Genomic DNA, 57342 nt, shown 5'->3' with positions numbered 1-57342 from the left:
TCGACCTGGTCGCGGGCGTGCTGCGCGAGGCCGAGGGCGAGGTCTCCGCCTCCGACGTCGCGGAACGGTCCGGGGTCTCCCGGGTCACCGCGCGCCGCTACCTGGAGCACCTGTGCGCCGACGGCCGCGCGGAGCTCCGCATGCGCTACGGCTCGGCGGGCCGCCCCGAACACCTCTACCGCTGGGTCGCCTGACCGGGGGGGTACCGGTCGGTTTCCACAGGCCCGATCCGGACCGGACGCACGGCGGTTCGGAGCCGAGGGAACGTCGGTGGCGCGTGTCACACTCGGGGCATGCTCGATCACCTCGGTATCCAGGTCGCTGATCCCGAAGCCAGCGCCACCTTCTACGACGCCGTCCTCGCCGCGCTGGGCCACCGGCGCATGCTCCAGTACGGGCCGGTGATCGGCTACGGCAGCGAGCACCCCCAGTTCTGGATCGCCCCCAGTGAGTCCGAGGGACCGGCGAGGGAGTCGCACATCGCCTTCCTGGCACCGGACCGGGCCACGGTCGACTCCTTCTTCGCGGCGGCGGTGGAGACCGGAGCCGAGGTGCTGCACGAACCCAGGGTCTGGCCGGAGTACCACGAGCACTACTACGGCGCCTTCGTGCGCGACCCCGACGGCAACAACGTGGAGGCGGTCAGCCACGTCCCTGCCTGATCAGGCGGTCCACGGGGGCCGGGGAGCGTCGAAGCGTCCCGGCCCCGGAGGGATCAGACGGTGCCCGCCCCCGAGCGGGCGCCGGTGCGGGACGTGCTCCGGCCGGTGGCCAGCTCGGCGGCGCGCACGGCGCTGGTGAGGGCCACCTCGCCCAGCAGCCCGGGCGCGGCCACCGCGTCCCCGGCCAGGTAGAGACCGTCGCCCCGGTCGATGGCGGGCCGGTCCCGCCACGTGGTGCCGGGCAGGTCCAGGGCACCGGTGCGGCCCCGGGCCACCTGGTCGCGCCGCCAGGTCAGCCGGTCCCGCCAACCGGTCAGGGCCGTGTCGAGCAGAGCCTCCAGGCGTTCGGTGGTCGCCGCGCGCGACTCGCCGGGCCGGACCGGCAGCTGGGCCTGGACGAGGTCCTCCCCGGCCGGAGCGAGGGTGGGATCGACGACGCTGTAGCGCTCCAGGAACCCGCACTCGTCGGAGTCGAACACCAGGAACGGGTCCCCGGAGCGGTGCCGCACTCCCAGGTCCACCATGAGCGTGTGGCCGCTCTCCCAGGTCAGGGAGGGGTCACCGAGCAGGGCGCGCGCGGAGTCCAGCGACGTGGCCACGATCGTCGTCCCCTCCGGCCGCTCGGCGGCCCGGGCCTCCAACTCGATCCGCACCCCCGCCGCACGGGCGCGGTCGGCGAGGCGGTCCACCAGCGCGGTCCAGCCGCCGACCACGTACCGGGGCGAGGGCCACGCCGGGCGGGTCACCCGCAGGAACCGTTCCCACACGAAGGCGGCGGACAGCGTCCCGGGTTCCGCGTGGAAGAGGGCCACGCCCATCATGGAGCCCACCGCCCGCGCGGACTCGGCGCCCAGCTCCTCCTCCGCCCACGAGCCGAAGTCCCGGTCGTGCGGGGCGCGCAGCCTCCGGCGGGCGGCGGCGCGGAGCACCGCGGCCGGGGGGCCGCCGAGCGAGCCCCGGTAACGCCAGCGCACCCCGAGGGCTGCCCGCGCGGGCAACGCCCTGGCGGGTGGCACCAGGTCGCGCTCGCGCAGCCAGGCGTAGGGCGCGGAGTCGGAGTACAGCACGTGCGGGCCGTCGTTGGCCACGTACGGCGGTTCGGTGGAGCGGGCCCTCCCGCCCAGCGTCCGGTGGGATTCCAGCAGGGTGACGTTCGCGCCGAGTTCGGCGCTGGCGATGGCCGCGGTCAGTCCGGCGAGGCCACCGCCCACAACGGTGATGTCCATGCCCCTAGGACGGATCGGGCACCCGCAGACGTGACATCTTGTCCGGGTTGGCCATCAGGTACACGTGCCGCACCCGGTCCTCGAAGACGTCCAGCGCCAGCAGGAGCACCGGGGAACCCCCGGCGGCCACCAACGCGGCGGGTCCGCCGTTCACCTCGGTGACCTCCATGGACAGCTCCGCCGCGGTGTCCGCGCCCACGGACCTGAGGAAGCGCGAGATGTTGCGCTCCTCCGAGATCGCGGTGAGGAACCGGCCCACCTTCCGGGAGCCGTGCAGCACCCGCAGCGGGGCCCGGGCCTTGCCGCCGCCGTCGCTCACCATCGTGGCGTCGTCCGCGAGCATCCCCTTGAGCCCGTCCAGGTCGCCCTCCAGACACGCCCGGAGGAAGCGTTCGGTCATGAGGCGGCGCTGGGTCCGGTCGGCCTCGAACCGGGGGCGGCGCTCCCGTACGTGGTCCCGCGCGCGCCGGGCCAGCTGCCGGGTGGCGTCCTCGCTCCGGCCGATGACCTCGGAGATCTGCGCGTAGGGCAGCTGGAAGGCCTCGTGCAGGACGAAGACCGCCCGCTCCAGGGGGCTGAGGGTCTCCAGCACCACCATGAGGGCGAACTCCACCGAATCCGCGAGCTCGGCGCGCTCGGCGGCGTCGGGCAGGTCGCTGACCGGTTCGGGCAGCCACTCGCCCACGTAGGACTCGCGCCGGGCGCTGGCCCTGCGCAGCCGGTCGATGGACAGCCGGGACACCACGGTGACCAGGTAGGCGCGGGGGTTGTCCACCTCGCCCCCGGACACCCCGGACCACCGCAGCCAGGCCTCCTGGACCACGTCCTCGGCGTCGGCCGCGGTGCCGAGGACGCGGTAGGCGACCCCGGTCAGGAGGGAGCGGTGGGCTTCGAAGACCTCTGTCGTCGTCATGTCAGGAGAGACGTACCACCCCCGCCCCCGTGTGACACGCCCGAACCGCTCCGAGGGGGCAAAAGGGCTTGCCTCGGCCGCGGGTCGGTTCTAGGTTGGCGCGACCTGAACCGTCATGAGAGGGGTTGCGGTTGTACCGCCTACGTGAGTGGAACCGGGGCGACGCCGACCGGTTGCTGGAGGCCTTCCGCTGGGACGAGCTGGCCTGGCAGGAACCCGAGGTGCCGCGCACGCGTGAGGAGGCCCTGGAGTGGATCGCGCGGTGCGGGCGCCTGGCCGAGGAGGGTGACGTCCACGGGTTCGCCGTGGTCGACGGGACCGACCGGGTCCTGGGGCACACGCAGGTCGGTGTGACCAGCCGCAGGCACGGTCTCGGCTGGTTGTCGTACTGGACGCACCCGGCCGAGCAGGGCCGGGGCGTGGCCTCGGCCGGTGCCCGCCTGGCCGCGGAGTTCGCCTTCGACCGGTTGGACCTGTTCCGGGTGGAGACGGGGCACCGGGTGAACAACCCCGGTTCCTGCCTGGTCGCCCAGCGGGCGGGCTTCCGGCCGGAGGGGATCGAACGGGCCAAGCTCCGATACGGGACCTCGCGCTACGACTCCGGGACGCACGCGCGGCTGGTCACGGACCCGGCCGAGGGCGTGGTCGCGGGCGTCTGCGGGGGCTGAACACGCGAAACGCGGGGCACGGTGGGTGAACACCGTGCCCCGCGTCGTTCCCGTGCCCGGAGCCGGAACTACCAGTCGAAGGCGGCGACGCCGGAGGTGATGTTGTTGTGGACGACGTTGCAGCCCTCGGAGCTGAAGCCCGCGAAGGAGATCACGTCGGCGCAGATCGGCACGGTGATGTTCTGGATGTGGGCGTTGTTGTCGGCGGCGGCGGTGCCGGTCATGGCGCCCAGGGCGAGGCCGGTGGCGAGGATGAGACCGGAGACGGCGGTGATGCGCTTCATTGTGTGTTCCCTTTCGGTTGGTGTTTCTCAGGTGGATCGGGCAGGTCTGACGGGGGGTCGCGCGACGGCAGGGGCCTAGTCGTGGACGGCGATGCCCGAGGTGGAGTTCCAGTCGACGACGTTGCAGCCGCTCGCGCTGAAGCCGGAGGCCTTGAGGACGTCGAGGCAGATCGGGATCGTGATGTTCTGGATGTGGGCGTTGTTGTCGGCCGCGGCGGTCCCGGTGAGGGCGCCGAAGGCGAGGCCGGTGGCGAGGACGAATCCGGAAACCTTGGCGATACGGGGCATGGTGGTTACCTTTCGGAAGTGCAAAACACGTTGGCTGCGGCCGCCGTAATTAACTTAGCGTAGCTGGGCGCCTGCTCGAAGTGATTTTCAGGAAGAGTTCAGAGTTTCTCAGGAGTTTCTTCGGCTTCGCACCGGACATGGCGGACATGTCATTCCTTGGCAGCCACCTGCGTTACACAACCGAAAGCGAGGCGCAGTCGAACTTCCGGCAATTGCATCGGAACCCGCTTCAGTCCGGATATGGCCCTTCGTACACGGGCGAACGCGGACACGAAAAAGGGGCCCACACGGTCACACCGTGTGGGCCCCGCTGTTCGGGAGGGGGTTCGGCTACCAGCCCTGCTGCTGTCCGTAACCCGGGTACTGCTGTCCATAGCCGGGCTGCTGGCCGTAGCCCGGCTGCTGCTGTCCGTAACCCGGGTACTGCTGCGGGTCGTAACCGGGGTACTGCTGTTGCTGCTGACCGTAGCCCTGGCCGTAACCCGCGTACGGGTCCGGCTGCTGAGCGCCCGTGTGGTGGTGCTGGTAGGGCTGCTGCTGGCCGGACTGGTCCTGCGGCACCTGCTGCTGGGCCTGCGGCGCCTCGGCCTGCTCGGACTCCTTCTTCGCGGTGTCCGGGCGGAAGATGAACAGGCGCGCGGCGGCGGACTCACCGGTCTCGCTGGGGGTGATCAGCTCCAGCCGCCACCCGGCCTCCTCGATGCCCTCGAGGATGCGGGTCAGCCCCGGCCGCAGCTTGCTGGAGGCCTCGTCGTAGGCGTTGACCTCGAGCTGGATGATGAACATCCGGCGCTTCTGCTGCGCGGCGACCTTGGCGTGCTCGACGACAGTGCTGTCCCTCACGACCTGCGTGACGCTCATGAATAACCGTACCCATCTGCTCTGCGGAGCTGCTTCACCCGTCGGGGTCGTTCCCGGTCGTCCGCGTCCACCGTGGCGGGATTCCGCCGGGCTCCGGTTCCATCATGCCTCCTATGAGGGCATCTGGCCACAGAAGGCCGGAACCGCCACCGACGACGGAAACCGCCGTGGAACCGCCGTGGTGGTACCGGGAACCGACGGCCCCGGGCCCCGTCACCGGAGCCCGGGGGCCGGGCGGCTAACCGGCGACGGCGCGGACCGCCTCGACGACGGGCGTCTCACCGTTCACCAGGTTGAGAACCCGCTTGGCCGTGCCCGGTTCGTCCAGAAGGGCCACGATCACGGCGGCCACGTCGTCGCGGGTCACCGAGTCGCGCTCCACGGCCTCGCCCAGGTCCACCCGGCCGGTTCCGGCCTCGTCGGTCAGCCGACCGGGGCGCAGGATGGTCCAGTCCAGGTCGAGGTCGTGCTCACGCAGGTCGTCGTCGGCCGCCTTCTTGGCGGCCACGTACGCGGCCCACACCTCGTCGGTGCCCTCCGGCACCGGCTGGTCCACGTTGATCGCGGAGACCTGCACCAGACGGCGCACCCCGGCCAGCGCGGCCGCGTTCGCGGTCAGGGAGGCCGCCTCGTGGTCCACCGTGGACTTGCGGTCGGCGCCGCTGCCCGGACCGGCGCCGGCGGCGAACACCACCGCGTCGGCGTCCATGATCCTCTCGGTCAACTCGGTGACCGTGGCCTGTTCCAGGTCGATGACGACCGGTTCGGCCCCGGCGTCGACGACGTCCTGGGTGTGGTCGGGGTTGCGGATGAGGGCGACGGGCTGGTCACCGCGGGCGGCCAGAAGCCTGGCCAGCCGCAGTGCGATCTTTCCGTGTCCACCGGCGATGACGATACGCATGGGGGCAGCGTATTGCCTGGGACACGGACACACCGGGAGGAACCCCCGGGCGGCGGCGGTGAACTTCCCGACGCCGCCCGGGGGAATAGGTCACCCGGGGGTCAGTCCACGGTCCAGGTGTCCCCGCTGGCCAGCAGCGCCCCCAGCTCACCGTCTCCGTGCTCGGCCCGCGCGTCCTCCACCTGTTCGTTCAGCAGCTCGTCGTAGACCGGTCGCCGTACGTCCCGGAACACCCCGACCGGCACGTGCTCGAAGGCGGGCTGGTCCAGTCTGGACAGGGCGAACGCGTACCCCGGGTCCGGGCGGTGCGCGTCGTGCCGGATCAGCCGGTCCTCGTCGACCGACGCGACGTCCACGACCTCCAGGCCGCCGAACCCGTCCGCCACCACACCGCGGTCCGGGCCCAGCCGCAGCGGCTCACCGTGTTCCAGGCGCAGCAGCCGCAGGTCGCGGGCGGCCGGGTCCTTCAACGGCTCGAACGCGTCGTCGTTGAAGATCGGGCAGTTCTGGTAGATCTCCACGAACGAGGCGCCGGGGTGGTCGGCCGCCGCGCGCAGCACCGAGGTCAGGTGCTTGCGGTCGGAGTCGACGGTCCGCGCCACGAAGCCCGCCTCGGCGCCCAGCGCCAGCGACACCGGGTTGAACGGCTGGTCCAGCGACCCCAGCGGCGAGGACTTCGTGATCTTCCCGGCCTCGGAGGTGGGGGAGTACTGGCCCTTGGTCAGCCCGTAGATGCGGTTGTTGAACAGCAGGATGTTGATGTTCACGTTGCGCCGCAGCGCGTGGATCAGGTGGTTGCCGCCGATGGACAGCCCGTCGCCGTCCCCGGTGACCACCCACACCGACAGGTCCGGGCGGCTGGCCGCGAGCCCCGTCGCGATCGCCGGGGCACGCCCGTGGATCGAGTGCACGCCGTAGGTGCTCAGGTAGTACGGGAAACGCGAGGAGCAGCCGATCCCGGACACCATCACGATGTTCTCGCGGGGCACGCCCAGCTGGGGCAGGAACGACTGGAAGGCCGCCAGGACCGCGTAGTCGCCGCACCCCGGGCACCAGCGCACCTCCTGGTCGGACTTGAAGTCCTTCATGCGGTACTCGGTGTCGGTCGTGGGCACCAGCCGCAGGCCGGCCGGGGGCGCCCCGTTCGTCTCAGTCACGGTCGATGACCTCCCGCAGCACGTCCGCGAGTTCCTCCGCCTTGAACGGCAGACCGCGGACCTTGTTGTATCCGATGACGTCCACCAGGAACCGGCCGCGCAGCAGCAGCGACAGCTGGCCCAGGTTGATCTCCGGGACCACGACCCGGTCGTAGCTCCGCAGCACGTCGCCGAGGTTGGCCGGGAAGGGGTTGAGGTGGCGCAGGTGCGCCTGGGCGACCCGGCCCCCGGAGCGCCGGATCCGGCGCACGGCCGCGGTGATCGACCCGTAGGTGCCGCCCCAGCCCAGTACGAGCACGTTCGCGTCGCCCGTGGGGTCGGACACCTCCAGCTCGGGGATGTCCCTGGCGATGGCGTCCACCTTCGCCTGCCGGGTGCGGACCATGAGGTCGTGGTTGTCCGGCGTGTACGAGATGTCGCCGGTCCGCGCGTGCTTCTCGATCCCGCCGATCCGGTGCTCCAGGCCTGCCGTGCCCGGTACCGCCCACGGGCGGGCCAGGGTCTCCTCGTCGCGCAGGTACGGCAGGAACCCGCCGTCCGGCCCGTTGGGCTCCGTGGCGAAGCCGGGATCGATCACCGGCAGCTCCGACACCTCAGGCAGCCGCCAGGGCTCCGAGCCGTTGGCGAGGTAGCCGTCGGAGAGCACGATCACCGGGGTCCGGTACCGCACCGCCAGCCGGACCGCCTCCAGCGCCGCGTCGAAGCAGTCGGCGGGGGAGGAGGGGGCCACCACCGGCACGGGGGACTCACCGTTGCGTCCGTACAGCGCCATCAACAGGTCCGTCTGCTCGGTCTTGGTGGGCATGCCGGTGCTGGGCCCGGCGCGCTGCACGTCCACGACGACCAGCGGGAGCTCGGTCATCACCGCCAGACCCACGGCCTCCTGTTTGAGCACCATGCCTGGGCCGGAGGTGGTCGTGACCCCGAGTGAGCCGCCGAACGAGGCGCCGATGGCCGCGCCGACCCCCGCGATCTCGTCCTCCGCCTGGAACGTGCGCACACCGAACCGCTTGTGTCGGGAGAGCTCGTGCAGGATGTCGGAGGCGGGGGTGATGGGGTACGACCCCAGGAACAGGGGCAGCCCCGACCGCCGCGACCCGGCGATCAGCCCGTAGGCGGTGGCCAGGTTCCCGGTGATGTTGCGGTACGTGCCCGGAGGGAGCTTCGCGGGCTTGATCTCGTAGGAGACCGCGAAGTCCTCCGTGGTCTCCCCGAAGTTCCACCCGGCCTGGAACGCCGACAGGTTGGCGGCGAGGATGTCCGGCTTGCTGGCGAACTTCGACTTCAGGAACGAGGTCGTGCCCTCCGTCGGCCGGTTGTACATCCAGGAGAGCAGCCCCAGCGCGAACATGTTCTTCGCGCGCTGGGCGTCCTTCTTGGACAGGCCGGACCCCTCCAGTGCGGCCACCGTCATCGAGGTGAGGCCCACCGCGCTCACGTGGAACCCGTCCAGGGTGCCGTCGGTGAGCGGGTCGGCCGCGTAGCCGACCCTGGCCAGGCTGCGCTTGGTGAACTCGTCGGTGTTGACGATGACGGTCGCGCCCCGCCGCAGGTCACCGAGGTTGGCCTTCAACGCGGCGGGGTTCATCGCCACCAGCACGTCCGGGGCGTCGCCCGGCGTCATGATGTCGTGGTCGGCGAAGTGGAGCTGGAAGCTGGAGACACCGGGGAGGGTCCCGGCGGGGGCACGGATCTCGGCGGGGAAGTTCGGCAGGGTCGAGAGGTCGTTGCCGAACGACGCCGTCTCCTGGGTGAAGCGGTCACCGGTCAACTGCATCCCGTCGCCGGAGTCCCCGGCGAACCGGATGATGACCCGGTCGAGCTGTTCGATCTGTTTGGCCACTGAGATCGAAGACCTCCTTGGTCAGCCGCCGGTCGTGACGGGCGGCGGCGCTGTGGTGTCTACCCCCGGCCGAACCTCACCGTCACGGGCCGGGTGCCTGGATCGGGGGCAGGAGGACGGCGTGGCCCCCACACGCCCTGGGTGCGCCAACCCCGGGTGGTGTTTCGGCGGTCTCGGACCGCGACCGGGCCGTCCTCGGCTTCCGCCTCCGACGGCACGGCCCCCCGCTCACCTCGAAGGGGACGCCCGCCCCGCCGGGGCGCCGTCCCGTCCCCGTGGTGTTCGGAGTGACAAGGGCCACGTTCGCACTATAGGTCGTCGTCCCGACCCCGCGGCGGGGCGGGTGGCCATTGTCACAACCCCTCCGAATCCGGGTTGGAAGCGGGATGTGACCGACAGCTGGTCACATGGGGAACGCAAGACGCGGACCCGCACGTTTGTCACCATGTACGCATCCGGAGCCGGGCAGCGGCGAACAGCGGAAGGAGGGCGCGTGCACGTCAACGCGATCCGCGCGGTCGGCCTGTTCGCCGGGGTCTCGGCGCTCGCCGTCGTGGTCGGCTGGCTGTGCGGTGCGGAGAAGGGGCTCCAGGCGTCGGTGGCGCTGGTGGCCTGCGCGGGGATCCTGGTCTACCTCTTCGGGAACTCCCTGGCGCTCCGCGCGATGCGGGCCCGCCCGGTCAGCGAGATCGAACGCCCCGAGCTCTACCGGATGGTGCGGGAGCTGGCCACGGCCGCCCGGCAGCCCATGCCCCGGCTCTACCTGTCCCCGGTGCGCTCACCCAACGCCTTCGCGACCGGGAACAGCCCCCGCCGCGCCGCCCTGTGCTGCACGACCGGCCTGCTGCGCGCCCTCGACGAACGCGAGCTGCGCGGTGTCCTCGCCCACGAACTGGCGCACATCCGCGCGCACGACACCCTCATCAGTTCGGTGGCGGCGACGCTGACCGCGCTCATCACCGCCCTGACCGCGGTCTCGTTCCTGATCCCGCTCGGGGACTCCGAGGAGACGGACCTGCCCAACCTGCTGGGCGGACTGATGATGGTGGTCCTCGCCCCGCTGGCGGCGATGGTCGTCTACTTCGGTGTGGGCCGGGCGCGCGAGTTCCGGGCCGACGAGAGGGCGGCGGAGATCACCGGCGACCCCCTGGGGCTGGCCGACGCCCTGCTCAAGCTGGAAGCCGGGAACCGCGACTACCCGCTGCCCCGTGAACGCGCCCTGCTGGCCGCCTCGCACCTGATGACGACCAACCCCTTCCCCGGGGGCGTGGGCCGCCTGTTCGCCGCCCACCCGCCGGTGGAGGAGCGGGTCCGGCGGCTCCGCGAACTGCGCCGCAGGTGGGACCTGGGCTGAACGCCAACGGCCGCCCGCCCCTGCCGGGGAGGGCGGCCGTTCGGCGGTGCCTAGCGGTAGTTCACGAACTGGAGCGCCAGGTCGAAGTCCTTGTCCTTGATGAGGTTCATGACGTTCTGGAGGTCGTCCTTCTTCTTGGAGCTGACCCGCAGCTCCTCGCCCTGGATCTGGGCCTTGACGCCCTTGGGGCCCTCGTCCCGGATGAGCTTGGAGATCTTCTTGGCGTCCTCGGTGGAGATGCCCTCCTTGAGGCTGATGGGGAGGCGGTACTCCTTGCCGGAGGGCTTGGCCTCCTCGGCCGCGTCCAGGATCTTCAGGGACAGCTTGCGCTTGACCAGCTTCTCCTTGAAGACCTCCAGGGCGGCCAGGGCGCGCTCCTCGGAGCCGCTCCTGATCTCGATGCCGTCCTCGCCCTGCCAGGCGATGGTGGTCCCCGTGCCCTTGAAGTCGAACCGCTGGGACAGTTCCTTGCCCGCCTGGTTCAGCGCGTTGTCGACCTCCTGACGGTCGAGCTTGGACACCACGTCGAAACTGGATTCGGCGGCCACGTACTCTCACACCCCGCTACGTCTCATGGGTCACGGACGCTGTGGGGCGCCCGTGTACGTCTCGTCCGGCCCGGTCCGGGCCGGTTCAGAGCTTAGCCGCGCCGTGCGGGCCCCGCCTGACGAGCCCTGTCGGGGCGCGCCCGCCAAACGATTTCAGGTTCGGGCCCATCATCCGCTATTGTCGTTCCTGCGCGGCGACGCCACGGCGTCGCAGCAGCCCAGGCGGGTTGCCCGAGCGGCCAATGGGAGCGGACTGTAAATCCGTCGGCTTAGCCTTCGAAGGTTCGAATCCTTCACCCGCCACAGGGAGTACCGGAGCCCCCGGCACCAACAGGTGCCGGGGGCTTCGTCGTGTCCGGGGCCGAACGGTGTGTGTCCGAGGGGGTCCCCGGGCCCGGGGGCTCCGCCGTCACGCTTCGTGGGGGGTGCTCACGGGGGGTCGCCTGATTCGGGCGGTTGCGAGATGGTCACGCTCCGAGTGCGCTTCGATCACTCTGTGTGATCTTTGATCGTTTCGGCGCGGCCGGACCGTGCTGATAAATCACCGCATCGTCCCTTTTGTATTCAAGGGCAAAAAGAGCGCACCCGGCAATCTGGACAATTAGTTTCCCGAGTTTCGGCGTTGACAAAAATCGGGGGGCGGATGATGATTGCATCAGTCCACCGCGACACAGGTGCAAAAGCGCCTGCGTCTTTTTCTGTCAATGCCTCGCTTGAATTCTCGGGGGAAACATGATCAAGAAGCTGACCGCTGCTGGCCTGGTCGCTGGTGCCGCGATGGGCGCGCTCCTCATGGGCGCTCCGGCCTCCGCCTCCCACGGCGGTGACCAGCAGTTCAACCAGAACCTGCAGCTCGTTCCGATCCAGTCCTGCAACCTGACGGGCAGCGTCGGCCTGGTGGCCGTCACCATCCCGATCCTGTCGCCGCAGACCACGGGCGACTGCGTGAACGGGCCCATCGGCACCAACATCAGCTAGTCCCGGCAATCGGTTCGACCGAGACCATATCTCAAACTTCTCTGAAGGGTAATTCAATGCTGCGTAAGCTCGGTGTTGCCGGCCTCGTTGCTGGTGCTGCTTTCTCTGCCGTTCTGGCCGCCACTCCGGCCTCCGCCTCCCACGGTTCCCACGGTGGCGACCAGCAGTACAACCAGAACCTCCAGGCCATCCCGGTCCAGCTGTGCAACACCAGCGCCGCCGTGGGTCTGGTCGCTGTGAACGTCCCGGTCCTGTCGCCGCAGACCACGGGCGACTGCGTCAACGGCCCCATCAGCACCAACATCGACTAGGAGAACCCCACAATGCGTAAGTTCACCGCCGCCACCGCCATCGCCGGTGTCGCTCTCGGCGCCATCCTCGCGGCCGCTCCCGCGTCCGCCTCGCACGGTGGCGACCAGCAGTACAACCAGAACCTTCAGCTGGTTCCGGTTCAGCTCTGCAACACCGAGCTGGCCGTCGGTCTCCTGGCCGGCGTCAACGTGCCGATCCTGTCGCCGCAGACCACGGGCGACTGCGTCAACGGCCCGATCAGCACCAACATCGACTAGGGAGCCACCCATGCTGCGCAGGTTCACCGCCGCCACGGCGATCGCCGGTGTCGCGCTCGGCGCGATGCTCGCGGCCGCTCCGGCCTCGGCCTCGCACGGTGGCGACCAGCAGTTCAATCAGAACCTCCAGTTGGTTCCGATTCAGCTGTGCAACACCGAGCTGGCTGTCGGCCTGGTCGGCGCCAACGTGCCGATCCTGTCGCCGCAGACCACGGGCGACTGCGTCAACGGTCCGGCGAGCACCAACGTCAGCCACGACAGTGCTGACAAGGGCGAGCACGACCGTGCCGACGAGGGCAACCACGGCTACGGCTACTGACCACCTGAGCGTGGTCGACGGAGCCCCCGGGCTCCGGTGACGGAACAGAGCGGGTCCGAGGCCCCCCGGCGTGTGCCGGGGGGCCTCGCCGCATCCCGCGACAGGATGGTCGCGAACCCAACGGAGGAGGTCGGTTGAAGTCCACACTCGTGGCCGGTGCCCTGATGGTCGGGGCGGTCCTGGCGCTGACGGCCTGCGGTGAGTCCGAGGAGCCCGTCGAGGACCGCCCCACGGCGCAGGACGACGCCCCCGGCACGGACTCCCCGGAGCCCGCCGACGGGCCCGTCGCGGAGGGCGAGGTCCAGGTCCTCAACCTGCACGGAGACGAGGAGGGCTTCGAGGACCAGCGCCCCGAGGTCTACGTCGCCACGGGGTCCACGACCTTCTCCGACATGGAGTGGGACGAGTGGGGCGACACCCGCGCCCGGGGCGAGGGCGAGGTCCTGGGCACCTGGTGCATGGACCAGGGCTGCCAGAACGACCCCTACGACGTGGAGGTGGAGCTCGGGGACCCGGTGGAGGCGGACGGGACCTGGTTCTTCTCCACCTACTCGATCACCGAGTACGACGACGACATGCCCCAGGAGCAGCGGGACGCGCTGGCCGACGCGGACGGCGGACGCCTCACCCTTCCGGCGGCCCCCGACGACCAGTCGACGTGAGCTTCGACTCCGCACCCGCTTCCACGAATCCTCGCAAAGTCGAGAAAACTCTCGAACCCGCTGGTCAGATCGGACGCGGGATGCATTTCAGCGGGGTCCGGGGTGGCCGAACCGGGCGTGGCGGGCCCCGGAGGTCTCTAGTCTGCTGAGTTGTGGGACTCAACCAGTGGGCGGACGACCGCGCGGACGAAGGACAGGGCACCGGTGACCGGCCGGTGCCACGGCACGGCCGCGCCGCTCTGCTGCGCCTGGCGACGTGGTTCGAGGCCGCGGAACCGGAACGCGCGGAGGCGCTGGCCACCGCGGCCTTCGCCCTGCACCCCGCCCGCCACCTGGAGGGGCGGGTGGACGACACGGTCGCGGCCACCACCAGCTGGTGGCACGCCGAGGCCGACCGCAGCGCCGTCACCGAGCACCCCGGGACCCGCCCGCCCGAACCCGTGCGCGACCACCGCGCCCAGCAGGCCCGCCTGCGCGACGCGGCCGAGTCCTCCGCGCACTGGCGCCGAGCCGGTGCCGAGCAGATCCGGTCCCTGCTCACCGAACCCACCTCGGACCGCGCCCGCCTGGACCTGTCCGGCGCCGGGATGGAGGTCCTCATGGAGCTCCTCACCGCCGCGCTCGGCTCCGGTGACGCCTCCCGCCGCCCCACCTCGGCCGGGGACCTGGAGTTCGGGCTGCGCCTGCACGTCCACGCCTCGCCCGGGGCGGAGCTCACCATCCGGGGCGAGGGCGGGGACCTGACGCTGGAGGGCCTGAGCCTGTGCGTCACCTCCTACGAACAGCACGCCGTACCGACGACCGGTGAGCGCCCGCACAGCCTGGAGCTCCCCGTGGTCCCGGCCGCCGACGACCTCCGCGACCCCGACGTGGAGACCACCGGCCCCATCGACATCGCGAGCGGAGGGTGGGAGTGATGGAGACCAGCGCACACACCGAGGACGCCGCCCTCATCGGTGAGCGGCAGGCCGCCGCCCGCGCCCTCATGGCCCGCCCCCTGCTCACCCGGCGCACCCACCCGGCCGAGTTCTCCCTCGTGCGCTCCCACGCCGAGTGGCTGGTGCAGCGCTTCCAGCGGGTCCTCGGCTACCGGCTGACCGTGGCCGACGAACACGCCCGCCTGGTCAAGCGCGGCCTCGTGGACGAGGTGGTCCGCCCGGCCACGAGGTCCACCGGCGCCCGGTTCACCCCCCGGACCCACACCTACCTCGCACTGGCCCTCGCCGTCCTGGTCGAGCAGACCGGGCCCACCAGCGCGCGGTCACTCACCTCCCGGGTCCGCGCCGCCGCCCGCGAGGCCGGGATCGACGCGGACCCCACGAGGGGCCTCGGTGAACGCCGCGCCTTCTGCGCGGCCCTGCACCACCTGGTCGGTCTCGGGGCGCTCACCGAGACCTCCGGGACCGTCCGCGCCCACCAGGCCGACCCGGCGGCCGACGTCGGACTCACGCCGCACACCGGCGCCCTGCGCGCCGTCGCCGCCCACCTGCCCCGGGCCGGCGACGACCCGGACTCCTTCCTCGCCGACGCGGCGGACCCGGACCCCGAGGGCGACCAGGCGGGCGAGATCGGCCTGCGCCGCCTGCTGGCCGAGACCGCCGTGGTCTACCGGGAACACCTCCCCGACCGCCAGCGCGACCGCCTCGCCGCCCACCAGTGGAGGGCCGCCGCCGCCCTCGGCAACCTGCTCGGCTGCGACACCGAGATCCGCGCCGAGGGTGTGGCGCTCGTCATGCCGGACGAGACCGAGGCGACCGCGCGCTTCCCCTCAGACGACCCGGTGGGCCGCACGGCGCTGGCCCTGGTCCGCCACCTCTCCGGCCGCCTGCACCCCGGCCGCCCCGCCACCTCCGTCCCCGTCCCCGACCTGGAACTTCTGGCCGCGCTGGAGACCCTCGGCGGTGAGGACGCCCCGATCCGCGCCGAGTGGGCGCGCGCCGCGGGCCCCGAGATCCCCGATCCGGACCGGCTGGCCGCCCTCGTGCTGGAGCTCCTGACCGGCCTCGGCCTGCTCACGGGAGGCCCCGGGGCGTGGTCGCTCACCGCCGCCGGGGCCCGGTTCGGCGCCGACGTGGACGAGCGCGTCCCGCTGATCCAGGACAATGACGAAGACAGCCGGACACTCCCCGCGCGACCGCGTGGTTCCGGTCAGGACGAACCCGATCCCCAGACCGGCCCCCGAGGCGACCTCGACCGGGTGACGTCCGTGCTGCAAGCGGTGGCGAACGAGAAGGTGAGCGCGACCAGTGGTGACACAGGAGACGATCGAGGCCCCCGGGACGGCTCCGGCTGATCCTGCCGACTCCCCCCGCTACCGCCTGGAACGCGCGGGCATCAGGAACGTGTGGCAGTACGACGACCACGTCCTGGACTTCGCGGAGGGGCGGCTGCTGCTGCGCGGCCGCAACGGCGCGGGCAAGTCCAAGGCCCTGGAGATGCTGCTCCCCTTCCTGCTGGACGGTGACGTCCGGCGCCTGGACACCACCGGCACCAACCGCACCAGCCTGCGCTGGCTGATGGCCGACGACCCCCGCTCCGCGCGCGGTCCGGTCGAGGAGGACACCGGCCCCGACCTGCTCGGGGGCCCCGCCGAACCCGAGTCCGGGGAGGACGGGGAGCCCGCCGACGGCCCGGCGCCCGCCGACGCCAGCTCCGGACCGGCCACCCGCCTCGGCTACCTGTGGGTCGAGTTCACCACCGCGCGCGGCGACCGCGGCCTGGACTCCGCCACCCCCGCGCGCACCCTCGCGCCCGCCGCTCCCACCACCGCCTCCGCGCTGCTCGCCGCCCTCGCACCGGCCGCCGACCCCGAGGACGACGCGGACCCGGCCGCCGACGGCACCGACCCCGCCCGGGCCCCGGCCGACACCGACGACGAGGACGCCCCCGGGGCCCCGCCCCGGCACCTCACCCTCGGGGCCGCCGTCATGGCCGTCGGGGACGCCGACCCGCGCTGCGTGTTCTTCGTGACCGACCGCAGGGTCGGCCACGACCTCGACCTCGTGACCGACGGCCGCCCCAAGCCCGTGGACCGGCTGCGCTCGGAGATCGGCGCCGACAACTGCTTCACGAGCGCCGTCCCCTACCGCGCCCGCGTCATGCGCGACCTGTTCGGGATCGACGACTCCGTCCGCTACCGCAACCTCATCCACCTGCTCTACCGCCTGCGCCGCCCCACCATCGGTGACCGCCTGGAGGCCGGAGAGCTGGTCGGCGTGCTGTCCGAGGCCCTCCCGCCCATGGACGAGTCCGTCCTGGACGAGGTCGCCCGCAACATCGCGGACCTCGAACAGGCCCGCAGCGACAAGAACGGGCTCACCGAGGCCGGAGCCGGGGTCGCCGCCTTCCTCAGCGACTACCACGGCTACCTCCTGCACACCCTGCGCGCCCGCTCCTCGGAGGTCCGCGAGCAGCTCGACGCCTGCACCCGCCGTACCGAGGAGACCGACCGCCTGCGCGCGGAGCTGGACGACCTCATCACCGCCGAGAGCCAGATCGCGGAGGAACGCGACCAGGCCCGCCGCACCCGCGACACCGCCGACGCCGACGACGGCACCCTCGCCACGGCCCAGGGCGCGGCCGCCACCGCCACCACCAACGAGCGCCGCGCCTACGACGCAGCCGTCGGTGCCTACATCCGCGCCGCCGAGGCGGCCTGGGCCGCCGCCGAGCACGCCGCCACCACCGAGTCCCACGCGGTGGAGCGCCTGGGCGAGGACACCACCGCCATCGAGCGGGCCCTGGAGATCCTGCGCCAGACCCACCTCGAAGCCGCGCGCGCCGCCACCGCCGCCGGACTCGACACCCAGGGGCTCGGGCAGGTCCCCGACGCCCACACCACCGTGCACGCCCCCAGGGAGAGCACCACCCGGGTCGACCTCCAGGGCCTGGAACAGGCCGTCGAGCGCGCCCCCGTCGAGGGCGTCGACCTCGCTGACCTGCGCGACCACCTCGGCCGCCTGCACGACCGGCTCACCACCTGCGCCGACGCCGCCGCCGACCGCACCGACCTCGCCACCCAGCTGACCGGCCTCACCACCGCCGAGGCCGCCACCGACCGCCACCTGGTCGCCCTCACCAGCGAGGCGGAGAGCGCCGAGGCGGTCCTGGAGCACACCCACACCCGCGAGCAGGAGGCCATCGCCGCCCTGCGCGCCGAGAGCACCACCTACGCCGACGGCGTCCGCGCCTGGGCGGCCCGGCTGCGGGACTCCAGCCACGCCCACGCCCTCGGTGAGGCCATCCACGAGCTGGAGGGCAGCGTCGAACTGCCCATCACCGACACCCTGCGCGTGCTGGACCCCCAGGTCCCGGCCGCCGTCTCCCGCCTCGCCCACACCGCCGTGGACCCCCTCCTGGAGGAACTGCGCGCCCGCCGCGACGTCGCCGTCAACGAGGAGGGCCAGCTCTCCGACGAGCTGGCCGACCTCGCCGCCCGACGCGCGAGGAACACCGACAGCGCCCCCGAGCGCCCCGCCTGGGCCACCTACCCGCGTCCGGACGGCGACGGCGTCCCCTTCCACCTGGCCGTGGACTTCGCGGACGGTCTCACCCCGCGCGAACAGGCCGGACTGGAGGCGGCCCTGGAGGCCAGCGGACTGCTCTCCGGGTGGATCCGCGCGGACGGCACCCTCTACGACCCCACCACCCGCGATCTCATGGTCACCCCGGCCCGCCCGGCCAAGGGCCGCACCCTCCTGGACGTCCTCGTCCCGGTCGTGTTCCCGGACCGGGGCGCGCACGGCGACAACCTCCGCGCGCTGTTGTCCTCCATCGCCCTGCACTCGGAGACGCCGGGCAGCGCCGAGGACACCGAGCCCAAGCACCGCCGGGACAGCGCCGTGACCACCGTCAGCTCCATGTCGCTCTCCGGCGGCTGGCGCCTGGGCGTGGCCTCCGGAGCCCACTACAAGGGCGAACCGGAGTTCATCGGTGAGGCCGCCCGCAAGCGCGCCCGCGACCGCCAGTCCGCCAACACCGACCGGCGCATGGCGATCGCGGAGGCCCTGCTGGCCGAGGCCGGGGAGCGCCGCTGGGCCGTGGAGCACTCCTACACCGAACTGCTGGCGGTCTCCCGCGACCTCCCCGAGGCCGCCCCGCTGATCCGCGCCTGGGCCACCCTCGACGTGGCCCGGACCGACGTGGCCGCCGCCCGCCGCGCCCACGACACCGCCCAGGCCGCCGCCGAGTCCACCCGAGGCGAACTCCTCGGCATCCGCACCCGGCTGACCGAGGCCGCCCGGGACGAGCACCTGCCCACCGTCCGCGCCGAACTCGACAGCGCCCTGCGCGCCCTGGACCACCTCCGGGTCCTGATCGCCTCGGCCCTGCGCGACCTCGACGTCCTCGCCTGGGAACTGGCCGACCACGAACGCCACGTCGCCGCCTGGTCCCGCACCCGCGCGGCCCGCGTCCTGGCCGAGGACGCCCGCGCCGCGGCGATCGACGACATGATCACCGTGCGCCGCCAGTTCGAGCTCGGTGACCGCGCCCGGGGCGTGGCCCCGGAACAGATCGACGCCGCCCGCGCCCAGGTCCAGGCGCGCGCGAAGGAGGCCGCCGATCGCCTCCCCGAACTCGAACGCGACGCCCAGCGCGCCCGCGACGAACGCGTCAGCGCCGAGGTCCGGCTCGACGTCGCCACCACCGAACGCGCCGAACAGGTCCGCCGCGCCCTGGCGGCGGGGGAGGCCCTGGTCTCCTCCGTCACCACCGTCGGTGACCCCGACAGCCCGGCCGTCACCGGCACCGAGGACACCGTCCCCGACGCCGTGCTGCTCCGCGCCGCCGGGCTGGAGGACTGCGCCGGGAGCGACGCCCCCCTGGCCCGTTACCTGGCGGCCGTCAACGGCGGACCCGAGGTCGAGACCACCGGGCCGGACGAGCGCCTGGCCCTCCTGGCCTCCTTCACCTCGCAGCTGGAGGACGGCCTGGCCGCCCAGGACGGCGTCGACGAGGTCGACGACAGCGCCATCCTCGGCAGCCGCGAGGAGCTGCACCGCCTCCTCACCTCGGTGGGCTGGGCCCAGACCCGCACCGAACCCAGCGAGCCGCGCGGCGTGAAACGCCTCACGGTCCACGACGAGGACGGCGCCCACGACGTCACCTCCTACGCGGAACGCGTCGCGGAGGCGGTCGTGCGCGCCGAGGAGACCGTGGCCGTCGCTGAGGAGGAGGCCTTCGAACGCCACCTCCTGGGCGAGCTCGCCGGACACCTCTCCCGCCAGATCGACGAGGCCCGCGCCCTCATCGCGACCATGAACGACGTCCTCAAGGACGTCACCACCTCCGCCGGGCTCGGCGTCCGCCTGGACTGGAGCCTGGCGCCCGACGCCGGGGCCGACGTCGAGGCGGTCGTCCCGCTGCTGGCCACCCCGGCCGACGAGCGCACCCGGGTCCAGACCACCCGCCTGCGCGACGCCCTGCGCCGCTGCATCGAGGCGATCCGCCGTCTGGACCCGACCGCCACCGGCGGCGCCCAGCTGCGGGCCGCGCTCGACTACCGGTCCTGGTTCACCTTCACCGTCTACGTGACCGACTCCGCCGGGGACGAGCGCCGCCTGGGCCACCGCACCGCGCTCAGCCAGGGCGAGCAGCGCGTCGTCGCCTACCTGGTGCTGTTCGCGGCGGCCGCCGCCCAGTTCGACGCCCTGGCGGCCCGCGCGCCGTGGGCACCGCGCCTGATCCTGCTGGACGACGCCTTCGCCAAGGTGGACGAACCCACGCACGGACGCCTGCTCGGGCTGCTGGTCGAACTCGACCTCGACTTCGTGCTCACGTCCGAACGCGTCTGGGGCTGCTTCGCGAGCGTGCCGAGCCTGAACATCTACGAGTGCCTGCGGGACCCGAACGTCCCGGGCATCGCCACCCTGCACTTCACCTGGGACGGCAGCAGGAGGAGGCTGGTCGGCGTGTGACCCGGCGGCCCCGGCACCGCCGACGGCCTGAGGCGTCGGGTTCCCCGAACACGCCGACGCGCGCCCGCCGACCGTGTCACAGTGGCCTGGGTCACCTCCGGTCCTCGGGGGAGTGAGGCGCCGGAGAGTCCGGGTTCCAGCAAGCACCGAGCAAGACGAGTCACACCGCCAGCGAGGAGCGAGCGTCAGGCGTAGACGAGGATGCCGTGTCGCCTTCTGAACCCGGATCCCTCTGCGAAGGCGCCGAACACGCTCCGAAGCGAAGCGGAGGCGCAATCGGGTACAGACGGGTATCGGGTGCCGTCCGGCGCGCGTATCACCAGCGCGCTTCCTCCCGTCCTGTCCTACTCTGCAGGTGCAGGTTCGAGAACGGAGCGGGGTGGCGAAGGTGACTCGGGGACCCGAGGCGGACACACGCACAGGACGGGACGGCCACGCGGCCGCACCCCAGACCGAGGACCCCACCACCAAGGCACTCCTCGACGCCCTGGCGCGTTCGGGGCTGCCCGAGGCGGTCCGTACCTGGGTCGGCGCCGCCCTGTGGGGTGAGGAGGCGCTGGAGGCGCTCCTGAGGGGTGAGCACATCCCCGGGATCGTCCCCGGGGAGTCGCCCGAGCCGCCGCCCGGACGGGTGCGCCGGGCCTACCTCACCGGCATCCGCGTCCAGGGGTTCCGCGGCATCGGCCGACCGGCCGACCTCACCTTCTCCCCGAGCCCCGGCCTCACCGTCATCGTCGGCCGCAACGGCTCCGGCAAGTCGAGCTTCGCGGAGGCCGCCGAGGCGGCCCTCACCGGCCGCAACCCGCGCTGGGACGCCATGCCCACCGGCTGGCGCGACGGCTGGCGCAACCTGCACTACGACGAGCGCACCGAGGCGACCGTGGACATCCACATCGCCGGGGACCCCGGACCCACCCGGATCAGCCGCCGCTGGACCGGGGAGAGCGTCCGCTCCGCGCGCGGCGAGGTCGTGCACCCCAACGGCGACGTCTCCCCGCTGCGCACCCTCGACTGGGGCGAGAACCTCGTCCGCTACCGGCCGTTCCTGTCCTACGACGAACTCGGCCGCACGGTCACCGGCCGCGCGGCGGAGCTGTACGACACCCTCACGGCGCTGCTCGGACTCACCGGGCTGGCGGAGGCCGAGCGCCGACTGGCCAAGGTCTGCGACGGGCTGGCCCGGCGCCGCGACCGGCCGTCCCGCGAGCTGCGGCCGCTCCTGGACGTCCTGGGCGCCTCCAACGACCCCCGGGCGGTCCAGGCCGTCGGTGTGCTCTCCGCGCCCTCCATGGACCTGGAGGCGCTGCGCCGGGTCGCCTCCGACGACGGACCCAGCGACCCCGCCCTGCACGTGGTCCTGCGCCGCCTGCGCCGCCTGGCCGTCCCCGAGCGCACGCTCATCGCGGACGTCGTCAACGAACTGCGCGGTGCCGCCATGGAACTGGCCATGGCGGCCGGGAGCAAGGGCGACCACGCGCACGGCGTGGTCCAGCTCCTCGAACAGGCGCTGGAACACCACAAGCGCCACCCCACCGAGACCACCTGTCCCACGTGTGCCGCGACCGGGGCGCTCGGCGCCGACTGGGTGCGCCGCGCCAACGCGCAGCTCCGCGCGCTCCGGCCCCAGGCCGCCTCCGCCTCGGCCGCCTACGACCGCGCCTCCGCCGCGCGCGACCAGGCACGCTTCCTGCTCTCCCCGGTGCCGTCCTGGCTGCCGCCGGAGAGCGAGCTCGGTCAGGTGTGGGCGCTCTGGGAGTCCGGCTCCGACATCGAGGACCTCGGGGAGCTGGCCGAACACATCGAGGCCGTGGGCCGCCGACTCCGGGCGGCGGCGGTCAGCGCCCGCCGGGACGCCTCCGAACGGCTGGAGGATCCCACCGAGGGCTGGTCCGACCTCGCGGAACGGCTCTCCGGCTGGCTGGACGACGCCCAGGACGCCGTGGCGGCGAGCGAGACCCTGGGGGCGGCGGAGGCGGCCCTGAACTGGCTGGCCGAGCACGCGCGCGGCGTGCGCGCGGAACGGCTGGGGCCCGTGATCTCCCAGGCGGAGCAGGTCTGGTTCCGGCTGCGCCAGGAACGCCACATCGACCTCCAGGGCATGCGGCTGATCGGCCGGGGCGCCCGCCGGAGGGTCGAGGTGGACGTCTCCGTCGACGGCGTGGACGACCAGACCAGCGCGCCCGGGCTGCTCAGCCAGGGCGAGTTCCAGGCCCTGGCGCTGTCCATCTGCCTGCCGCGCGCGCTGGTGGAGGGCAACCCGTTCGGCTTCCTGTTGCTGGACGACCCGGTCCAGGCGATGGACACCGAGACGGTGGAGGGGCTGGCGGCGGTCCTGGCCGAGGTGGGGCGGCACCGGCAGCTCATCGTGTTCACGCACGACACCCGGCTGTCCGACGCCCTGCGCAGGCTCGGCCTGCCCGCCGACATCCGGACGATCAACCGCGACGCGATGTCCAACGTCTGGCTGGCCGAGCCGAACGGCTGAGACCGGGCCCGGGCCGGGTGCACGGCGTCACATCTGCCCTTTTCCGGGCCCCGGGCCGGACGGTGCGGAGGGCCCCGAGAGCACGTGTGAACCCCTGTCGACCAGGGGTTCCCGTGTTCCGTGCGGAGTGCGGGGGAGGGGGTCGGAGTACGTCCCGGCGGACCTCCTCCGGGGCGCCCGGCGCTCGATTTGGCAGAGCACCCCCGGATCCCTGTATAGTCATGTTCAGCGCAAGGGGGCAACACCCCCGGGGCGGACGAGAGAAAGTCCCACAGCGCGCCCCTTTAGCTCAGTCGGCAGAGCGTCTCCATGGTAAGGAGAAGGTCTACGGTTCGATTCCGTAAAGGGGCTCCACCACTTGACGAGGTTCCGGTCCACTCAGGTGGGTGGCCGGTGGAACTTCACCGGCCTTGACAGAGGGACATCCAGGATAGGATGTCCTTCCGTTCTGATCGGGGCGGGGTAGCTCAGTCGGTAGAGCAAGCGGCTCATAATCGCTGTGTCGTCGGTTCAAGTCCGGCCCCCGCTACCAACCCGCTGACCCCTGAGGCCCAGTACTCAGGGGTCGTCGTGGGTCTCCAGCAGTGTTCAACTGCGCCCAGGTAATGTCTCCAGCGAGAAAGGCACTCCGAAGTGGCTGCCACAGACGTGAGGCCGAAGATCACCCTGGCCTGCCAGGAGTGCAATCACCGGAACTACATCACGCGCAAGAACCGTCGGAACACCCCCGACCGTCTGACGATCAAGAAGTTCTGCCCGAACTGCCGCAAGCACAACGACCACCGCGAGACCCGCTAGGTTCTCCAGGTCCGTCGTCCCCGGCAGGGAGCGGTCGGCTTCTCGTAGACTCCAGCCCGGTGAGCACTTCGCTCACCGGGCTTTTGTTATTGCTGACACGGGCGGCGGGCGCAGCCCCGGCCGCTCCGTGAGCGCACACCGCACAGGAGAGACAGAGCGTGGCGATCAACCCTGACTACCTCGGCCGGGAGTACCCCGCCCCCGAGGCCTACGAGGTGACGCGCGGCAAGATCCGCGAGTTCGCCGAGTCGATCAACGACCTCAACCCCGTCTACCTCGACACGGCCTCCGCCAAGGCCCTCGGGTACGCCGACGTCATCGCCCCGCCCACCTTCCCCGTCATCCTCGGCATGGCCGGGTCCGCGCTGGCCCTGGCCGACCCGGACCTCGGGGTGGACTTCTCCCGGGTCGTCCACGGCGACCAGAGCTTCCGCTACAGCCGTCCGCTCCAGGCGGGCGACGTCCTGAGCACGGTCACCCGCATCACCGACATCAAGGCGCTGGGCGGCAACGAGCTCATCACCATGGAGACGGTGGCCGAGGCGGCCGACGGTGAGCACGTGGTGACGGCGGGCATGATGCTCGTCGTCCGGGGTTCCTAGGAAGCGGGGAAGACTGTGAACACGATCAAGTACGCGGACGTCGAGGTCGGCACCCAGATCCCCGAGCGGACCTTCCCGGTCCGCCGCCTGGACCTGGTCCGCTACGCGGGCGCCTCGGGTGACTTCAACCCGATCCACTGGAACGAGCGGTTCGCCAAGTCGGTCGGCCTGCCCGACGTGATCGCGCACGGCATGTTCACCATGGCCGAGGCCGGCCGGGTCGTCACCGACTGGACCGGGGACCCCGGCAGCGTCGTCGACTACTCGGTGCGCTTCTCCGCGCCCGTGGTGGTCCCGGACGACGACCAGGGCGCCGAGATCACCGTCAGCGGCAAGGTGAAGGCCAAGAACGACGACGGCACCGTCACCGTTCTGCTCACCGCACGCTCCGGTGGGGCCAAGGTCCTGGCCAAGGCCTCTGCCGTGGTCCGCCTGGCCTCGTAGCCGCCCGGCCGCGACCGACCCGCCCGCACCCGCGTTCGTTCTCTCCGCAAGAGGTATGCCCCGTGTCCACGATGCTCGCTGACCACACCACCCTCGGCCTGGGCGGCCCCGCCAAGGCCTTCCGGACCGCCAGCTCCACCGACGAGCTCGTCGCCCTCGTCACCGGGGCCGACCGCGAGGGCGAGCGCGTCCTCGTGCTCGGCGGCGGCAGCAACCTGGTCGTCGCCGACGACGGGTTCCCCGGCACGGTGGTCCTGGTGGCCTCCCAGGGCGTCACCACGACCGAGGCCGGAACCGACCCGGAGACCGGCGAGGAGATCGTCCTGCTGAGGGCGGACGCGGGTGTGGAGTGGGACCCGCTCGTGGAGCGGACCGTCTCCGAGGGGCTCAACGGCGTCGAGTTCCTCTCCGGCATCCCCGGGCGGGTGGGCTCCACCCCCATCCAGAACGTGGGCGCCTACGGCCAGGACGTCAGCCAGACCGTCCGCGAGGTGCTGGTCCTGGACCGCACCACCGGGGAGCTGGTCACGCTCTCCAACACCGACTGCGGCTTCACGTACCGCGACAGCGCCTTCAAGGGCCACGACCGGTACGTGGTGTGCGAGGTCGTCTTCGAGCTGCGCCGCGGGCCGCTGAGCCGCCCCGTCCGGTACGCCGAGGTGGCCCGCACCATGGGAGTGGACGCCGGGGAGCGGGTGCCGCTGGCCCGGGCGCGCGAGGTCGTCCTCGGTCTGCGCCGGGGCAAGGGCATGGTCCTGGACCCCGCCGACCCCGACACCCGCAGCGCGGGGTCGTTCTTCACCAACCCGGTCCTGTCGGCCGAGGAGTACGCGGCCTTCCGCGAGCGGGCCCTCGCGCGCCTGGGCGCCGACACCGAGGTGCCGGGGCACCCCGACGACGCGGGCAACGTGAAGCTCTCCGCCGCCTGGCTGATCGACCGGGCCGGGTTCACCAAGGGCTACGGCGACGGTCCCGCGCGGATCTCGGGCAAGCACACCCTGGCGCTCACCAACCCCGGCGGCGCCACCACCGCGGACCTCCTGGACCTGGCCCGCGAGGTGCGGGCCGGGGTCGAGGAGGCCTTCGGGGTGCGCCTGGTCAACGAACCGGTGATGCTCGGCGTCAGCCTCTGAACCAGGCGGTCACCAGCCGAAGGGCGCCAGCGCCTCCTCGAACTCCGCGAGGCGGTCGGGGCACATCTGGTCGACCCCGATGACGAGGAGGCCGGGGTCACTGCCCTGGTCCATGTAGCCCTCGGTCCAGGCCGCCGCGCTCTCCGCGTCGCAGGCCGACCGGGTCACCCGGGTGACGGCGTCCATGTCGTTGGCCCGGGCCCCGTACGACTCGACCATGTCGCGGTGCGCGTTCTGGTCGTAGACCTCCGCCGCGCAACCGGCCAGGAGCAGCGGTGTCATGAGCGCGCTCATGACCAGGGGTGTCTTGCGGTGCACGGGGGAGCTCCTCGCGTTGGGGAATGTGACCGGAGGGACGCATGAGGCAGGTCACCGGTTGCCAGGATCCCCAGCGTCAGCGGGGCGGCACGGCCCGTGACGATGCGCCCAAGAAATAAGTTAGGCGCATCCAACACCTTTATCAGGCCAACCTGATAAATCAATTCGACAGGTCAATAAATTGCAATCAACAATGGTTCTGGTAATGTCGTGAGCGTCGAAGGGGAGTAGTCCCCAATGCACACGGTCGACACACTGGACGCCGCCGTCCCGGCCGTGTGAGCCCAGCGCAGCGGGCGGACGAGACCTTTGACCCGGTAGGAAACGACCGGGTTGAAGGGGCGTTCTCCGCCTCCTTCTGCCCATCACGGACAGCGGGAGAACCATGTCAGCTTTTCTGATCGGCCTCGGCGTGAGCGCGGGCGCCATCTTCATCGCCGAAATGGGCGACAAGACCCAGTTGGTCGCGATGTCCCTGGCGACCCGTTACCGCGCCCTCACCGTCATCCTCGGCATCACCGTCGCCACCGCCGTGGTGCACCTGGGCAGCGTGTTCATCGCCGAGGTCCTCGGCGCGGCCGTCCCGACCGACTGGCTCACCCTCGTGGCCGGGTTCGCCTTCCTCGTCTTCGGACTGTGGACCCTGCGCGGCGACGAGATGTCCGACAAGGACGAGGAACGCGCGGCCTCCCGCCGCATCCGCTCCGGCTTCATGACCGTGTTCGTGGTCTTCCTCGTGGCCGAGCTCGGTGACAAGACCATGCTCGCCACCATCACCGTCGGCACCCAGTACCACTGGCTCCCCGTGTGGATCGGCTCCACCGTCGGCATGGTCGCCGCCGACGCCATCGCCATCGCCATCGGCGCCGTCCTCGGAAAGAAGCTCCCGGAGCGGGCCATCCGGATCGGCGCCGCCGTGCTGTTCTTCGTCGCCGGGGCGGCGATGCTCGGCCAGGGCGCGTGGATGCTCCTGGCCTGAGCGCGCCGGGCGGGGGGAGACCCCCGCCCCGCTCAACCCTCCACGGGCTCCGGCTCCGCGGCCAGCCAGTCGTCCACCCCGGAGAGCATCTGCTTCTTCAGGGAGTCGGGCGCCCCGGCGCCCCGGATGGACATCCGCGCGAGGTCCGCGAGCTCGGCGTCGGTGAACCCGAACACCTCACGGGCGATCCGGTACTGCTCCACCAGGCGCGGACCGAACAGCAGAGGGTCGTCGGTGCCCAGGGCGATCGGAGCCCCGGCCTGGTACAGCCTGCGCAGCGGAACGCGTTCGAGCTCCTCGAACACCCCGAGGCCCACGTTGGAGGTCGGGCAGACCTCCAGGGTCACCTCCTGGGTCGCGATGCGCTCCAGCAGGTAGGGGTCCTCCACGGCGCGCACCCCGTGGCCGATCCGGTCGGCGTCCAGCTCGTCCAGGCACTCCCGGACGCTGCGCGGGCCGTTGAGCTCCCCGCCGTGGGGCGTGGAGAGCAGCCCCGCGCGCTTGGCGATCCGGAAGGCCGCCTCGAACTCACGCGCGCGCCCGCGCCGCTCGTCGTTGTTCAGCCCGAACGACACCACGCCCCGGCCCGAGTACTGGGCGGCCAGACGGGCCAGGGCCCGGGCGTCGAGCGGGTGCCGGGTCCGGTTCGCGGCCACCATCAGACCGATCGCCACCCCGGTCTCGCGCTCCGCCACCCGGGCGGCGTCCAGGATCAGCTCCAGGGTCGCGGTGAGTCCGTCGAAGAGCGACGCGTACCCGCTGGGGTCGACCTGGATCTCCAGCCAGCCCGAACCGGCCTCCCGCTCGTCCTCCGCCGCCTCCAGCAGGAGGCGGTGGATGTCCTCTGGTCTGCGCAGCACCGAGCGGGCGATGTCGTAGAGGCGCTGGAAGCGGAACCAGCCGCGTTCGTCGGTGGCCCTGAGCTTGGGCGGCCACTCCTTCACCAGCGCCTGGGGAAGGTGCACCCCGCGTTCCTCGGCCAGTTCCACCAGCGTGTCGTGGCGCATCGAGCCGGTGAAGTGCAGGTGCAGGTGGGCCTTGGGCAGCCGGTCCAGCCGGCGGGCGGTGGTCGGTGTCTCCATGAACCAAGCCTGCCGTATGAAGGGCACCGAGCGTGCCAGGAATGGCCAACACCACAACGGCCGACGCGCCCCGGGCCGGAACCCGGGGCGCGTCGGCCGTCGAAGGCGTCCGGCGGGGCTACTCCGCCTCGGCCAGCAGCTTCTGGACGCGGCTGACGCCCTCCACCAGGTCCTCGTCGCTGAGCGCGTAGGACAGGCGCAGGTAGCCGGGTGTCCCGAAGGCCTCACCGGGCACCACCGCGACCTCGGCCTCGTCCAGGATGATCTCGGCCAGCTCGGCGGAGGTGTGCGGGGTCCGGCCGCGGATGCTCCGGCCGAGCACGCCCCGGACCGACGGGTAGACGTAGAAGGCGCCCTCCGGCACGGGGCAGAGCACGCCGTCGATCTCGTTGAGCATGCGCACGATGGTCCGGCGGCGGCGGTCGAAGGCCTCACGCATCGCGTCCACGGCGGTCAGGTCGCCGGAGACGGCGGCCAGCGCGGCGGCCTGGGAGACGTTGGCGACGTTGGAGGTGGCGTGCGACTGGAGGTTGCCCGCCGCCTTCACCACGTCCTTGGGGCCGATGATCCACCCCACCCGCCAGCCGGTCATCGCGTACGTCTTCGCGACACCGTTGACGATCACGGTGCGGTCCGCGATCTCGGGCACCTCGACGGGCAGCGAGGAGAACTCCGCGTCGCCGTACACCAGGTGCTCGTAGATCTCGTCGGTCAGCACCCACAGGCCGTGCTCGTGGGCCCAGCGGCCGATGGCGCGCACCTGCTCGCGCGGGTAGACGGCGCCGGTCGGGTTCGACGGCGAGACGAAGACCAGGACCTTCGTCCGCTCCGTGCGGGCGGCCTCCAGCTGCTCGACACCCGCCCTGTACCCGGTGCTCTCGTCGGTGACGACGACGACCGGCACACCCCCGGCCAGCTTGATCGACTCCGGGTAGGTGGTCCAGTACGGGGCGATGACGAGGACCTCGTCGCCCGGGTCCAGCATGGCGGCGAAGGCCTCGTAGATGGCCTGCTTGCCGCCGTTGGTCACCAGGACCTGGGCGGGCTCCACCTCGTAACCGGAGTCGCGGCGGGTCTTCTCCGCGATGGCCGCGCGCAGCTCGGGCAGCCCGGCGGCGGGGGTGTAGCGGTGGAAGCGGGGGTCGCGCGCGGCGGCCACGGCCGCCTCGACCACGTAGTCCGGGGTCGGGAAGTCCGGCTCGCCCGCGCCGAAGCCGATGACGGGGCGGCCCTCCGCCTTCATGGCCTTGGCCCTGGCGTCCACCGCGAGGGTGGCGGACTCGGAGATGGCGCTGATACGTGCGGAGACGCGGGGTCGGTCAGTCATGTCTCCATCGTGTCACGTGCGCCTTCGCGGCTCCGGGCCGGAGGGGGAACCGGTTTGTCCATAGCCGTGATGAGGGCGTACACTCACCGCGTCGGCCGGTCGCGTGCGGGTGTCACATCCACAAGGGTGTGCGACAGCACTCCGGACCGGCTATGGTGGGGAACGCAGTTTCCGCTAAGGGCAGTGGCTCAATTGGCAGAGCACCGGTCTCCAAAACCGGCGGTTGGGGGTTCGAGTCCCTCCTGCCCTGCAAGTCCGCGCGTGGTCGGGGTGGCGCATCCGTCGCCGCCCCGATCGCGAGGGCGACGGAACTACGGGGATACGAAGCAACCCGCGACCCTAAGGACCCCAGGTGACTCAGACTGACGCCGACGCGAAGCCCGACAAGGAGCCGAAGCGTCGTACCGGTCCGGTGACGTTCACCAAGCAGGTCGTCGGAGAACTCCGCAAGGTCCGCTGGCCCACGCGCAAGGAACTGGTCACCTACACCATCGTCGTGATGGTGTTCGTCGTGATCGTCCTCGCCTACGTCTCCCTCGCCGACTTCGCCTTCGGTGAGGCCGTGACCTGGCTCTACGGCACCTTCGGCCGTCCCGCCGGAGCCTAGCTCCCACCCCGTGCGCCCTCGCGGGCGCCCTCGACGGTGGCCGTGCCCACCTTCACCCGGTTCCTCCCGACCGGACCTCGTCCGGTCACGCTCGTCCGCGCGTTGGTCCCGCTTCGCCCGGAGAGACCGTAAGCTGGCAGGACTGGGTTCGACGCACGGCCGGTTTTCGGTGTGCGTCGTGCGCACTAGCGAATCCGACGAGAGAAAGAGCAGCCGTGTCCGAGTCCCCACTGACCTCTGACGACTTCCCCGAAGAGGAGCCGGATCAGTCGTCGGCGGAAGAGACCGGCCTGGCGGGCGAACTGTCCGAGGAAGCGGTCGAGCCGACCGACGCCGACAGCCCGGAGCAGACCGAAGAGGCCGACGAGAGCACCGAGGACGCCGATGAGGCCGACGCGGAGCCCGAGCTGCCCCGTCTCGACCCCGTCGAGGAGTTCCGCAACGAGCTCGTCCTCCTGCCCGGCGACTGGTACGTCGTGCACACCTACGCGGGCTACGAGAAGCGGGTCAAGGCCAACGTCGAGAGCCGTACCCAGTCCCTCAACATGGAGGAGTACATCTTCCAGGTCGAGGTGCCCGAGCACGAGGTCACCGAGGTCAAGAGCGGCAAGCGCCAGCAGGTCACCGAGAAGGTCCTGCCCGGCTACGTCCTCGTCCGCATGGACCTGACCGACGAGTCCTGGTCGGCCATCCGCAACACCCCCGGCGTCACCGGTTTCGTGGGCCTGTCCAACAAGCCCGCCCCGCTGAGCCTCACCGAGGTGGCCAAGCTCCTGGCGCCCGAGCCGGAGGAGGAGCCGGAGCAGACGCAGCAGGCCCGGTCCGCCGGCGGCGGCTCCGAGTCCCGCTCCGACGTGGCGTACGAGGTCGGTGAGTCCGTCACCGTCATGGAGGGCCCGTTCGCGACCCTGCCCGCCACCGTCAGCGAGATCAACGCCGACACCCAGAAGCTCAAGGTGCTGGTGTCGATCTTCGGCCGCGAGACCCCGGTCGAGCTCTCGTTCAACCAGGTCGCCAAGATCTGACCCTGTGGGGCCTTTCCCACAACCCGCCCGGACCACTGTCCGGGCGACGTAGACTTGGTGGGTCCGTCCCTCGCGGGACGGGCCCACTGTCGCGCTGTACCACCCGGGTGCGAACCCGGGCGGAACGCGCTCCGGTCCGTCCGGTCCCGACGGACCGTGACCCCGTGCCCCCGGCACGGACAGCCTCCTTCGGCAGCGGCTCCACAGCGGTCCCCGTGGCCCGTGGCGTCGTGGGGGAGGCAGGGATCGGCACACAACGCAGATCAGGCAAAGGACCCGATATGCCTCCGAAGAAGAAACTTGCCGCACTCGTCAAGGTGCAGCTCCCCGCCGGTCAGGCGACCCCGGCGCCGCCCGTCGGTACCGCTCTCGGTCCGCACGGCGTCAACATCATGGACTTCTGCAAGCAGTACAACGCTGCTACGGAAGCCCAGCGCGGCAGCGTCATCCCCGTCGAGATCTCCATCTACGAGGACCGCTCCTTCACCTTCATCACCAAGACGCCTCCGGCGCCTCGGCTGATCCTGAAGGCCGCCGGGCTGGACAAGGCCGCCACCGACCCGGGTCGCAGCACCGCCGGTTCGATCACCGCCGACCAGGTCCGTGAGATCGCGCAGACCAAGCTGCCCGACCTCAACACCGACGACATCGAGGCCGCGTCCAAGATCGTCGCCGGTACCGCCCGCTCGATGGGCATCGAGGTCAAGTAGCTCCCCTCGGGGTTGCTCGACGGCAAGAACCACCGTGGCAGGGCCAGCGCTGGCCCTAGGACCACACGTTCCCGTAGGAGAACAGCGTGAAGCGCAGCAAGAACCACCGCAAAGCCAACAACCTGGTGGACCGCGACCGGCTCTACAGCCCCGCCGAGGCTCTGAAGCTGGCCAAGGAGACCACCAACGTCAAGTTCGACGCGACCGTCGAGGTCGCCCTGCGTCTGGGCGTCGACCCGCGCAAGGCCGACCAGATGGTCCGCGGCACCGTGAACCTGCCGAACGGCACCGGCAAGACCGCTCGGGTCCTGGTCTTCGCGACCGGTGAGCGTGCCGAGCAGGCCCGTGCCGCGGGCGCCGACATCGTCGGTGACGACGACCTGGTCGAGAAGGTCCAGAACGGCTTCCTGGACTTCGACTCCGTCGTGGCCACCCCGGACCTCATGGGCAAGGTCGGCCGCCTGGGCCGCGTGCTCGGTCCGCGTGGCCTCATGCCCAACCCGAAGACGGGTACCGTCACCCCGGACGTGGCCAAGGCCGTGACCGAGATCAAGGGCGGCAAGATCGAGTTCCGCGTGGACCGCCACGGGAACCTGCACTTCATCATCGGCAAGGTCTCGTTCGACGAGCCCAAGCTGCTGGAGAACTACCAGGCCGCGATCGACGAGGTCAACCGCCTCAAGCCGTCCGCCGCCAAGGGCCGCTACATCAAGAAGGCCGTGGTCACCACCACGATGGGCCCGAGCATCCCGCTCGACGCCTAAGGCTGTTTCTCTTTGGGCCTCCGCTTCGCTTTGGCCTGGGGCTCGGGCCTCCGCTTCGCTTTGGCCCGGGGTTCGAGCCTCCGCTTAGCTTCGGCCCGAGGTTCGTGACACGAGAACGGCCCCCGCACTCCCTGAGGAGTGCGGGGGCCGTTTCCGTGTGCGGGGGTGTTACACGGTGCCGATCTCGTCCTCGGCGGGGATCTCGAAGGAGGTCGAGCCCAGGGCGGAGAACTCCATCCAGACGTCGGACTCGTCGTCGGAGAACTCGATGCGCATCGGGAAGCCGTCGGCGTCCAGCCAGAGCTTGGTGTCCAGGGTGCTCTCCAGGCCGCCGCCGAACAGCTGCTCCACGGCGCCGCGCTCCTCGGCCGACATCTCGGAGATGTCACCGGTGGACATCGAGCCCTCGACCACGGTGGTCTCGACGCCGTCGATCTCCTCGGTACCGACCTCGGTGACGTCCTCCAGCTCGGAGAAGGCACCGGCCAGGTCCGGGAGCGCGTCGACGTCGAAGCTCTCGGTCGGGTCCGCGTTCTCCTCGACGTCGCCGCGCAGCCACGGGGTGCCGGAGCCGTAGAGACCGTGGGGGTCGGCCATGAGGGTGTCGCCGCCCTCCAGGAGGAGGACGGTGGAGGCGCTCAGGTCCTCGGCGGTGACGCCCTCGGGGAGCTCCCCGCTCATGGACATCAGGTCGTACATGGTCTCGCCCAGGAAGGGCATGTCCACGGTGGCCAGGACCGCCGCGGGGTCGTCGATCACCTGGTAGTTGAAGGTGACGGTGACGTCGCCCTCGGCCGCCGGGTCGACGGTGACGACCTCCATGTCGAGGGTGTAGTTCGTGAGTTCCTGGGTGCTGGCGCCCAGGTTGTCCAGCAGGTCGCCCAGAGAGGAACCGGCGGGGGAGGCCTCGGCGGTGTCGCCGCCGTCAGCCGCGGGCTCCTCGTTACCGCAGGCGGTGAGGGCGAGGAGCAGGGAGAGGGAACCGGCGGCGATGAAGGCCGGAGTGCGGGTGTTCACGCGTACGTGTGCTTTCTCTAAGAGGGCGCGTCAGAGAACGGGGACGCCCAAGTAAGTCATCATGTTCGCATGTCAGACGGACATTTCCGGCAAACGGTTCCCGAGAGGGCGGGAGTCAGTTCCGGGCGGGCTCGCTGACCTCGTCGCCGTTGGGCACGTGGAAGCTCGTCCCGCCCCGCTCTGAGAACTCCAGCCACAGCGACGAGACGGGGCCGGCGGACTCCATCCGGACCGGGAATCCCTCGGCGTCCACCCAGACGGACACGTCCAGGTGCCCCGAGACGTCCTCGCCGAGCAGGGGCGCGAGAGCGGCCCGCTCCTCGGACCCCGTGCCGTCCGCCAACGCGGGCAGGACCCCGTGGAGGGGGAGTGTCCCGGTGTCCCCGACGTCCTCGGCCGGGCCGGACTCGGCGCCCTCCATCCCGGACAGCAGCTCGACCAGCCCGGTCAGGGAACCGAGGTCGAACACCTCGGCGGGGGACGGCGAGGGGAGCAGGGCGTCGCCCCGGACCCACTCGGTGGGGGCGCCCAGCAGGTCCTGGGAGTCGTGCAGCACGGCCTGGCCACCCTCCGGGAGGACCACCACCAGTTCGGGGCCCTCGGGTGTCCTCAGCGTGGCCCGCACGGCGGCGGGGGAGTCCGACACCTCGTAGGTGAGCAGCGTCCCGGCGCCCTCCTCGGACCGAGGCCCGAAGCCCAGGTCGAGTGTGTAGTTGTCGGTCCGCGCGGTGGCGTCGGCCAGGGCGTCGAGCAGCGCCCCGGTGTCGGCCTCCTCGTACCAGGGCGGGTCGGCGGAGGGGAAGAGCGCGCACCCGGACAGGGAGAGGGACAGGGCACAGGCCAGGACCAGGGCGGAACGGGGGGATTCCACGGGGGAGGGGACTCCTTCGGAGCGGGGGGCTCGGGTCCCCCATCGTGTCATCCCGGCCCTCCGGGGAGGGTGGGAGCGCGGCACGTGTCCGTCATCACCCGATCCGTATCCGGACGGATGCCCGAGCACTCCGATCCGCGGCTAGTATTGGTACTTGCCGAAGACCGCTGGTCGTCACCCGCTCGGGTGACCCAAGGACCCATTGATGGGCGCCCGCGCAGGTGTCACCAGAGCTTTCCCGTTCCGGGACGTGCCAGCCACGTACTGAGAACGCGGTCGTGCCCCGTGCGCCTCGCGCTCGGGGCTTTTTCTCGTGCTGACGCCGATCATGGAGCCCTTGGGAGTCAACCAGCGTTCACTGTTGGAAGGAGTCCCATGGCGAGGCCGGACAAGGCAGCCGCGGTCGCCGAACTCACGGAGGAACTCCGTGCGTCGAACGGCGCCGTGCTGACCGAATACCGGGGGCTCACTGTCGCGCAGATCACTGAACTGCGCCGCAGCCTCGGTCAGACAGCGCGTTTTCGCATCGTCAAGAACACGCTGACCAAGATCGCGGTCAAGGAGGCCGGCGTCGACGAGCAGATCACCGATCTGCTCGAGGGCCCGTCCGCCATCGCCTTCGTCCACGGGGACGTCGTCGAGGCCGCGAAGGGTCTGCGTGACTTCGCGAAGACGAACACGCCTCTGGTGATCAAGGGCGGCATCATCGACGGCAAGTCGATGAGCGCCGAGGACGTCACCAAGCTGGCCGATCTGGAGTCCCGAGAGGTTCTCCTCTCGAAGCTGGCCGGTGCGCTCAAGGCCAAGCAGGGCCAGGCCGCCGCCGTCTTCCAGGCGCTTCCCTCCAAGACTGTGCGTCTCGCGCAGGCCCTGGCGGACAAGCGTTCCGAGGAAGCCGCTTAAACCCCATGAACCACGGCGGGTGCTCACGGCGCCCGGCCACTGGCTCGCACGATGCGCCATTGGGCGCGCGTGTCGTTAGAGAAAGAGAGATCGCATCATGGCGAAGCTCAGCAACGAGGACCTGCTTACCGCGTTCGAGGGCATGACCCTCCTCGAGCTCTCCGACTTCGTGAAGCTGTTCGAGGAGAAGTTCGACGTCACCGCCGCCGCCCCGGCCGCCGTCGTCGCCGCCGGCCCCGCCGGTGCCGCCCCGGCCGCCGAGGAGGAGAAGGACGAGTTCGACGTCGTCCTCGAGAGCGCTGGCGACAAGAAGATCCAGGTCATCAAGGAGGTCCGCGGCCTCACGAGCCTGGGTCTCAAGGAGGCCAAGGACCTCGTCGACAACGCCCCGAAGGCTCTGCTCGAGGGCGTCAACAAGGAGGCCGCCGAGAAGGCCAAGGCCGCCCTTGAGGGCGCTGGCGCCACCGTCACCCTCAAGTAGTCCTCCGCGGGCGCCAGTCGCCCGCTGGTCTGCGTGAAGCGGCCGTTCCTCCCTCAGGGGAGGGGCGGCCGCTTTCTCGTGCCCGGGGCGGCTCCGGGGTTCACCGGGATTCGGTCGCCGGGAACCGGGAGGTTCCGGACCGGGTCCGGAGGCCGAAGGTCCCCCGCCGACGGCGGACCGACGTCCCGTATGTCGTGAACGACGCCGTGTCTGAACCGTCGTGAGCTGGGTGATGTGCGAAGCTGGGGCGGTTCGCGGGCGGGAACGCCGAGTTCCCGTGTGCGAACTGTCCCCGGGACGCGATAATGTCCCGTCCCGGGAATCCTGACGGGCTCCGGAGAGAGTGTTTACCCGCCTGGGGCGGGGGAATCCTTCCGGGTGTCCGTTGGCTCACATCCCCCGTGGGGCCAGGGCAGGCGCGCTGTTTCACCCTGATGGTCCAGGGCCTTCCCCCGGGGATGTGCGCGGTGGCGGTACCGCCGTCGGCCGGGTACGACCCGGGACCACCGGTCCCTCGCGAGGGTGCCGGTGCAGGCATGCCGGGCTTGACGGATCGCCCTCCAGGGGTGATCCTGCCGGTGTCGTGAGTGGTGCTGTGGACCGTGAGTGGACAGCGGTGTGGTGTTCGGCTACACTGCTCTTTTGCGCTGCCCTTTGGTGATCCCTGTGTCGGTGTACGGCTTCCGCCATCCCATTTTTCTGGATTCCGGAAGGCCCGTCACCCGCTCGATGTGACCGTCTCAACCGCGTTGCGGCGGTCCCTCTCGTGACGGATCGTCTGGCGTGCGCGCTTCAACCGCCACAAGCCTTCGGAAGGACCCCTGTTGGCAGCCTCGCGCAACGCCTCCGCTAACGCCCTTGGTCCGCACCGCGTTTCTTTCGCCCGTATCCAGGAACCCCTCGAGGTTCCGAACCTTCTGGCCCTGCAGACCGAGTCGTTCGACTGGCTGCTGGGCAACGACACGTGGAAGACCCGGGTCGAGACGGCCCGCAACGCCGGCCGCAAGGACGTTCCGGAGCAGTCCGGTCTCGAAGAGATCTTCGAGGAGATCAGCCCGATCGAGGACTTCTCGGGCACGATGTCCCTTTCGTTCCGTGATCATCGGTTCGAGCCGCCCAAGTACTCCGAGGAGGAGTGCAAGGACAAGGACATGACGTACTCCGCCCCGATGTTCGTCACGGCGGAGTTCATCAACAACGACACCGGTGAGATCAAGAGCCAGACGGTGTTCATGGGCGACTTCCCGCTCATGACCGTCAAGGGCACCTTCATCATCAACGGCACCGAGCGCGTCGTCGTGTCCCAGCTCGTCCGCTCCCCGGGTGTGTACTTCGACAAGTCCGTCGACAAGACCTCGGACAAGGACCTCTTCGGCTGCAAGGTCATCCCGTCCCGCGGTGCATGGCTGGAGTTCGAGGTCGACAAGCGCGACTTCGTCGGCGTCCGCATCGACCGCAAGCGCAAGCAGGGCGTCACCGTCCTGCTCAAGGCGCTGGGCTGGACCACCGACCAGATCCTGGAGCGGTTCGGCCAGTACGAGTCGATTCGCAACACCCTGGAGAAGGACCCGACCGCCGGTACCGACGACGCGCTGCTGGACATCTACCGCAAGCTGCGTCCGGGAGAGCCGCCCACGAAGGAGTCGGCCCAGGCGCTGCTGGAGAACCTGTACTTCAACCCCAAGCGCTACGACCTCGCCAAGGTCGGCCGGTACAAGATCAACAAGAAGCTCGGCCTCGACACCGACTTCACGCAGGGCACCCTCACCGAAGAGGACATCGTCGCGACCATCGACTACCTCGTGCGCCTGCACGCCGGTGAGGTCGAGAAGGAGACCGTCCTCGGCCTCCGCCCGGTCGAGACCGACGACATCGACCACTTCGGCAACCGCCGTCTGCGCACCGTCGGCGAGCTCATCCAGAACCAGGTCCGCCTGGGCCTGGCCCGCATGGAGCGCGTCGTCCGCGAGCGGATGACCACCCAGGACGTCGAGGCGATCACGCCGCAGACCCTGATCAACATCCGTCCCGTCGTGGCCTCCATCAAGGAGTTCTTCGGCACCTCGCAGCTGTCCCAGTTCATGGACCAGACCAACCCCCTCGCGGGTCTGACCCACAAGCGCCGCCTCTCGGCGCTGGGTCCGGGCGGTCTGTCCCGTGAGCGCGCGGGCTTCGAGGTCCGGGACGTCCACCCGTCCCACTACGGCCGCATGTGCCCGATCGAGACCCCTGAGGGCCCGAACATCGGTCTGATCGGCTCGCTCGCCGCCTACGGCCGGGTGAACTCCTTCGGTTTCGTGGAGACCCCGTACCGGAAGATCATCGACGGCAAGGTCTCCGACCAGGTCGACTACCTGACCGCTGACGAAGAGGACCTCTACGTCATCGCGCAGGCGAACACCCCGATGAACGCGGACGGCAGCTTCGCCGAGGCCGGCGTGCTCGTCCGTCGTAAGGGCGGGGAGTTCGAGCAGGTCAGCACCGACGAGGTCGACTACATGGACGTGTCGCCGCGCCAGATGGTGTCGGTCGCCACCGCCATGATCCCGTTCCTGGAGCACGACGACGCCAACCGTGCGCTCATGGGTTCCAACATGCAGCGCCAGGCCGTGCCGCTGCTGCGCGCCGAGTCGCCCTTCGTCGGCACCGGCATGGAGTACCGCGCCGCCACCGACGCCGGTGAGGTCATCCTCGCGGAGAAGGCCGGTGTGGTCGAGGACGTCACCGCCGACTACGTCACCGTGATGGCCGACGACGGCACGCGCAAGACGTACCGCATGGGCAAGTTCCAGCGCTCCAACCAGGGCACCTGCTTCAACCAGCGCCCCATCGTGTACGAGGGCCAGCGCATCGAGGTCAAGCAGGTCCTCGCGGACGGTCCGTCCACGGACCAGGGCGAGATGTCGCTGGGCAAGAACCTCCTCGTGGCGTACATGTCCTGGGAGGGCCACAACTACGAGGACGCGATCATCCTCAGCCAGCGTCTGGTGCAGGACGACGTCCTCTCCTCGATCCACATCGAGGAGCACGAGGTCGACGCCCGTGACACCAAGCTCGGCCCGGAGGAGATCACCCGCGAGATCCCCAACGTCAGCGAGGAGGTCCTGGCCGACCTCGACGACCGGGGCATCATCCGCATCGGCGCCGAGGTCGTCGACGGCGACATCCTCGTCGGCAAGGTCACGCCCAAGGGTGAGACCGAGCTGACCCCGGAGGAGCGCCTGCTGCGCGCCATCTTCGGTGAGAAGGCCCGCGAGGTCCGCGACACCTCCCTGAAGGTGCCGCACGGCGAGACCGGCAAGGTCATCGGCGTCCGCGTGTTCAGCCGCGACGAGGGCGACGAGCTCGCCCCCGGCGTCAACGAGATGGTCCGCGTCTACGTGGCCCAGAAGCGCAAGATCACCGACGGTGACAAGCTCGCCGGCCGTCACGGCAACAAGGGCGTCATCTCGAAGATCCTGCCCCAGGAGGACATGCCCTTCCTGGAGGACGGCACGCCCGTCGACATCATCCTCAACCCGCTGGGCGTCCCCGGCCGAATGAACGTCGGTCAGGTACTGGAGGTCCACCTGGGCTGGCTGGCCAAGAACGGCTGGTTGGTCGAGGGGGTCGAGGAGGAGTGGCAGAAGTCGCTGCACGCGATCGGAGCGGCCGAGGTCTCCCCGAACTCGCGCGTGGCCACGCCGGTCTTCGACGGCCTGCACGGTGACGAGCTCAGCGGCCTCATCCAGTCGGTCCGCCCGAACAAGGACGGCAACCGCCTCATCAACGAGGACGGCAAGGCCCGCCTGTTCGACGGCCGCACCGGTGAGCCCTTCGCCGAGCCGATCTCCGTCGGCTACAAGTACATCCTGAAGCTCCACCACCTCGTGGACGACAAGATCCACGCCCGCTCCACCGGCCCGTACTCCATGATCACGCAGCAGCCGCTGGGTGGTAAGGCGCAGTTCGGCGGTCAGCGGTTCGGTGAGATGGAGGTCTGGGCGCTGGAGGCCTACGGTGCCGCCTATGCGCTCCAGGAGCTGCTCACCATCAAGTCCGACGACGTGGTGGGCCGCGTCAAGGTCTACGAGGCCATCGTCAAGGGCGAGAACATCCCTGAGCCGGGCATCCCTGAGTCCTTCAAGGTGCTCATCAAGGAGATGCAGTCGCTCTGTCTGAACGTGGAGGTGCTGTCCAGTGACGGTATGTCCATCGAGATGCGGGACAGTGACGAGGACGTCTTCCGCGCCGCGGAAGAACTGGGAATCGACCTGGGCAGGCGAGAGCCGAGCAGTGTCGAAGAGGTCTAACTTCCGCGGAATTCGAGAGCAGGGGACGAATTAAGTGCTCGACGTCAACTTCTTCGACGAGCTGCGGATTGGCCTCGCCACCGCCGACGACATTCGCCAGTGGTCACACGGCGAGGTCAAGAAGCCCGAAACCATCAACTACCGGACCCTCAAGCCCGAGAAGGACGGACTCTTCTGCGAGAAGATCTTCGGTCCGACCCGGGACTGGGAGTGCTACTGCGGCAAGTACAAGCGCGTCCGCTTCAAGGGCATCATCTGTGAGCGCTGCGGCGTCGAGGTGACCCGTGCCAAGGTGCGCCGTGAGCGGATGGGCCACATCGAGCTGGCCGCTCCCGTCACGCACATCTGGTACTTCAAGGGCGTGCCCTCCCGCCTGGGCTACCTGCTGGACCTGGCGCCGAAGGATCTCGAGAAGATCATCTACTTCGCCGCCTACATGGTCACGTGGGTGGACACCGAGGCCCGCGAGCGCGACCTGCAGTCGCTGGAAGCGCGGATCTCGGTCGAGAAGCAGCACCTGGAGCAGCGCCGCGACTCGACCATCGAGGAGCGCCACCGCAAGCTGGAGGCCGACCTGGCCGAGCTTGAGGAGCAGGGTGCCAAGGGCGACGCGCGCCGCAAGGTGCGCGAGGGCGCCGAGCGTGAGATGCGCCAGCTGCGCGACCGCGCCCAGCGCGAGATCGACCGCCTCGACGAGGTGTGGAGCCGTTTCAAGAACCTCAAGGTCCAGGACCTCGAGGGCGACGAGATGCTCTACCGCGAGATGCGCGACCGCTTCGGGAAGTACTTCCGCGGCGGCATGGGCGCCCAGGCCATCCAGGACCGCCTGTCCAACTTCGAGCTGGACGAGGAGGCGGAGAAGCTCCGGGAGACCATCCGCACGGGCAAGGGCCAGAAGAAGGCCCGCGCCCTGAAGCGGCTCAAGGTCGTCTCGGCGTTCCTCAACACCACCAACAGCCCCATGGGCATGGTGCTGGACTGCATCCCGGTCATCCCGCCGGACCTGCGTCCGATGGTGCAGCTGGACGGTGGCCGCTTCGCGACCTCCGACCTCAACGACCTGTACCGCCGCGTCATCAACCGGAACAACCGCCTCAAGCGGCTGCTGGACCTGGGCGCGCCCGAGATCATCGTCAACAACGAGAAGCGGATGCTCCAGGAGGCCGTCGACGCGCTGTTCGACAACGGCCGCCGCGGTCGCCCGGTCACCGGTCCCGGTAACCGTCCGCTCAAGTCGCTGTCCGACATGCTCAAGGGCAAGCAGGGCCGTTTCCGTCAGAACCTGCTCGGCAAGCGCGTCGACTACTCCGGCCGTTCGGTCATCGTCGTCGGCCCGCAGCTGAAGCTGCACCAGTGCGGTCTGCCCAAGCAGATGGCCCTGGAGCTCTTCAAGCCGTTCGTGATGAAGCGCCTGGTCGACCTGAACCACGCGCAGAACATCAAGAGCGCCAAGCGCATGGTGGAGCGGTCCCGCCCCGTGGTGTGGGACGTCCTCGAAGAGGTCATCACCGAGCACCCGGTGCTGCTGAACCGTGCTCCGACGCTGCACCGCCTGGGCATCCAGGCCTTCGAGCCGCAGCTGGTCGAGGGCAAGGCCATCCAGATCCACCCGCTCGTCTGCACCGCGTTCAACGCGGACTTCGACGGTGACCAGATGGCCGTGCACCTGCCGCTGTCCGCCGAGGCCCAGGCCGAGGCGCGGCTGCTGATGCTCGCCACCAACAACATCCTCAAGCCGTCCGACGGCAAGCCCGTGACCATGCCCACCCAGGACATGATCATCGGCCTGTACTACCTGACGACGGAGCGCGCGGGTGCCGCGGGCGAGGGCCGTGCCTTCCGCTCGCCGGCCGAGGCCATCATGGCCTACGACCTGGGCGACCTGGACCTCCAGGCCAAGATCCGGCTGCGTATCGCTGACGGCGCTCCCGCGCCCAAGGACTGGACGCCGCCGGAGGGCTGGGAGCAGGGCGACGTCTACGTCCTGGAGACCACGCTGGGCCGGTACCTCTTCAATGAGGCCACCCCGGTGGACTACCCGTACGTCAACTTCCAGGTGGGCAAGAAGCAGGTCTCGGTCCTGGTCAACGACCTGGCCGAGAACTACCCCAAGGTCCAGGTCGCCACGACCCTGGACGCCCTGAAGGACGCCGGTTACCGCTGGGCCACCCGGTCCGGTCTGACCATCGGCATCGAGGACGTCGTCGCGCCTCCGCGCAAGGCCGAGATCCTCGGCGGCTACGACCGCAAGGCCGACAAGATCCAGCGGGAGTACGACCGCGGTCTGATCACCGACGACGAGCGCCGTCAGGAGCTCACCGAGGTGTGGACCCAGGCCACGGCCGAGGTCGCGAAGGACATGGAGGACAACTTCCCCATCGACAACCCGGTGTGGATGATGGTCCAGTCCGGTGCGCGCGGTAACCCGATGCAGGTGCGTCAGATCGCCGGTATCCGTGGTCTGGTCTCCAACACCAAGGGTGAGACCATCCCGCGTCCGATCAAGTCCTCCTACCGTGAGGGCCTGTCCGTGCTGGAGTACTTCATCTCCACGCACGGTCAGCGCAAGGGTCTGGCCGACACCGCCCTGCGTACCGCCGACTCGGGTTACCTGACCCGTCGTCTGGTGGACGTCGCGCAGGACGTCATCGTCCGCGAGATCGACTGCGGTACGGACCGTTCGCTCTGGCACGAGATCGGTGAGAAGAACGCCGCCGGTGTCGTCGTGCGCAAGCACAACGTCGAGAACACCGGTTTCGGTCGGACCATCGCCGAGGACACGCTGGACCCCGAGGGCAAGCTCGTCCTCCCGGCGCTGTCCGACACCTCCGAGCAGAACATCGACAAGCTGGTCGCCGCCGGGGTCACCCACGTGCGCATCCGCTCGTCGCTGACCTGTGAGGCGAAGATCGGTGTCTGCACCACCTGCTACGGCCGCTCCATGGCGACCGGCAAGCCGGTGGACGTCGGTGAGGCGATCGGTATCATCGCGGCCCAGTCCATCGGTGAGCCCGGTACCCAGCTGACCATGCGTACCTTCCACATGGGTGGTTCGGCCGGTCAGGACATCACCCACGGTCTGCCCCGTGTCCAGGAGCTCTTCGAGGCCCGCATCCCCAAGGGTGTGGCCCCGATCTCCGAGATGGAGGGCCGGATCAGGGTCGACGACACCGAGAAGAGCCGCAAGATCGTCGTCATTCCGGACGACGGCACGGACGAGATCGCCTACCCGGTCCCGATGCGTGCGCAGCTCCTGGTGAGCGACGGCGACCACGTCAAGGTCGGCCAGCAGCTCATCCAGGGTGCGATCAACCCGCACGAGGTTCTTCGCATCCAGGGCCCCCGCGCGGTGCAGCAGCACCTCGTGTCGGAGGTCCAGGAGGTGTACAAGTCGCAGGGTGTGTCCATCCACGACAAGCACATCGAGATCATCGTCCGCCAGATGCTCAAGCGGGTGAACATCCTGGAGTCCGGTGACACCGAGCTCCTGCCCGGTGAGATGGTCGAGCGGCCGAAGTTCGAGCGGATCAACCGACGCGTCGTGTCCGAGGGCGGCCAGCCGGCCGCCGGACGTCCGGTGCTGCTGGGTATCACCAAGGCCTCGCTGGCCACGGAGTCCTGGCTGTCGGCGGCCTCCTTCCAGGAGACCACCCGCGTGCTGACCGAGAACGCGATCCACGGTAAGAGTGACCCGCTGCTGGGCCTCAAGGAGAACGTCATCATCGGTAAGCTCATCCCGGCCGGTACCGGTATTCCGCAGTACCGCAACATCCGGGTTGAGCCGACCGAGGAGGCCAAGGCCTCGATGTACTCGGTCTCCGGTTACGAGGAGCCCAGTGAGTACACCTTCGGGCAGGGTTCGGGCGAGGCCGTTCCCCTGGAGGAGTACGACTTCGGTCCGTACAACCGGTAAGTCCAACCTGAACGTTGGTTGAGCTGACGGCGGTGGTCAGCCACCCCCATCACCGGGGGTGGCCCCGCCGCCGTTTCGTCGTTGTCGGTTCGTACACTGCGGTGCGGACGGGGAGAGGGCGCTACGGCGCTGTCGGGAGAGCAGGCAAGTGACTGATAACGGGGGCGGGGCGCCGGGCAACCGTGCGTCCGATGCGGACGGGGACTCCTGGTTCAAGCCCAGCGAGAACCGCTACCGCTCACAGTCGGAGTACCAGGACCCCCTGGAGGAGGACGCGGCGGCGAACCCCGGGGAGGACGGCGCCGTCTTCCCTGACAGCGGCGGCTACGCGGGGCTGAGCGCCTCGCGTCCGGCGATGGTGGAGCCCTACCCGGACGCCCTGGGCGGACCGCCCTCGGCACCGGGCATCTCGTACCCGGGCGCGGGCACGTCGGCCTACGAGCCCGTGACGCGTTTCCCGGGGGAGGACCCGCTGGCCCAGAGGGAGCCCGAGGCTCCCGCGACCGGCGGCTACCCGGGCATCGCGGCCAGCGCCGAGGTCCCGCTGCCTCCGGAGGAGCCCGCGCGCGAGGCGGGCGAGCCCGCCTCCCAGGGCCCCTACCGGGACTCGTGGGCCGGGAGAGGCCAGGACTCCGGTTCCGACCGGGACCCGCTGACGCCCCAGGCACCGCCTTCCGCCGGGTGGGGATCCGAGGGTTCCTCGGACTCCGCTCCGTGGTCCCCTCAGGGCGCTTCCGATCAGGACCCTTACTCCCGACCCGGCCAGGAGCCCGGCTCCGCCCTGGGCGGTCCGCTGGACTCGGGGATGCCGCACGCGTCGGCTTCCGGCGCCGGGGACCCCTGGGGTTCCGAGGGTTCCTCGGACTCTGCTCCGTGGTCCCCTCAGGGCGGCCCTGGTTCCTCCGACTCCGGTCGTGAGCCCTGGGATCCCGAGATCCCCGGGCACCCTCGCGTGCCTGGTGGCACGCGGGACTCCTGGTCCTCGGATGACCCCGCCTTCACGGCGGACCCGCGCACCTCGCAGGACTCGTTCTCTGCTTCGGGCCGTGAGGCGTGGGACCCCGAGGCTCCGGCGTCCGGTTCCGCCCTGGGTGGTTCGCCGGACTCCGGGACGCACACGTCTGCCTCCGACGCGGACCCGTTCTCCGGTCCCGGCCGTGAGCCCTGGGACCCGGAGGCCCCGGTTCCCGGCGCGGTCCCGGGCGGCCCGGATTCAGGTCCGGGTCGGGACTCGTGGGGTTCCGAGGGTTCCTCCGACTCTGCTCCGTGGTCCCCTCAGGGCGGCCCCGGCTCCTCCGACTCCGGTCGCGAGCCGTGGGACCCCGCGGGCCCGGTTTCCGGTTCCGCCCCGGGTGGTTCTTCGGACTCCGGTACCGACCGGGACCCGTGGTCCCCGGAGGGTGCGGACCCGTGGTCGCCACGCGCGACGGCCTCCGGTGCGGACCCGTTCCCTGGTTCCGGCCCGGAGTCGTGGGACCCGGAGGACTCCGGGCGCTCTCGTGTGCCTGGTGGTACGCGGGACTCCTGGTCTTCGGACGACCCCGCCCACACGTCGGACCCGCGTAGCTCGCAGGACCCGCTCTCTGGCTCCGGTCGTGAGGCGTGGGACCCCGAGGCCCCGCTCTCCGGTTCCGCCCTCGGTGGTTCCCCGGACTCCGGGACGCCGTACGGGTCGGCCTCCGGCCCGGACCCGTTCTCTGCTTCGAGCCGTGAGCCGTGGGACCCGGAGGCTCCGGTGACAGGATCCGTCCTGGGCGGTTCGCCGGATTCGGGCCGGGACTCGTGGTCCCCGGAGGGGGCGGACTCCCGGATCCCGTATGCCCCGAGAGACTCCGACACGGAGTGGTCCGCACAGGGGGCTGGTGCTTCCGGTGACTCCTGGAGTTCGCGGGACTCCGCTGTCGCGGACTCGTTCTCCGGCTCCGGCAGTGAGCCGTGGGACCCGGAGTCCCCGGCGTCCGGTTCGAGTGGTTCGCCGGACTCCCGGGGGCCGCACGCCTCCGGCACCGCTGACTCGTGGGGCTCGGAGAGTTCCTCCGACCCCGCTCCGTGGTCCCCGCTGAGCTCGGACTCCTCCACCACTTCCGATTCCGGTGCGGACCCGTTCCCTGGTTCCGCTGGTCAGCCCTGGAACCCGGAGGCCCCGGCGTCCGGATCGGCCCTGGGGGGTTCCCCGGACTCGTGGTCGCCGCACGCGTCGGCTTCCGGTGCCGACGGTGACGCGTGGGCTTCGCGGGAATTCGCCTCCGGGTCGGAACCGTTCTCCGGCTCCGGAAGTGAGCCGTGGTCCCCGGAGGGATCGGACCCGCTGGGCTCCGCCCCCGCTTCCGGGTGGGGCCACCGGTCCTCGGACGACTCCGGCCTCGCGTCGGACGCGCGTCGTGAGCCGTGGGGCTCCGACGGTCCGGGCGAAGACCCGTTGATGCCGCAGGCGTCGGGACCGGGTCAGGAACCGTGGGGTACACGGGACTCGGCCCTCGACCGGGACCCGCGTCAGGGCTCCGCGTCGGACGCACGTGACCCGTTGGACCCCGAGACTCCGTGGTCCGCGTCGGGTCCCGGCGAGGAACTCTGGAAGTCCGACCGGGAACAGTCGGGCGAGTGGAGCGGCACCGGCGGACTGGACAGCTGGAGCCCGAGCGAGGACACCGGGGACACGTGGAAGGGCTCGGGCACCACCGAGCCGTGGGCGGAGCAGACCGAACGCCCGTGGTCCGACCACCACACCCCCTCGTACGGCGGCGACCGGTACGACGACGAACTCTCCCCGCGTCCCGCGGAGGAGCGCGGCGACCGGTACGACGACGAGCTCTCTCCCGCCCCCGAACAGGGTGGGAGCGGCAACACCTGGGCCTTCGACCGCAACGACCCGCGTCTGCCCGACGTCGTCCGCGACGCCGAGCGGCGCCGCAGGGAGTCGCCCCAGGAGCCCGCGTACGCGGACTGGGGGAGTGAGGACGCACCGGCGGAGCCGGACACCGGCACGCTGTCCGCCGCCGTCCCGGGTTCGGACGACCCCCTGGCCGCCATCGCGGACATGCAGTCGCGGGCCAGGTCCAAGGATCCCCTGGACGACGAGGACGACCGGCCCTGGGACGACGCCGAGGACCAGCGGTGGGACGAGGCGTCCGCGGAGGGCGACGACTCCTGGCGCGGTGGCGAGGGTGCCACCCAGATGTTCACGGCGCCCTCCTTCGACTCCGAGCCCGACACCGGTCGGCGGGAGGAGTACGAGGACGAGCGTGACGACCGGCCGGAGACGGGCTACGAGGACGAGCGTGACGACCGGGCGGAGTCGGACTACGAGGACGACTTCACCCCGGCCGACTACGGGATGCCGGAGCGGCCCAAGCAGGCGAAGCGCCGTCGCGACAAGATCGCGGAGGACTTCCCCGGCTTCGACGAGGCCCGGGACGACGGGGACTACCCCGGCTACGACAGCATCGACTTCCTGGCGGACACCGAACCCGGGGCGAACGTCACCATGTGGCTCGGTATCGCCTCGTTGGTTCCGGTCGTCGGTGTGATCACCGCGATCCTGGCGTTGTTCGTCACCGGACCCAAGGCGAAGAGGGCGATCCGCGAGTCGCGGGGGACCCTCGACGGACTGGGCCTGATCACCACGGGCACGGTCTTCGCGGTCATCGGCGTCCTGGTGACCGTGATCTCCCTCGTGATGTGGTTCGTTCTGTAGATTCCCGGCCGTTCCCGGGGGACAATGGGTCCTCCGGGAGCGGCCGTTCTCTTTGACGGCCCTTCGTTGGGAAAACCCGGGGCGAAGCGCGCCGGGGAGCACGTAGACTGGTGGAGACCCACGGCTACGCGAGATCCGGTTCCGCTTGTCTCGCCATGTCGCACACCGTTTTGACCGCCTGTTCGGTTAGCGGTAGCCTGTGTGATTGTGCCCGTGAGTCGACGGGTCACACGTGCGTGTGCGGCGCCCCAGTTCTCCACAGGATGGACACAGGGCGCGCGGCGCAGGTGAACCCCCTCCTGTGAATCGGTCTCCGACCGGGTGTGCATCCGTTCGCCATGCGTGGGAACGAGGGCGACACGCCCGACCACGGGGGTCGGGGAGGTTCGGGGAATTCAGCAGGTCAATAGCGATATCGGCTACGAGAACCGGCGTAGGTCACGAGGAAGACGGAGACGCGGTGCCCACCATCCAGCAGCTGGTCCGCAAGGGCCGACAGGACAAGGTCGCAAAGAACAAGACCCCGGCGCTGAAGGGGAGTCCGCAGCGTCGTGGTGTGTGCACGCGTGTCTACACCACTACGCCGAAGAAGCCGAACTCCGCTCTGCGTAAGGTCGCTCGCGTCAAGCTGAGCAGCGGCATCGAGGTCACGGCCTACATCCCCGGCATTGGTCACAACCTCCAGGAGCACAGCATCGTGCTGGTTCGTGGCGGTCGTGTGAAGGACCTGCCGGGCGTTCGCTACCGAATTGTCCGCGGTTCGCTCGACACCCAGGGTGTCCGAGGCCGCAAGCAGGCCCGTAGCCACTACGGCGCCAAGAAGGAGAAGTAAGCATGCCGCGCAAGGGCCCGGCGCCGAAGCGCCAGCTCATCACCGACCCGGTCTACGGCTCGCCGCTCGTCACCGCACTGATCAACAAGGTGCTCCTCGACGGCAAGCGCTCCATCGCCCAGGCCGTCGTGTACGACGCCCTTGAGGGTGCTCGCGAGAAGACCGGTCAGGACCCGCTCGTCGTTCTCAAGCGAGGCCTGGACAACGTCAAGCCCGCGCTGGAGGTCCGCAGCCGCCGTGTCGGTGGCGCGACCTACCAGGTGCCGGTCGAGGTTCGCGCCTCCCGGTCCACCACGCTGGCCCTGCGCTGGCTGGTCTCCTACTCGCGTCAGCGTCGTGAGAAGACCATGACCGAGCGCCTGATGAACGAGCTGGTCGATGCCAGCAACGGTCTGGGCGCGGCTGTCAAGAAGCGTGAGGACACGCACAAGATGGCCGAGTCGAACAAGGCCTTCGCCCACTACCGCTGGTAACCCCGCGGCGAATCGATTCCTTGAGACCTAGGGAAGACGAGCCTCATGGCTAAGACTTTGCTTGACCTGGCCAAGGTCCGCAACATCGGCATCATGGCCCACATCGACGCGGGCAAGACCACGACGACCGAGCGGATCCTCTACTACACCGGTGTGACCCACAAGGTGGGTGAGGTCCACGATGGCGCCGCCACGATGGACTGGATGAAGGAGGAGCAGGAGCGGGGTATCACCATTACCTCGGCTGCTACCACCACCCACTGGGACGACCACACCATCAACATCATCGACACGCCCGGCCACGTCGACTTCACGGTCGAGGTCGAGCGGTCGCTGCGTGTCCTCGACGGTGCCGTCGCGGTGTTCGACGCCAAGGAAGGCGTCGAGCCCCAGTCGGAGCAGGTCTGGCGTCAGGCCGACCGCTACAAGGTCCCCCGGATCTGCTTCGTCAACAAGATGGACAAGATCGGCGCCGAGTTCCAGCGCTGTGTCGACATGTTCCGTGAGCGCCTCGGCGCGAACGCCATGCCGATCCAGCTCAACATCGGTGCCGAGAGCGACTTCAAGGGCGTCATCGACCTCGTGAAGATGAAGGCCTACGTCTGGAACGACGAGGCCGCGCTCGGTGAGATGTACGACACCGTCGACATCCCCGAGACGCACACTGACGCCGCCCGCGAGGCGCGCGACCAGTTCATCGAGACGCTGGCCGAGGCCGACGACGAGATCATGGAGCTGTACCTCGAGGGCCAGGAGCCCACCGAGGAGCAGCTGGTCACCGCGATCCGTCGCGCGACCATCGCGGGCACCGCGATCCCGATCGTCTGTGGCACCGCCTTCAAGAACAAGGGCGTCCAGCCCCTGCTCGACGCGGTCACCGCCTACCTCCCCTCGCCCCTGGACGTGGACGCCATCGAGGGCCACGACCCCAAGGACGAGACCGAGGAGACGAAGCTCCAGCGCAAGCCGAGCGTGGACGAGCCGATGTCCGCTCTGGTCTTCAAGATCATGAGCGACCCCCACCTCGGGCGGCTCACCTACCTGCGCATCTACTCGGGCGTGCTCACCACCGGTACCCAGGTGCTCAACAGCCTGAAGGGCCGCAAGGAGCGCATCGGCAAGATCTACCGCATGCACTCGAACAAGCGTGAGGAGATCTCCGAGGCCGGCGCGGGCGACATCGTCGCGGTCATGGGTCTGAAGGACACCACGACCGGCGAGACGCTCTGCGACCAGTCGGCTCCGATCGTCCTGGAGTCCATGACCTTCCCGGCTCCGGTCATCGAGGTGGCCATCGAGCCGAAGACCAAGAGCGACCAGGAGAAGCTGGGCATCGCGATCCAGCGTCTGGCGGACGAGGACCCCTCCTTCCAGGTGGCCTCGGACGAGCAGACCGGTCAGACCGTGATCTCGGGCATGGGCGAGCTGCACCTCGAGGTGCTGGTCAACCGCATGCGCGACGAGTTCAAGGTCGAGGCGAACATCGGTAAGCCCCAGGTGGCCTACCGAGAGACCATTCGCAAGAAGGTCGAAGGCCACGTCTACACCCACAAGAAGCAGACCGGTGGGTCGGGCCAGTTCGCCAAGGTCAAGATCAACCTCGAGCCGCTTGAGGCCGAGGAGGGCGACGCTTCCGGGTACGAGTTCGTCAACTCCGTCACCGGTGGCCGTATCCCGCGGGAGTACATCCCGTCGGTCGACGCCGGCTGCCAGGAGGCCGCTGAGCTGGGCGTGCTCGCGCACTACCCGCTCGTCGGCATCAAGGTGACGCTGACGGACGGTCAGTACCACGACGTCGACTCCTCCGAGATGGCGTTCAAGACCGCCGGTTCGATGGCCTTCAAGGAGGCCGTCAAGCTCGCGAAGCCCGCGCTGCTCGAGCCCGTCATGGCCGTGGAGGTCACCACTCCCGAGGAGTACATGGGTGACGTCATCGGTGACCTGAACTCCCGCCGTGGACAGATTCAGTCCATGGACGAGCGTTCCGGTGTCCGGGTCGTCAAGGCCCAGGTGCCCCTTTCGGAAATGTTCGGCTACGTGGGTGACCTGCGCAGCCGTACCCAGGGTCGAGCCAACTACTCGATGGTGTTCGACTCCTACGCGGAGGTTCCGTCCGCTGTCGCCCAAGAAATTGTGGCGAAGGTTCGCGGCGAATAGTCGCGAGCAAGCAACCCGGCTGTACCCCGCATCCGCGGGGTTGGACCACAGTCAGATAGATCTGTACGTCTAGGAGACTTCCAGTGGCGAAGGAAAAGTTCGAGCGGACCAAGCCGCACGTCAACATCGGCACCATCGGTCACATTGACCACGGCAAGACCACGCTGACCGCGGCCATCACCAAGGTGCTGCACGACGCGTACCCGGCGCTGAACCCGTTCACCCCGTTCGAGGACATCGACAACGCTCCCGAGGAGCGCGAGCGCGGTATCACCATCTCCGTCGCTCACGTCGAGTACCAGACCGAGGCGCGTCACTACGCCCACGTCGACTGCCCCGGTCACGCTGACTACGTGAAGAACATGATCACGGGTGCCGCGCAGATGGACGGCGCGATCCTGGTCGTGGCCGCCACCGACGGCCCGATGCCGCAGACCAAGGAGCACGTGCTCCTGGCCCGCCAGGTCGGCGTCCCCGCCATCGTCGTCGCCCTGAACAAGGCCGACATGGTGGACGACGAGGAGATCTTCGAGCTCGTCGAGCTCGAGGTGCGTGAGCTCCTCAGCGAGTACGAGTTCCCCGGCGACGACATCCCCGTCACCAAGGTCTCGGCTCTCAAGGCCCTCGAGGGCGACGCGGAGTGGGGCAAGGCCGTCCTGGAGCTCATGGGCACCGTGGACAGCTTCATTCCCGAGCCCGAGCGTGACACCGAGAAGCCCTTCCTCATGCCGATCGAGGACGTCTTCTCGATCACCGGTCGCGGCACCGTCGTCACCGGTCGTATCGAGCGCGGCGTCGTCAACGTCAACGAGACCGTTGACATCGTCGGCATCAAGGAAGAGAAGCAGACCACCACCGTCACCGGTGTTGAGATGTTCCGCAAGCTGCTCGACAACGGTCAGGCTGGCGACAACGTCGGTCTGCTCCTGCGCGGCATCAAGCGCGAGGACGTCGAGCGCGGCCAGGTCGTGATCAAGCCCGGCACGACCACCCCGCACACCGAGTTCGAGGGCCAGGTCGTCATCCTGTCCAAGGACGAGGGTGGCCGCCACACGCCGTTCTTCAACAACTACCGCCCGCAGTTCTACTTCCGCACCACCGACGTCACCGGCGTCGTGACGCTGCCGGAGGGCACGGAGATGGTCATGCCCGGTGACAACACCGAGATGACCGTCAACCTGATCCAGCCGGTCGCGATGGAAGAGGGCCTCAAGTTCGCCATCCGTGAGGGTGGCCGGACCGTGGGCGCGGGTCGCGTCACGAAGATCCTCAAGTAGCACACACGTTGGGGTGGCACCTTCCGGAGCCGCCCCGACGTGGTGGGTGGGCCGCTTCACGGCGGCCCGCCCACCACACTGACAAGACGTCATCGGGCTCTGTGACGGTGACGCACCGCAGGGGCAAGCCCTGTTGCGGTTTCTCAAGGGAATAGGGGCTCACGGCCAACACGCCGGCGGATTCGCCGACGGGCCTGGGCGTCTGTGACCGGACAGCTCACCGTTACGGACACTGAAGCGAAGGACGAACAGGCCACATGGCGGGACAGAAGATCCGCATTCGGCTAAAGGCCTATGACCACGAGGTCATCGACAGCTCGGCGCGCAAGATCGTTGAGACTGTGACGCGAACTGGCGCACAGGTCGCGGGCCCGGTGCCGCTGCCGACGGAGAAGAACGTTTACTGCGTCATCCGATCGCCGCACAAGTACAAGGACTCGCGCGAGCACTTCGAGATGCGCACCCACAAGCGGCTGATCGACATCATCGACCCCACGCCGAAGACGGTGGACTCGCTCATGCGACTCGACCTCCCGGCTGGCGTTGACATCGAGATCAAGCTTTAAGGACGCACAGACATGGCCACCAAGCAGATCAAGGGAGTTCTGGGCGAAAAGCTCGGCATGACCCAGGTCTTCGACGACGCGGGCAAGATGGTGCCCGTGACCGTCCTGAAGGCCGGTCCGTGCGTCGTGAGCCGCATCCGGACCCCTGACACCGATGGCTACTCCGCCATCCAGCTCGGCTACGGGCAGATCAACCCGCGCAAGGTCAACAAGCCCCTGGGCGACTACCTGCGCGCGAACGACCTGACCCCGCGCCGTCACTACGTCGAGGTGCGCACCACCGACGCCTCCGAGTACACGCTCGGTCAGGAAGTCGACGCCGCCGCGTTCGAGAGCGGCCAGAAGGTCGACGTCACGGGCAAGAGCAAGGGCAAGGGTTTCGCCGGTGTGATGAAGCGCCACGGTTTCCGTGGTCTCTCCGCCTCGCACGGCACCCAGCGCAAGCACCGCTCTCCCGGCTCCATCGGCGGCTGCGCCACGCCCGGCCGCGTTTTCAAGGGCATGCGGATGGCCGGGCGCATGGGCAACGTGCGCAAGACCGTCCAGAACCTGACCGTTCACTCTGTGGACGCGGAGAAGGGCCTCATCCTGGTCAAGGGTGCTGTCCCCGGTCCCAACGGCGGTCTGGTGCTCGTCCGCACCGCTGTGAAGGGGGACAAGTAAGTCATGGCCCAGATCGAGGTCAAGAACCCCGAGGGCGGCTCCAAGGGCAGCGTCGAGCTTCCCGAGTCCGTCTTCGCCCAGCAGGTCAGCATCCCGCTGATCCACCAGGTCGTGAACGGCCAGCTGGCCGCCGGCCGGCAGGGCACGCACGCCACCAAGACCCGCGGCGAGGTCCGCGGCGGTGGCAAGAAGCCCTACCGCCAGAAGGGAACCGGTCGCGCCCGTCAGGGCTCGATCCGCGCCCCGCAGTACACCGGTGGTGGAACCGTTCACGGTCCCCAGCCGCGTGACTACAGCCAGCGGACCCCGAAGAAGATGAAGGCCGCCGCCCTGCGTGGCGCCCTCTCCGACCGGGCCAGCCACGGCCGCATCCACGTCATCACCGAGTTCGTCGGTGAGGGCGCGGACAGCAAGCTCACGCAGACCGCTCTGAAGGCGCTGCGCCAGGTCACCGAGTCCGACAAGGTCCTCGTCGTCCTGGCCCGCGAGGACGAGCACAACCGGCGCGCCCTGCGCAACCTCGAAGAGGTCCACATCCTCGACGCGGACCAGGTGAACACCTACGACGTCCTCTACGCGGATGACGTGGTCTTCACCGAGGCGGGCTACGCCGAGTTCCTGGCCCACGCGGCCGGTGCCTCGAAGGCCGCTGAGTCCGAGGAGGACGACCAGTGAGGATCGCCGACCACCGGGACATCATCATTGAGCCGGTGATCTCCGAGAAGAGCTACGGGCTCATGGACGAGAACAAGTACACGTTCATCGTTCGCCCGGACGCCAACAAGACCCAGATCAAGATCGCGATCGAGAAGATCTTCGAGGTGAAGGTCACGAACGTGAACACGATCAACCGGAAGGGTAAGCGCAAGCGGACCCGTTTCGGTTTCGGGAAGCGTCCCGACACCAAGCGCGCGATCGTCAGCCTGGCCGACGGCCAGCGGATCGACATCTTCGGTGTCTGACCTTTCCCGGGTCTGACCGCTACATGTCAAGCAACACGTAAAGGAATGCGCGAAGAAGATGGGCATTCGTAAGTACAAGCCGACGACGCCGGGTCGTCGCGGCTCCAGCGTGAGCGACTTCGTCGAGATCACGCGTTCGGAGCCGGAGAAGTCCCTGGTCCGTCCGCTTCACTCCAAGGGCGGTCGTAACGGCCACGGCCGGATCACCGCTCGTCACCAGGGTGGTGGCCACAAGCGCGCCTACCGCGTGATCGACTTCCGTCGTCACGACAAGGACGGCGTGCCGGCCAAGGTCGCTCACATCGAGTACGACCCGAACCGCACCGCTCGCATCGCTCTGCTCCACTACGTGGACGGTGAGAAGCGCTACATTCTGGCGCCCGCCGGCCTCAAGCAGGGCGACAAGATCGAGAACGGCCCCCAGTCCGACATCAAGCCGGGCAACTGCCTCCCGCTGCGCAACATCCCCACGGGTACGTTCGTGCACGCGGTCGAGCTGAAGCCCGGTGGCGGTGCCAAGCTGGGTCGTTCCGCGGGGTCGCAGATCCAGCTCCTCGCCAAGGAGGGCCGTTACGCCACGCTGCGTATGCCCTCCGGTGAGATGCGCATGGTCGAGATCTCCTGCCGCGCCACGGTTGGTCAGGTCGGCAACGCCGAGCAGTCCAACATCAACTGGGGCAAGGCCGGCCGCTCGCGGTGGAAGGGCAAGCGCCCGACCGTCCGTGGTGTGGTCATGAACCCGGTCGACCACCCGCACGGTGGTGGTGAGGGCAAGACCTCCGGTGGTCGTCACCCGGTCAGCCCCTGGGGCAAGAAGGAAGGCCGGACCCGGTCGAAGAACAAGGCCAGCGACAAGCTGATCGTGCGGCGTCGGCGTAGCGGTAAGAAGAAGCGGTAAGGAGCACGTCTGATGCCACGTAGCCTTAAGAAGGGTCCCTTCGTCGACGGCCACCTCATCAAGAAGGTGGAAGTCCAGAACGAGAAGGGGACCAAGAACGTCATCAAGACGTGGTCCCGGCGATCCATGATCGTCCCGGAGATGATCGGTCACACGATCGCCGTCCACGACGGCCGCAAGCACGTTCCGGTGTTCGTGTCGGAGTCGATGGTCGGCCACAAGCTCGGTGAGTTCGCTCCCACGCGTACTTTCCGTAGCCACGTCAAGGACGACCGCCGCAGCCGCCGCTAGCGGTTGCAGCAGTTGTAAGAACCATTTTCTCCACGGTGAGTGGGGAAGGAATTTCCGTGAGCGAGGGAAAAGCGATGGGAACGAGGGCACAGGCGCGGTTCGTCCGCGTTACGCCCCGAAAGGCTCGCCGGGTGGCGGACCTTATTCGCGGGTTGCCCGCTGACGAGGCACAGGCGGTGCTCCGGTTCGCGCCCCAGTCGGCGAGCGAGCCCGTTGGCAAGGTGCTGGCTAGCGCCATCGCCAACGCTGAGCACAACGACAAGCTGGACCGTGAGTCCCTGGTGGTCGAGCGCGTCTGGGTGGACGAGGGTCCGACCCTGAAGCGTATTCGTCCCCGCGGCTTCGGCCGGGCTTTCCGGGTCACCAAGCGCACGAGCCACATCACCGTGGTCGTCGCTGAGGGCGCGGGCGCCTCGTCCAAGACCAAGGAAAGGACCCGATAGTGGGGCAGAAGGTAAACCCGCACGGGTTCCGCCTCGGCATCACCACCGACTTCAAGAGCCGTTGGTACGCCGACAAGTCCTACAAGGACTACGTCAAGGAAGACGTCGCGATCCGTCGGATGCTGACCCGTGGCATGGAGCGCGCGGGCATCTCCAAGGTCGAGATCGAGCGCACCCGTGACCGTGTCCGCGTGGACGTCTACACCGCCCGGCCGGGCATCGTCATCGGCCGTCGCGGCGTCGAGGCCGACCGGATCCGTACGGACCTGGAGAAGCTCACCGGCAAGCAGGTGCAGCTGAACGTCTTCGAGGTCAAGAACCCCGAGATCGACGCGCAGCTCGTCGCCCAGGGCGTCGCTGAGCAGCTGAGCAGCCGCGTGGCGTTCCGCCGCGCGATGCGCAAGGCCATGCAGAGCGCCATGAAGAGTGGCGCCAAGGGTATTCGTATCCAGTGCGGTGGCCGTCTGGGTGGGGCCGAGATGTCCCGCTCGGAGTTCTACCGCGAGGGTCGCGTCCCGCTGCACACGCTGCGCGCCGACATCGACTACGGCTTCTTCGAGGCCCGTACGACGTTCGGTCGCATCGGCGTCAAGGTGTGGATCTACAAGGGCGACGCCCCTGTGACCCGCGCCGAGCGCGAGGCGGCCCAGGCCGCCCAGCGCACCGCCGGTGGCGGTCAGCGCCGTGAGCGTCCGCAGCGCCGCCGTCGTGGCGGTGCCGCTGGCGCCCCGGGCACCGACGCCAAGGCTGGTGCTTCGGCCGAGGCCCCGAAGACCGAGGGGAGCTAACCGATGCTTATTCCTCGTAAGGTCAAGTACCGGAAGCAGCACCACCCGGACCTTCGTGGCAAGGCTCAGCGTGGTACCACGGTCGCCTTCGGCGAGTTCGGTATCCAGGCCCTGGAGTCGGCCTACGTGACGAACCGTCAGATCGAGTCCGCTCGTATCGCCATGACGCGTCACATCAAGCGTGGCGGCAAGGTGTGGATCAACATCTTCCCGGACCGTCCGCTGACGAAGAAGCCCGCCGAGGTCCGCATGGGCTCCGGTAAGGGTTCGCCTGAGTGGTGGGTCGCGCCGGTCAAGCCGGGTCGCGTGATGTTCGAGCTGTCGGGCGTGCCCGAGGCCGTGGCCAAGGAGGCCCTGCGCCGTGCGATGCACAAGCTCCCGATGAAGTGCAAGTTTG

The 57342-nt window shown here is 69.8% G+C and carries 54 protein-coding genes and 4 tRNA genes (2 of these 58 running past the window's edge); 44 read left to right on the top strand and 14 right to left on the bottom strand.

What is annotated here, in order from left to right; genetic code table 11:
- Together AC0VYM_RS25950 and AC0VYM_RS25945 are read left to right on the top strand one after the other, a co-directional pair.
- Nucleotides 1–194 carry the end of a response regulator gene (locus tag AC0VYM_RS25950; RefSeq protein WP_475456407.1) on the top strand. Its footprint begins 490 nt before the window's first position, so the window shows 194 of its 684 coding nt (coding positions 491–684); its start codon lies off the left edge, out of view; its stop codon occupies nt 192–194.
- Nucleotides 195–293: 99 nt separating this feature from the next.
- Nucleotides 294–662, top strand: coding sequence for a VOC family protein (locus tag AC0VYM_RS25945; protein WP_475456405.1), 369 nt, complete (start codon nt 294–296; stop codon nt 660–662).
- 53 nt (nt 663–715) lie between these two features.
- On the opposite strand, the gene AC0VYM_RS25940 is transcribed toward AC0VYM_RS25945, so the two are convergent.
- Complete coding sequence (locus tag AC0VYM_RS25940) at nt 716–1888, bottom strand: NAD(P)-binding protein (RefSeq protein ID WP_475456403.1); 1173 nt, start codon at nt 1886–1888, stop codon at nt 716–718.
- A gap of 4 nt (nt 1889–1892) precedes the next feature.
- Nucleotides 1893–2801, bottom strand: coding sequence for an RNA polymerase sigma factor SigJ (gene sigJ / locus AC0VYM_RS25935; protein WP_475456401.1), 909 nt, complete (start codon nt 2799–2801; stop codon nt 1893–1895).
- 131 nt (nt 2802–2932) lie between these two features.
- Between sigJ and AC0VYM_RS25930 the strand changes: the two genes are divergently transcribed.
- The gene (locus AC0VYM_RS25930) at nt 2933–3469 is read left to right on the top strand and encodes a GNAT family N-acetyltransferase (RefSeq protein ID WP_475456399.1); all 537 of its coding nucleotides are present in this window, start codon (nt 2933–2935) and stop codon (nt 3467–3469) included.
- A 68-nt stretch (nt 3470–3537) separates the two neighbouring features.
- On the opposite strand, the gene AC0VYM_RS25925 is transcribed toward AC0VYM_RS25930, so the two are convergent.
- The 6 genes from AC0VYM_RS25925 to AC0VYM_RS25900 all read right to left on the bottom strand — a co-directional run bounded on the left by AC0VYM_RS25925 (nt 3538) and on the right by AC0VYM_RS25900 (nt 8803).
- A complete protein-coding gene (locus tag AC0VYM_RS25925; RefSeq protein ID WP_110049703.1) occupies nt 3538–3753 on the bottom strand; it encodes a hypothetical protein in 216 nt (71 codons plus the stop codon).
- 75 nt (nt 3754–3828) lie between these two features.
- Entirely contained in the window at nt 3829–4041 is a 213-nt protein-coding gene (locus tag AC0VYM_RS25920; RefSeq protein ID WP_475456397.1) for a hypothetical protein, read from the bottom strand.
- A gap of 330 nt (nt 4042–4371) precedes the next feature.
- Nucleotides 4372–4902, bottom strand: coding sequence for a hypothetical protein (locus AC0VYM_RS25915; protein WP_475456395.1), 531 nt, complete (start codon nt 4900–4902; stop codon nt 4372–4374).
- A 238-nt stretch (nt 4903–5140) separates the two neighbouring features.
- Complete coding sequence (locus AC0VYM_RS25910) at nt 5141–5803, bottom strand: NAD(P)-binding oxidoreductase (RefSeq protein ID WP_475456393.1); 663 nt, start codon at nt 5801–5803, stop codon at nt 5141–5143.
- A gap of 101 nt (nt 5804–5904) precedes the next feature.
- Entirely contained in the window at nt 5905–6891 is a 987-nt protein-coding gene (locus tag AC0VYM_RS25905) for a 2-oxoacid:ferredoxin oxidoreductase subunit beta (protein WP_475463246.1), read from the bottom strand.
- Nucleotides 6892–6952: 61 nt separating this feature from the next.
- Nucleotides 6953–8803 (bottom strand): 2-oxoacid:acceptor oxidoreductase subunit alpha, encoded by a 1851-nt coding sequence (locus AC0VYM_RS25900; protein WP_475456391.1) that lies wholly within the window; start codon nt 8801–8803, stop codon nt 6953–6955.
- A 493-nt stretch (nt 8804–9296) separates the two neighbouring features.
- Here AC0VYM_RS25900 and AC0VYM_RS25895 point away from each other — a divergent pair, with 493 nt between their 5' ends.
- Complete coding sequence (locus AC0VYM_RS25895) at nt 9297–10157, top strand: M48 family metalloprotease (RefSeq protein WP_378738600.1); 861 nt, start codon at nt 9297–9299, stop codon at nt 10155–10157.
- 50 nt (nt 10158–10207) lie between these two features.
- Here AC0VYM_RS25895 and AC0VYM_RS25890 read toward each other — a convergent pair whose 3' ends face one another.
- On the bottom strand, nt 10208–10705 hold the full coding sequence (locus AC0VYM_RS25890; protein ID WP_475456389.1) for a YajQ family cyclic di-GMP-binding protein: 498 nt from the start codon (nt 10703–10705) through the stop codon (nt 10208–10210).
- A gap of 221 nt (nt 10706–10926) precedes the next feature.
- Between AC0VYM_RS25890 and AC0VYM_RS25885 the strand changes: the two genes are divergently transcribed.
- From AC0VYM_RS25885 to AC0VYM_RS25810, 16 genes are all read left to right on the top strand, one after another.
- Nucleotides 10927–11008, top strand: a tRNA-Tyr gene (locus AC0VYM_RS25885).
- A 429-nt stretch (nt 11009–11437) separates the two neighbouring features.
- On the top strand, nt 11438–11683 hold the full coding sequence (locus tag AC0VYM_RS25880; RefSeq protein WP_378738596.1) for a hypothetical protein: 246 nt from the start codon (nt 11438–11440) through the stop codon (nt 11681–11683).
- 56 nt (nt 11684–11739) lie between these two features.
- Nucleotides 11740–11994 (top strand): hypothetical protein, encoded by a 255-nt coding sequence (locus AC0VYM_RS25875; protein WP_378738594.1) that lies wholly within the window; start codon nt 11740–11742, stop codon nt 11992–11994.
- A gap of 12 nt (nt 11995–12006) precedes the next feature.
- Nucleotides 12007–12252 (top strand): hypothetical protein, encoded by a 246-nt coding sequence (locus AC0VYM_RS25870; RefSeq protein WP_378738592.1) that lies wholly within the window; start codon nt 12007–12009, stop codon nt 12250–12252.
- Between the two features lie 10 nt (nt 12253–12262).
- The gene (locus tag AC0VYM_RS25865; RefSeq protein WP_475456386.1) at nt 12263–12571 is read left to right on the top strand and encodes a hypothetical protein; all 309 of its coding nucleotides are present in this window, start codon (nt 12263–12265) and stop codon (nt 12569–12571) included.
- Between the two features lie 134 nt (nt 12572–12705).
- Nucleotides 12706–13233, top strand: coding sequence for a hypothetical protein (locus AC0VYM_RS25860; protein WP_475456384.1), 528 nt, complete (start codon nt 12706–12708; stop codon nt 13231–13233).
- Nucleotides 13234–13385: 152 nt separating this feature from the next.
- Nucleotides 13386–14150, top strand: a complete 765-nt coding sequence (locus AC0VYM_RS25855) for a DUF2397 family protein (RefSeq protein WP_475456382.1) — start codon at nt 13386–13388, stop codon at nt 14148–14150.
- A complete protein-coding gene (locus tag AC0VYM_RS25850; RefSeq protein WP_475456380.1) occupies nt 14150–15526 on the top strand; it encodes a TIGR02678 family protein in 1377 nt (458 codons plus the stop codon). Before AC0VYM_RS25855 ends, AC0VYM_RS25850 begins: the two co-directional genes overlap by 1 nt.
- Nucleotides 15480–20150, top strand: a complete 4671-nt coding sequence (locus AC0VYM_RS25845) for an SbcC/MukB-like Walker B domain-containing protein (protein ID WP_475456378.1) — start codon at nt 15480–15482, stop codon at nt 20148–20150. The genes AC0VYM_RS25850 and AC0VYM_RS25845 overlap by 47 nt, the downstream gene beginning before the upstream one ends.
- Nucleotides 20151–20529: 379 nt before the next feature.
- Nucleotides 20530–22635: an AAA family ATPase gene (locus AC0VYM_RS25840; RefSeq protein WP_475456376.1), complete on the top strand. Its 2106-nt coding sequence runs from the start codon at nt 20530–20532 to the stop codon at nt 22633–22635.
- A 278-nt stretch (nt 22636–22913) separates the two neighbouring features.
- Nucleotides 22914–22989, top strand: a tRNA-Thr gene (locus AC0VYM_RS25835).
- A 102-nt stretch (nt 22990–23091) separates the two neighbouring features.
- Nucleotides 23092–23167 (top strand) — tRNA-Met (locus AC0VYM_RS25830).
- Nucleotides 23168–23268: 101 nt separating this feature from the next.
- Complete coding sequence (gene rpmG, locus AC0VYM_RS25825; RefSeq protein ID WP_026117477.1) at nt 23269–23433, top strand: 50S ribosomal protein L33; 165 nt, start codon at nt 23269–23271, stop codon at nt 23431–23433.
- A gap of 158 nt (nt 23434–23591) precedes the next feature.
- Nucleotides 23592–24035, top strand: coding sequence for a MaoC family dehydratase N-terminal domain-containing protein (locus AC0VYM_RS25820; RefSeq protein WP_475456374.1), 444 nt, complete (start codon nt 23592–23594; stop codon nt 24033–24035).
- A gap of 15 nt (nt 24036–24050) precedes the next feature.
- A complete protein-coding gene (locus AC0VYM_RS25815) occupies nt 24051–24479 on the top strand; it encodes a MaoC family dehydratase (protein WP_475456372.1) in 429 nt (142 codons plus the stop codon).
- A gap of 62 nt (nt 24480–24541) precedes the next feature.
- Complete coding sequence (locus AC0VYM_RS25810; RefSeq protein WP_475456370.1) at nt 24542–25612, top strand: UDP-N-acetylmuramate dehydrogenase; 1071 nt, start codon at nt 24542–24544, stop codon at nt 25610–25612.
- Nucleotides 25613–25621: 9 nt separating this feature from the next.
- On the opposite strand, the gene AC0VYM_RS25805 is transcribed toward AC0VYM_RS25810, so the two are convergent.
- Nucleotides 25622–25930 carry a hypothetical protein gene (locus AC0VYM_RS25805; RefSeq protein ID WP_475456368.1) on the bottom strand — a complete coding sequence of 103 codons (309 nt, stop codon included), beginning with the start codon at nt 25928–25930 and terminating at the stop codon, nt 25622–25624.
- Between the two features lie 385 nt (nt 25931–26315).
- On the opposite strand from AC0VYM_RS25805, the gene AC0VYM_RS25800 reads away from it, so the two are divergent.
- Nucleotides 26316–26909 (top strand): TMEM165/GDT1 family protein, encoded by a 594-nt coding sequence (locus tag AC0VYM_RS25800; RefSeq protein ID WP_475456366.1) that lies wholly within the window; start codon nt 26316–26318, stop codon nt 26907–26909.
- A gap of 32 nt (nt 26910–26941) precedes the next feature.
- On the opposite strand, the gene AC0VYM_RS25795 is transcribed toward AC0VYM_RS25800, so the two are convergent.
- Both AC0VYM_RS25795 and AC0VYM_RS25790 read right to left on the bottom strand, forming a co-directional pair.
- Entirely contained in the window at nt 26942–27991 is a 1050-nt protein-coding gene (locus AC0VYM_RS25795; protein WP_475456364.1) for an adenosine deaminase, read from the bottom strand.
- A gap of 118 nt (nt 27992–28109) precedes the next feature.
- Complete coding sequence (locus AC0VYM_RS25790; RefSeq protein ID WP_475456362.1) at nt 28110–29318, bottom strand: pyridoxal phosphate-dependent aminotransferase; 1209 nt, start codon at nt 29316–29318, stop codon at nt 28110–28112.
- A 177-nt stretch (nt 29319–29495) separates the two neighbouring features.
- On the opposite strand from AC0VYM_RS25790, the gene AC0VYM_RS25785 reads away from it, so the two are divergent.
- The 5 genes from AC0VYM_RS25785 to rplA all read left to right on the top strand — a co-directional run bounded on the left by AC0VYM_RS25785 (nt 29496) and on the right by rplA (nt 32424).
- Nucleotides 29496–29568, top strand: a tRNA-Trp gene (locus AC0VYM_RS25785).
- Between the two features lie 102 nt (nt 29569–29670).
- Entirely contained in the window at nt 29671–29925 is a 255-nt protein-coding gene (secE, locus tag AC0VYM_RS25780) for a preprotein translocase subunit SecE (protein ID WP_378738568.1), read from the top strand.
- A gap of 215 nt (nt 29926–30140) precedes the next feature.
- Complete coding sequence (nusG, locus tag AC0VYM_RS25775; protein WP_475456360.1) at nt 30141–30950, top strand: transcription termination/antitermination protein NusG; 810 nt, start codon at nt 30141–30143, stop codon at nt 30948–30950.
- 281 nt (nt 30951–31231) lie between these two features.
- A complete protein-coding gene (gene rplK, locus AC0VYM_RS25770) occupies nt 31232–31660 on the top strand; it encodes a 50S ribosomal protein L11 (protein ID WP_049569197.1) in 429 nt (142 codons plus the stop codon).
- Nucleotides 31661–31746: 86 nt separating this feature from the next.
- On the top strand, nt 31747–32424 hold the full coding sequence (gene rplA / locus AC0VYM_RS25765; protein WP_017543020.1) for a 50S ribosomal protein L1: 678 nt from the start codon (nt 31747–31749) through the stop codon (nt 32422–32424).
- Between the two features lie 168 nt (nt 32425–32592).
- Here the strand turns inward: rplA and AC0VYM_RS25760 are convergent, their stop codons facing one another.
- Together AC0VYM_RS25760 and AC0VYM_RS25755 are read right to left on the bottom strand one after the other, a co-directional pair.
- On the bottom strand, nt 32593–33441 hold the full coding sequence (locus AC0VYM_RS25760; RefSeq protein WP_475456357.1) for an SCO4651 family lipoprotein: 849 nt from the start codon (nt 33439–33441) through the stop codon (nt 32593–32595).
- Between the two features lie 115 nt (nt 33442–33556).
- On the bottom strand, nt 33557–34312 hold the full coding sequence (locus AC0VYM_RS25755; protein ID WP_475456355.1) for a LolA-like protein: 756 nt from the start codon (nt 34310–34312) through the stop codon (nt 33557–33559).
- Between the two features lie 375 nt (nt 34313–34687).
- Between AC0VYM_RS25755 and rplJ the strand changes: the two genes are divergently transcribed.
- The 18 genes from rplJ to rplP form a co-directional block, all read left to right on the top strand.
- A complete protein-coding gene (gene rplJ, locus AC0VYM_RS25750; protein ID WP_475456353.1) occupies nt 34688–35215 on the top strand; it encodes a 50S ribosomal protein L10 in 528 nt (175 codons plus the stop codon).
- Nucleotides 35216–35312: 97 nt separating this feature from the next.
- On the top strand, nt 35313–35696 hold the full coding sequence (gene rplL, locus AC0VYM_RS25745; RefSeq protein WP_475456351.1) for a 50S ribosomal protein L7/L12: 384 nt from the start codon (nt 35313–35315) through the stop codon (nt 35694–35696).
- An 824-nt stretch (nt 35697–36520) separates the two neighbouring features.
- Nucleotides 36521–39988, top strand: coding sequence for a DNA-directed RNA polymerase subunit beta (rpoB, locus tag AC0VYM_RS25740; RefSeq protein ID WP_475456349.1), 3468 nt, complete (start codon nt 36521–36523; stop codon nt 39986–39988).
- 34 nt (nt 39989–40022) lie between these two features.
- Nucleotides 40023–43901: a DNA-directed RNA polymerase subunit beta' gene (locus tag AC0VYM_RS25735; RefSeq protein ID WP_475456347.1), complete on the top strand. Its 3879-nt coding sequence runs from the start codon at nt 40023–40025 to the stop codon at nt 43899–43901.
- A gap of 2524 nt (nt 43902–46425) precedes the next feature.
- Nucleotides 46426–47595: a hypothetical protein gene (locus tag AC0VYM_RS25730; RefSeq protein ID WP_475456345.1), complete on the top strand. Its 1170-nt coding sequence runs from the start codon at nt 46426–46428 to the stop codon at nt 47593–47595.
- A 460-nt stretch (nt 47596–48055) separates the two neighbouring features.
- Nucleotides 48056–48427 (top strand): 30S ribosomal protein S12, encoded by a 372-nt coding sequence (gene rpsL / locus AC0VYM_RS25725; protein ID WP_014912437.1) that lies wholly within the window; start codon nt 48056–48058, stop codon nt 48425–48427.
- 2 nt (nt 48428–48429) lie between these two features.
- On the top strand, nt 48430–48900 hold the full coding sequence (rpsG, locus tag AC0VYM_RS25720) for a 30S ribosomal protein S7 (protein ID WP_475456343.1): 471 nt from the start codon (nt 48430–48432) through the stop codon (nt 48898–48900).
- A 45-nt stretch (nt 48901–48945) separates the two neighbouring features.
- Entirely contained in the window at nt 48946–51057 is a 2112-nt protein-coding gene (fusA, locus tag AC0VYM_RS25715) for an elongation factor G (protein WP_475456341.1), read from the top strand.
- Between the two features lie 83 nt (nt 51058–51140).
- The gene (gene tuf, locus AC0VYM_RS25710) at nt 51141–52334 is read left to right on the top strand and encodes an elongation factor Tu (protein WP_017543008.1); all 1194 of its coding nucleotides are present in this window, start codon (nt 51141–51143) and stop codon (nt 52332–52334) included.
- A 257-nt stretch (nt 52335–52591) separates the two neighbouring features.
- Complete coding sequence (rpsJ, locus tag AC0VYM_RS25705; RefSeq protein ID WP_013156110.1) at nt 52592–52900, top strand: 30S ribosomal protein S10; 309 nt, start codon at nt 52592–52594, stop codon at nt 52898–52900.
- A gap of 12 nt (nt 52901–52912) precedes the next feature.
- Nucleotides 52913–53563, top strand: coding sequence for a 50S ribosomal protein L3 (rplC, locus tag AC0VYM_RS25700; protein WP_357760506.1), 651 nt, complete (start codon nt 52913–52915; stop codon nt 53561–53563).
- Between the two features lie 3 nt (nt 53564–53566).
- Nucleotides 53567–54238, top strand: a complete 672-nt coding sequence (gene rplD / locus AC0VYM_RS25695; RefSeq protein ID WP_475456338.1) for a 50S ribosomal protein L4 — start codon at nt 53567–53569, stop codon at nt 54236–54238.
- Nucleotides 54235–54525, top strand: a complete 291-nt coding sequence (gene rplW / locus AC0VYM_RS25690) for a 50S ribosomal protein L23 (protein WP_475456336.1) — start codon at nt 54235–54237, stop codon at nt 54523–54525. The genes rplD and rplW overlap by 4 nt, the downstream gene beginning before the upstream one ends.
- 58 nt (nt 54526–54583) lie before the next feature.
- Complete coding sequence (rplB, locus tag AC0VYM_RS25685; protein WP_475456334.1) at nt 54584–55423, top strand: 50S ribosomal protein L2; 840 nt, start codon at nt 54584–54586, stop codon at nt 55421–55423.
- Nucleotides 55424–55435: 12 nt separating this feature from the next.
- Nucleotides 55436–55714: a 30S ribosomal protein S19 gene (gene rpsS, locus AC0VYM_RS25680; protein WP_475456332.1), complete on the top strand. Its 279-nt coding sequence runs from the start codon at nt 55436–55438 to the stop codon at nt 55712–55714.
- Between the two features lie 74 nt (nt 55715–55788).
- Entirely contained in the window at nt 55789–56157 is a 369-nt protein-coding gene (rplV, locus tag AC0VYM_RS25675) for a 50S ribosomal protein L22 (protein WP_017543002.1), read from the top strand.
- Nucleotides 56157–56945 (top strand): 30S ribosomal protein S3, encoded by a 789-nt coding sequence (rpsC, locus tag AC0VYM_RS25670; RefSeq protein ID WP_049569156.1) that lies wholly within the window; start codon nt 56157–56159, stop codon nt 56943–56945. The genes rplV and rpsC overlap by 1 nt, the downstream gene beginning before the upstream one ends.
- A 3-nt stretch (nt 56946–56948) precedes the next feature.
- Nucleotides 56949–57342, top strand: partial view of a 50S ribosomal protein L16 gene (gene rplP, locus AC0VYM_RS25665; protein WP_378738545.1) — the 5' portion only. Its footprint extends 23 nt past the window's final position; 394 of the gene's 417 nt are visible here — the first part of the coding sequence; it begins with the start codon at nt 56949–56951; the stop codon falls past the right edge of the window.

The sequence above is a fragment of the Nocardiopsis sp. iso_237 genome, from assembly GCF_056173345.1.
Note: the sequence above shows the minus strand (reverse complement) of the source record. Positions and strands in the feature narration are given on the sequence as shown.

What these genes read in the sequence shown, in the direction of transcription:
- AC0VYM_RS25945 (WP_475456405.1), top strand. Translation starts at nt 294, where the DNA reads ATGCTCGATCACCTCGGTATCCAGGTCGCTGATCCCGAAGCCAGCGCC.
- AC0VYM_RS25940 (WP_475456403.1), bottom strand. Translation starts at nt 1,888, where the DNA reads ATGGACATCACCGTTGTGGGCGGTGGCCTCGCCGGACTGACCGCGGCC.
- sigJ (WP_475456401.1), bottom strand. Translation starts at nt 2,801, where the DNA reads ATGACGACGACAGAGGTCTTCGAAGCCCACCGCTCCCTCCTGACCGGG.
- AC0VYM_RS25925 (WP_110049703.1), bottom strand. Translation starts at nt 3,753, where the DNA reads ATGAAGCGCATCACCGCCGTCTCCGGTCTCATCCTCGCCACCGGCCTC.
- AC0VYM_RS25920 (WP_475456397.1), bottom strand. Translation starts at nt 4,041, where the DNA reads ATGCCCCGTATCGCCAAGGTTTCCGGATTCGTCCTCGCCACCGGCCTC.
- AC0VYM_RS25915 (WP_475456395.1), bottom strand. Translation starts at nt 4,902, where the DNA reads ATGAGCGTCACGCAGGTCGTGAGGGACAGCACTGTCGTCGAGCACGCC.
- AC0VYM_RS25910 (WP_475456393.1), bottom strand. Translation starts at nt 5,803, where the DNA reads ATGCGTATCGTCATCGCCGGTGGACACGGAAAGATCGCACTGCGGCTG.
- AC0VYM_RS25905 (WP_475463246.1), bottom strand. Translation starts at nt 6,891, where the DNA reads ATGAAGGACTTCAAGTCCGACCAGGAGGTGCGCTGGTGCCCGGGGTGC.
- AC0VYM_RS25880 (WP_378738596.1), top strand. Translation starts at nt 11,438, where the DNA reads ATGATCAAGAAGCTGACCGCTGCTGGCCTGGTCGCTGGTGCCGCGATG.
- AC0VYM_RS25875 (WP_378738594.1), top strand. Translation starts at nt 11,740, where the DNA reads ATGCTGCGTAAGCTCGGTGTTGCCGGCCTCGTTGCTGGTGCTGCTTTC.
- AC0VYM_RS25870 (WP_378738592.1), top strand. Translation starts at nt 12,007, where the DNA reads ATGCGTAAGTTCACCGCCGCCACCGCCATCGCCGGTGTCGCTCTCGGC.
- AC0VYM_RS25865 (WP_475456386.1), top strand. Translation starts at nt 12,263, where the DNA reads ATGCTGCGCAGGTTCACCGCCGCCACGGCGATCGCCGGTGTCGCGCTC.
- AC0VYM_RS25850 (WP_475456380.1), top strand. Translation starts at nt 14,150, where the DNA reads ATGGAGACCAGCGCACACACCGAGGACGCCGCCCTCATCGGTGAGCGG.
- AC0VYM_RS25800 (WP_475456366.1), top strand. Translation starts at nt 26,316, where the DNA reads ATGTCAGCTTTTCTGATCGGCCTCGGCGTGAGCGCGGGCGCCATCTTC.
- AC0VYM_RS25795 (WP_475456364.1), bottom strand. Translation starts at nt 27,991, where the DNA reads ATGGAGACACCGACCACCGCCCGCCGGCTGGACCGGCTGCCCAAGGCC.
- AC0VYM_RS25790 (WP_475456362.1), bottom strand. Translation starts at nt 29,318, where the DNA reads ATGACTGACCGACCCCGCGTCTCCGCACGTATCAGCGCCATCTCCGAG.
- rplK (WP_049569197.1), top strand. Translation starts at nt 31,232, where the DNA reads ATGCCTCCGAAGAAGAAACTTGCCGCACTCGTCAAGGTGCAGCTCCCC.
- rplJ (WP_475456353.1), top strand. Translation starts at nt 34,688, where the DNA reads ATGGCGAGGCCGGACAAGGCAGCCGCGGTCGCCGAACTCACGGAGGAA.
- rplL (WP_475456351.1), top strand. Translation starts at nt 35,313, where the DNA reads ATGGCGAAGCTCAGCAACGAGGACCTGCTTACCGCGTTCGAGGGCATG.
- rpsG (WP_475456343.1), top strand. Translation starts at nt 48,430, where the DNA reads ATGCCGCGCAAGGGCCCGGCGCCGAAGCGCCAGCTCATCACCGACCCG.
- fusA (WP_475456341.1), top strand. Translation starts at nt 48,946, where the DNA reads ATGGCTAAGACTTTGCTTGACCTGGCCAAGGTCCGCAACATCGGCATC.
- rpsJ (WP_013156110.1), top strand. Translation starts at nt 52,592, where the DNA reads ATGGCGGGACAGAAGATCCGCATTCGGCTAAAGGCCTATGACCACGAG.
- rplC (WP_357760506.1), top strand. Translation starts at nt 52,913, where the DNA reads ATGGCCACCAAGCAGATCAAGGGAGTTCTGGGCGAAAAGCTCGGCATG.
- rplD (WP_475456338.1), top strand. Translation starts at nt 53,567, where the DNA reads ATGGCCCAGATCGAGGTCAAGAACCCCGAGGGCGGCTCCAAGGGCAGC.
- rplB (WP_475456334.1), top strand. Translation starts at nt 54,584, where the DNA reads ATGGGCATTCGTAAGTACAAGCCGACGACGCCGGGTCGTCGCGGCTCC.
- rpsS (WP_475456332.1), top strand. Translation starts at nt 55,436, where the DNA reads ATGCCACGTAGCCTTAAGAAGGGTCCCTTCGTCGACGGCCACCTCATC.
- rplV (WP_017543002.1), top strand. Translation starts at nt 55,789, where the DNA reads ATGGGAACGAGGGCACAGGCGCGGTTCGTCCGCGTTACGCCCCGAAAG.